Source organism: Mycobacterium sp. (assembly GCF_046330795.1).
Classification (GTDB): domain Bacteria; phylum Actinomycetota; class Actinomycetes; order Mycobacteriales; family Mycobacteriaceae; genus Mycobacterium.
Window position 1 is genome coordinate 396,216 of sequence record NZ_JAXLSA010000003.1, and the last position, 55,859, is coordinate 452,074.

General features: G+C 69.3%; 59 protein-coding genes (2 of these 59 cut by a window edge). 40 read left to right on the plus strand and 19 right to left on the minus strand.

Annotated features, from left to right (window positions below):
* The 18 genes from U0R18_RS13340 to sppA form a co-directional block, all read left to right on the plus strand.
* A protein-coding gene (locus tag U0R18_RS13340; protein ID WP_526369027.1) for a hypothetical protein crosses the window boundary here: on the plus strand, positions 1-171 show its end. It extends 1,356 nt beyond the left edge of the window; the window shows 171 of its 1,527 coding nt (coding positions 1,357-1,527); its start codon lies off the left edge, out of view; the stop codon is at positions 169-171.
* Positions 168-1,595: a glycosyltransferase gene (locus U0R18_RS13345; protein WP_526369029.1), complete on the plus strand. Its 1,428-nt coding sequence runs from the start codon at positions 168-170 to the stop codon at positions 1,593-1,595. The genes U0R18_RS13340 and U0R18_RS13345 overlap by 4 nt, the downstream gene beginning before the upstream one ends.
* Positions 1,592-3,265 carry an ArnT family glycosyltransferase gene (locus U0R18_RS13350; protein WP_526369031.1) on the plus strand — a complete coding sequence of 558 codons (1,674 nt, stop codon included), beginning with the start codon at positions 1,592-1,594 and terminating at the stop codon, positions 3,263-3,265. The genes U0R18_RS13345 and U0R18_RS13350 overlap by 4 nt, the downstream gene beginning before the upstream one ends.
* A gap of 31 nt (positions 3,266-3,296) precedes the next feature.
* Positions 3,297-5,648, plus strand: a complete 2,352-nt coding sequence (locus U0R18_RS13355; RefSeq protein ID WP_526369033.1) for an arylsulfatase — start codon at positions 3,297-3,299, stop codon at positions 5,646-5,648.
* A gap of 9 nt (positions 5,649-5,657) precedes the next feature.
* Positions 5,658-6,383, plus strand: coding sequence for a hypothetical protein (locus U0R18_RS13360; RefSeq protein WP_526369035.1), 726 nt, complete (start codon positions 5,658-5,660; stop codon positions 6,381-6,383).
* A 10-nt stretch (positions 6,384-6,393) separates the two neighbouring features.
* Entirely contained in the window at positions 6,394-7,272 is an 879-nt protein-coding gene (locus U0R18_RS13365) for a formylglycine-generating enzyme family protein (RefSeq protein WP_526369037.1), read from the plus strand.
* 190 nt (positions 7,273-7,462) lie between these two features.
* The gene (rplN, locus tag U0R18_RS13370; RefSeq protein ID WP_024440402.1) at positions 7,463-7,831 is read left to right on the plus strand and encodes a 50S ribosomal protein L14; all 369 of its coding nucleotides are present in this window, start codon (positions 7,463-7,465) and stop codon (positions 7,829-7,831) included.
* Positions 7,832-8,149, plus strand: coding sequence for a 50S ribosomal protein L24 (gene rplX / locus U0R18_RS13375; protein WP_526369040.1), 318 nt, complete (start codon positions 7,832-7,834; stop codon positions 8,147-8,149).
* A 1-nt stretch (position 8,150) separates the two neighbouring features.
* Positions 8,151-8,723: a 50S ribosomal protein L5 gene (gene rplE / locus U0R18_RS13380; RefSeq protein WP_526369042.1), complete on the plus strand. Its 573-nt coding sequence runs from the start codon at positions 8,151-8,153 to the stop codon at positions 8,721-8,723.
* Between the two features lie 4 nt (positions 8,724-8,727).
* Positions 8,728-8,913: a type Z 30S ribosomal protein S14 gene (locus U0R18_RS13385; protein WP_005143893.1), complete on the plus strand. Its 186-nt coding sequence runs from the start codon at positions 8,728-8,730 to the stop codon at positions 8,911-8,913.
* Between the two features lie 129 nt (positions 8,914-9,042).
* Positions 9,043-9,441: a 30S ribosomal protein S8 gene (rpsH, locus tag U0R18_RS13390; protein ID WP_526369044.1), complete on the plus strand. Its 399-nt coding sequence runs from the start codon at positions 9,043-9,045 to the stop codon at positions 9,439-9,441.
* Between the two features lie 22 nt (positions 9,442-9,463).
* Positions 9,464-10,003, plus strand: coding sequence for a 50S ribosomal protein L6 (rplF, locus tag U0R18_RS13395; protein ID WP_526369047.1), 540 nt, complete (start codon positions 9,464-9,466; stop codon positions 10,001-10,003).
* 2 nt (positions 10,004-10,005) lie between these two features.
* A complete protein-coding gene (gene rplR / locus U0R18_RS13400) occupies positions 10,006-10,419 on the plus strand; it encodes a 50S ribosomal protein L18 (RefSeq protein ID WP_526369048.1) in 414 nt (137 codons plus the stop codon).
* Positions 10,420-10,457: 38 nt separating this feature from the next.
* On the plus strand, positions 10,458-11,150 hold the full coding sequence (gene rpsE, locus U0R18_RS13405) for a 30S ribosomal protein S5 (protein WP_526369050.1): 693 nt from the start codon (positions 10,458-10,460) through the stop codon (positions 11,148-11,150).
* Positions 11,150-11,335, plus strand: coding sequence for a 50S ribosomal protein L30 (gene rpmD / locus U0R18_RS13410; RefSeq protein WP_526369052.1), 186 nt, complete (start codon positions 11,150-11,152; stop codon positions 11,333-11,335). Before rpsE ends, rpmD begins: the two co-directional genes overlap by 1 nt.
* Complete coding sequence (gene rplO, locus U0R18_RS13415) at positions 11,332-11,778, plus strand: 50S ribosomal protein L15 (RefSeq protein ID WP_526369054.1); 447 nt, start codon at positions 11,332-11,334, stop codon at positions 11,776-11,778. Before rpmD ends, rplO begins: the two co-directional genes overlap by 4 nt.
* Positions 11,779-11,895: 117 nt before the next feature.
* A complete protein-coding gene (locus U0R18_RS13420) occupies positions 11,896-12,276 on the plus strand; it encodes a DUF732 domain-containing protein (RefSeq protein ID WP_526369056.1) in 381 nt (126 codons plus the stop codon).
* A gap of 31 nt (positions 12,277-12,307) precedes the next feature.
* A complete protein-coding gene (sppA, locus tag U0R18_RS13425; RefSeq protein WP_526369058.1) occupies positions 12,308-14,095 on the plus strand; it encodes a signal peptide peptidase SppA in 1,788 nt (595 codons plus the stop codon).
* A 94-nt stretch (positions 14,096-14,189) separates the two neighbouring features.
* On the opposite strand, the gene U0R18_RS13430 is transcribed toward sppA, so the two are convergent.
* Genes U0R18_RS13430 through U0R18_RS13440 form a run of 3 tightly spaced genes read right to left on the minus strand, consistent with a single transcriptional unit; the run spans position 14,190 to position 16,981 of the window.
* On the minus strand, positions 14,190-15,104 hold the full coding sequence (locus tag U0R18_RS13430; RefSeq protein WP_526369060.1) for an SAM-dependent methyltransferase: 915 nt from the start codon (positions 15,102-15,104) through the stop codon (positions 14,190-14,192).
* Entirely contained in the window at positions 15,101-16,036 is a 936-nt protein-coding gene (locus U0R18_RS13435) for a class I SAM-dependent methyltransferase (RefSeq protein ID WP_526369062.1), read from the minus strand. The genes U0R18_RS13430 and U0R18_RS13435 overlap by 4 nt, the downstream gene beginning before the upstream one ends.
* A gap of 15 nt (positions 16,037-16,051) precedes the next feature.
* On the minus strand, positions 16,052-16,981 hold the full coding sequence (locus U0R18_RS13440) for an SAM-dependent methyltransferase (protein ID WP_526369064.1): 930 nt from the start codon (positions 16,979-16,981) through the stop codon (positions 16,052-16,054).
* Positions 16,982-17,180: 199 nt separating this feature from the next.
* Here U0R18_RS13440 and secY point away from each other — a divergent pair, with 199 nt between their 5' ends.
* From secY to U0R18_RS13475, 7 genes are all read left to right on the plus strand, one after another.
* Positions 17,181-18,506 carry a preprotein translocase subunit SecY gene (gene secY, locus U0R18_RS13445; protein WP_526369066.1) on the plus strand — a complete coding sequence of 442 codons (1,326 nt, stop codon included), beginning with the start codon at positions 17,181-17,183 and terminating at the stop codon, positions 18,504-18,506.
* The gene (locus U0R18_RS13450) at positions 18,503-19,048 is read left to right on the plus strand and encodes an adenylate kinase (RefSeq protein WP_526369068.1); all 546 of its coding nucleotides are present in this window, start codon (positions 18,503-18,505) and stop codon (positions 19,046-19,048) included. Before secY ends, U0R18_RS13450 begins: the two co-directional genes overlap by 4 nt.
* Before the next feature lie 7 nt (positions 19,049-19,055).
* On the plus strand, positions 19,056-19,859 hold the full coding sequence (map, locus tag U0R18_RS13455) for a type I methionyl aminopeptidase (RefSeq protein ID WP_526369070.1): 804 nt from the start codon (positions 19,056-19,058) through the stop codon (positions 19,857-19,859).
* Positions 19,860-19,900: 41 nt separating this feature from the next.
* Positions 19,901-20,425 carry an RNA polymerase sigma factor gene (locus U0R18_RS13460; protein ID WP_526369072.1) on the plus strand — a complete coding sequence of 175 codons (525 nt, stop codon included), beginning with the start codon at positions 19,901-19,903 and terminating at the stop codon, positions 20,423-20,425.
* Positions 20,422-21,141, plus strand: coding sequence for an anti-sigma factor family protein (locus U0R18_RS13465; RefSeq protein ID WP_526369074.1), 720 nt, complete (start codon positions 20,422-20,424; stop codon positions 21,139-21,141). The genes U0R18_RS13460 and U0R18_RS13465 overlap by 4 nt, the downstream gene beginning before the upstream one ends.
* Before the next feature lie 3 nt (positions 21,142-21,144).
* Positions 21,145-21,651, plus strand: coding sequence for a MarR family transcriptional regulator (locus U0R18_RS13470; protein ID WP_526369076.1), 507 nt, complete (start codon positions 21,145-21,147; stop codon positions 21,649-21,651).
* 149 nt (positions 21,652-21,800) lie between these two features.
* Positions 21,801-22,169 carry a hypothetical protein gene (locus U0R18_RS13475; protein WP_526369078.1) on the plus strand — a complete coding sequence of 123 codons (369 nt, stop codon included), beginning with the start codon at positions 21,801-21,803 and terminating at the stop codon, positions 22,167-22,169.
* Here U0R18_RS13475 and mmsB read toward each other — a convergent pair.
* The 3 genes from mmsB to U0R18_RS13490 are packed head-to-tail and all read right to left on the minus strand — an operon-like array spanning position 22,150 to position 25,742.
* Positions 22,150-23,031 (minus strand): 3-hydroxyisobutyrate dehydrogenase, encoded by an 882-nt coding sequence (gene mmsB, locus U0R18_RS13480; protein WP_526369080.1) that lies wholly within the window; start codon positions 23,029-23,031, stop codon positions 22,150-22,152. The genes U0R18_RS13475 and mmsB overlap by 20 nt on opposite strands.
* Positions 23,032-23,047: 16 nt before the next feature.
* Positions 23,048-24,208: an acyl-CoA dehydrogenase family protein gene (locus U0R18_RS13485; protein WP_526369082.1), complete on the minus strand. Its 1,161-nt coding sequence runs from the start codon at positions 24,206-24,208 to the stop codon at positions 23,048-23,050.
* Between the two features lie 13 nt (positions 24,209-24,221).
* A complete protein-coding gene (locus U0R18_RS13490) occupies positions 24,222-25,742 on the minus strand; it encodes a CoA-acylating methylmalonate-semialdehyde dehydrogenase (RefSeq protein WP_526369084.1) in 1,521 nt (506 codons plus the stop codon).
* 179 nt (positions 25,743-25,921) lie between these two features.
* On the opposite strand from U0R18_RS13490, the gene U0R18_RS13495 reads away from it, so the two are divergent.
* Entirely contained in the window at positions 25,922-27,148 is a 1,227-nt protein-coding gene (locus U0R18_RS13495; RefSeq protein ID WP_526369086.1) for a PE-PPE domain-containing protein, read from the plus strand.
* Here the strand turns inward: U0R18_RS13495 and U0R18_RS13500 are convergent.
* Genes U0R18_RS13500 through U0R18_RS13510 form a run of 3 tightly spaced genes read right to left on the minus strand, consistent with a single transcriptional unit; the run spans position 27,115 to position 31,203 of the window.
* Positions 27,115-27,948 carry an LLM class F420-dependent oxidoreductase gene (locus U0R18_RS13500; RefSeq protein ID WP_526369088.1) on the minus strand — a complete coding sequence of 278 codons (834 nt, stop codon included), beginning with the start codon at positions 27,946-27,948 and terminating at the stop codon, positions 27,115-27,117. The genes U0R18_RS13495 and U0R18_RS13500 overlap by 34 nt on opposite strands.
* Positions 27,949-27,994: 46 nt before the next feature.
* Positions 27,995-29,497, minus strand: coding sequence for an ATP-binding protein (locus tag U0R18_RS13505; protein WP_526369090.1), 1,503 nt, complete (start codon positions 29,495-29,497; stop codon positions 27,995-27,997).
* A gap of 41 nt (positions 29,498-29,538) precedes the next feature.
* A complete protein-coding gene (locus tag U0R18_RS13510; protein WP_526369092.1) occupies positions 29,539-31,203 on the minus strand; it encodes an NAD(P)/FAD-dependent oxidoreductase in 1,665 nt (554 codons plus the stop codon).
* 220 nt (positions 31,204-31,423) lie between these two features.
* On the opposite strand from U0R18_RS13510, the gene infA reads away from it, so the two are divergent.
* From infA to truA, 8 genes are all read left to right on the plus strand, one after another.
* The gene (gene infA, locus U0R18_RS13515; protein ID WP_003418601.1) at positions 31,424-31,645 is read left to right on the plus strand and encodes a translation initiation factor IF-1; all 222 of its coding nucleotides are present in this window, start codon (positions 31,424-31,426) and stop codon (positions 31,643-31,645) included.
* Positions 31,646-31,688: 43 nt separating this feature from the next.
* Positions 31,689-31,802 carry a 50S ribosomal protein L36 gene (rpmJ, locus tag U0R18_RS13520; protein WP_003879483.1) on the plus strand — a complete coding sequence of 38 codons (114 nt, stop codon included), beginning with the start codon at positions 31,689-31,691 and terminating at the stop codon, positions 31,800-31,802.
* Between the two features lie 143 nt (positions 31,803-31,945).
* Positions 31,946-32,320 carry a 30S ribosomal protein S13 gene (gene rpsM, locus U0R18_RS13525; RefSeq protein WP_068252661.1) on the plus strand — a complete coding sequence of 125 codons (375 nt, stop codon included), beginning with the start codon at positions 31,946-31,948 and terminating at the stop codon, positions 32,318-32,320.
* A gap of 6 nt (positions 32,321-32,326) precedes the next feature.
* Positions 32,327-32,746: a 30S ribosomal protein S11 gene (gene rpsK, locus U0R18_RS13530; protein ID WP_526369095.1), complete on the plus strand. Its 420-nt coding sequence runs from the start codon at positions 32,327-32,329 to the stop codon at positions 32,744-32,746.
* A gap of 18 nt (positions 32,747-32,764) precedes the next feature.
* Positions 32,765-33,370 (plus strand): 30S ribosomal protein S4, encoded by a 606-nt coding sequence (gene rpsD / locus U0R18_RS13535; protein ID WP_526369097.1) that lies wholly within the window; start codon positions 32,765-32,767, stop codon positions 33,368-33,370.
* 60 nt (positions 33,371-33,430) lie between these two features.
* On the plus strand, positions 33,431-34,486 hold the full coding sequence (locus tag U0R18_RS13540; protein ID WP_526369099.1) for a DNA-directed RNA polymerase subunit alpha: 1,056 nt from the start codon (positions 33,431-33,433) through the stop codon (positions 34,484-34,486).
* Positions 34,487-34,601: 115 nt separating this feature from the next.
* Complete coding sequence (gene rplQ / locus U0R18_RS13545; protein WP_526369101.1) at positions 34,602-35,135, plus strand: 50S ribosomal protein L17; 534 nt, start codon at positions 34,602-34,604, stop codon at positions 35,133-35,135.
* Between the two features lie 19 nt (positions 35,136-35,154).
* Positions 35,155-36,027: a tRNA pseudouridine(38-40) synthase TruA gene (gene truA, locus U0R18_RS13550; protein ID WP_526369103.1), complete on the plus strand. Its 873-nt coding sequence runs from the start codon at positions 35,155-35,157 to the stop codon at positions 36,025-36,027.
* A gap of 76 nt (positions 36,028-36,103) precedes the next feature.
* Here truA and U0R18_RS13555 read toward each other — a convergent pair whose 3' ends face one another.
* From U0R18_RS13555 to U0R18_RS13570, 4 genes are read right to left on the minus strand one after another with little or no spacing between them, the layout of a single operon-like run.
* On the minus strand, positions 36,104-36,754 hold the full coding sequence (locus U0R18_RS13555) for a cutinase family protein (RefSeq protein WP_526369105.1): 651 nt from the start codon (positions 36,752-36,754) through the stop codon (positions 36,104-36,106).
* Positions 36,755-36,778: 24 nt separating this feature from the next.
* A complete protein-coding gene (locus tag U0R18_RS13560) occupies positions 36,779-37,423 on the minus strand; it encodes a cutinase family protein (protein WP_526369107.1) in 645 nt (214 codons plus the stop codon).
* Positions 37,424-37,437: 14 nt separating this feature from the next.
* Positions 37,438-38,082, minus strand: a complete 645-nt coding sequence (locus U0R18_RS13565; protein ID WP_526369530.1) for a cutinase family protein — start codon at positions 38,080-38,082, stop codon at positions 37,438-37,440.
* 1 nt (position 38,083) lies between these two features.
* Complete coding sequence (locus U0R18_RS13570; protein WP_526369532.1) at positions 38,084-39,025, minus strand: EamA family transporter; 942 nt, start codon at positions 39,023-39,025, stop codon at positions 38,084-38,086.
* Between the two features lie 81 nt (positions 39,026-39,106).
* On the opposite strand from U0R18_RS13570, the gene U0R18_RS13575 reads away from it, so the two are divergent.
* A complete protein-coding gene (locus tag U0R18_RS13575) occupies positions 39,107-39,685 on the plus strand; it encodes a CGNR zinc finger domain-containing protein (protein WP_526369109.1) in 579 nt (192 codons plus the stop codon).
* On the opposite strand, the gene U0R18_RS13580 is transcribed toward U0R18_RS13575, so the two are convergent.
* From U0R18_RS13580 to U0R18_RS13595, 4 genes are read right to left on the minus strand one after another with little or no spacing between them, the layout of a single operon-like run.
* Positions 39,670-41,748 carry an FAD-dependent oxidoreductase gene (locus tag U0R18_RS13580; RefSeq protein ID WP_526369111.1) on the minus strand — a complete coding sequence of 693 codons (2,079 nt, stop codon included), beginning with the start codon at positions 41,746-41,748 and terminating at the stop codon, positions 39,670-39,672. The two genes, U0R18_RS13575 and U0R18_RS13580, sit on opposite strands and share 16 nt — an antisense overlap.
* Positions 41,745-44,915 carry an ATP-binding protein gene (locus tag U0R18_RS13585; RefSeq protein WP_526369113.1) on the minus strand — a complete coding sequence of 1,057 codons (3,171 nt, stop codon included), beginning with the start codon at positions 44,913-44,915 and terminating at the stop codon, positions 41,745-41,747. The genes U0R18_RS13580 and U0R18_RS13585 overlap by 4 nt, the downstream gene beginning before the upstream one ends.
* Positions 44,912-45,646 carry a hypothetical protein gene (locus U0R18_RS13590; protein WP_526369115.1) on the minus strand — a complete coding sequence of 245 codons (735 nt, stop codon included), beginning with the start codon at positions 45,644-45,646 and terminating at the stop codon, positions 44,912-44,914. Before U0R18_RS13590 ends, U0R18_RS13585 begins: the two co-directional genes overlap by 4 nt.
* 3 nt (positions 45,647-45,649) lie before the next feature.
* A complete protein-coding gene (locus tag U0R18_RS13595; RefSeq protein ID WP_526369117.1) occupies positions 45,650-47,230 on the minus strand; it encodes a hypothetical protein in 1,581 nt (526 codons plus the stop codon).
* An 83-nt stretch (positions 47,231-47,313) separates the two neighbouring features.
* Here U0R18_RS13595 and U0R18_RS13600 point away from each other — a divergent pair, with 83 nt between their 5' ends.
* Genes U0R18_RS13600 through U0R18_RS13610 form a run of 3 tightly spaced genes read left to right on the plus strand, consistent with a single transcriptional unit; the run spans position 47,314 to position 49,261 of the window.
* Positions 47,314-47,961, plus strand: coding sequence for a hypothetical protein (locus tag U0R18_RS13600; protein ID WP_526369119.1), 648 nt, complete (start codon positions 47,314-47,316; stop codon positions 47,959-47,961).
* A complete protein-coding gene (locus U0R18_RS13605; protein ID WP_526369121.1) occupies positions 47,958-49,010 on the plus strand; it encodes a polyprenyl synthetase family protein in 1,053 nt (350 codons plus the stop codon). Before U0R18_RS13600 ends, U0R18_RS13605 begins: the two co-directional genes overlap by 4 nt.
* Before the next feature lie 50 nt (positions 49,011-49,060).
* Positions 49,061-49,261: a hypothetical protein gene (locus U0R18_RS13610; RefSeq protein WP_526369123.1), complete on the plus strand. Its 201-nt coding sequence runs from the start codon at positions 49,061-49,063 to the stop codon at positions 49,259-49,261.
* Here U0R18_RS13610 and mycP read toward each other — a convergent pair.
* Both mycP and U0R18_RS13620 read right to left on the minus strand, forming a co-directional pair.
* Complete coding sequence (gene mycP, locus U0R18_RS13615; protein ID WP_526369125.1) at positions 49,244-50,443, minus strand: type VII secretion-associated serine protease mycosin; 1,200 nt, start codon at positions 50,441-50,443, stop codon at positions 49,244-49,246. The genes U0R18_RS13610 and mycP overlap by 18 nt on opposite strands.
* Positions 50,440-51,528, minus strand: a complete 1,089-nt coding sequence (locus U0R18_RS13620) for an EsaB/YukD family protein (RefSeq protein WP_526369127.1) — start codon at positions 51,526-51,528, stop codon at positions 50,440-50,442. The genes mycP and U0R18_RS13620 overlap by 4 nt, the downstream gene beginning before the upstream one ends.
* A gap of 94 nt (positions 51,529-51,622) precedes the next feature.
* On the opposite strand from U0R18_RS13620, the gene eccCb reads away from it, so the two are divergent.
* Both eccCb and U0R18_RS13630 read left to right on the plus strand, forming a co-directional pair.
* Positions 51,623-54,832 (plus strand): type VII secretion protein EccCb, encoded by a 3,210-nt coding sequence (eccCb, locus tag U0R18_RS13625; protein WP_526369129.1) that lies wholly within the window; start codon positions 51,623-51,625, stop codon positions 54,830-54,832.
* Positions 54,814-55,859 carry the 5' portion of a type VII secretion-associated protein gene (locus U0R18_RS13630; protein WP_526369131.1) on the plus strand. The gene runs 28 nt beyond the window's last position, so the window shows 1,046 of its 1,074 coding nt (coding positions 1-1,046); it begins with the start codon at positions 54,814-54,816; its stop codon lies beyond the right edge, outside the window. The genes eccCb and U0R18_RS13630 overlap by 19 nt, the downstream gene beginning before the upstream one ends.

A 55,859-nucleotide genomic window follows, 5' to 3' on the forward strand; every position in this document is an offset into this window, starting at 1 on the left:
GCCCCCACCGGCGCGGTGGGTCCCACGCTGAACTCGATGTTCACCGTGCTGTTCCGCGGCAACAGCTCGACCCTGGACACCAACCCGAACCGCAAGGACGATGCGTTGCTGACCGAGTTCGCGCACGACCTGGTGCGGGCCCAGCTCGAACCGCTCGGGATCGCGCCGTGACCACCAGCGCCGAGGAACAGGATTTCGCGCTCGATCGGGCGATCAACGGTCTGCGCCAGGACCATCCGATGAAGTCGGCGTCCACCGCCGTCTGGGGCTGGCAGAAGCCGGCGCTGATCGCGCTGCTGGTGCTCACCGTCGGGATGGCCGCCTGGCAGCCGATGCGCACCGCGATCATCCTCATCGGCGTGTGCACGGTGGGGTACGTGCTGACGATGGCCGACCGGGTGCTGATCTTCAAACAGGGTCTGGACAGTCGGGCACTGGTGGTGTCCGACGAAAAGGCCCGTGCCGTACCGGATTCCGAGCTGCCGAGGTACACCATCCTGGTGCCCGCCTACAACGAGCCCGAGGTGGTCGGTCAGCTGATCGGCGCGATGCGGGCGCTCGAGTACCCGCCGGACAAGCTCCAGGTGCTCCTGCTGCTCGAGGCCGACGACCAGGTCACCATCGACGCCGCCCGCGACTTCGCCGACTCCGAGGTCATCACCATCGTCCTGGTTCCGCCGGCCGAACCGCGGACCAAGCCCAAGGCGTGCAACTACGGGCTGCACTTCGCCACGGGCGACATCATCACCATCTACGACGCCGAGGATTCACCCGAGCCGCTGCAACTGCGCCGCGTCGCGGTCGCCTTCCGCGAGCTGCCCGACGACATCGCCTGCGTCCAGGCCAAACTCGTCTACCACAACGGCCGGCAGAACATGCTGACGGCGTGGTTCACCGCGGAGTACGGACTGTGGTTCGGCTACCTGCTGCCCGGGATGATGCGCAGCTCGTCGCCGATCCCGCTCGGTGGCACGTCGAATCATCTGCGCAGCGACGTCGTGGACAAGATCGGGGCGTGGGACCCGTTCAACGTCACCGAGGACGCGGACCTCGGCCTGCGCATCGCCGCGTCGGGATACTTCACCGCCGTCATCGAGTCCCAGACACTCGAGGAGGCCAACAGTGATCCCATCAACTGGGTCCGGCAGCGCTCGCGGTGGTACAAGGGCTACCTGCATACCTGGCTGGTGCACATCCGGGAACCGCTGAAGCTGTACCGCACGCTGGGTCCGCGGGCCTTCCTGCGGTTCAATCTGGTACTCGCCGGCACCCCGATCGTCGCGGTGCTCAACCTCGTGTTCTGGTTGATCACCGTTCTGTGGTTCCTCGGTCAGCCCGCCGCCGTGGGGGCGGTATTCCCTTGGTACATCTACTTTCCCGCGTTGAGTGCGCTGGTGCTGGGTAATGCGGCCACCCTGTACATGAACATGATCGCATTACGCGAGGACGACCGTGCCGATCTGTTCTCGGCGGCGCTGACGGTGCCGGCGTACTGGCTGCTGATGAGCATCGCGGCGGCCAAGGGGGTCTACCAGTTGATCCGGAATCCGTCCTACTGGGAGAAGACCTTCCACGGTCTGGACAAGAAGGCATGACGGACCGACGCTGCAAGCGGGTCGCGTTCGTCACGAGCTTCCTGCTCTATGCGGCGGTGGGATACTGGCTGCAGGTCCGGCACGGCTTCATTCTCGGTGACGCGCTGGCCCGGGTGCAGGCCGCCGAGAGCGTGCTGTTCAGCCGGGACCCGCACCTGGCCGCAATCGGATTCATCTTCACCCCGCTGACGGCCATGCTGGAGCTGCCGGCGGTCCTGATGGCGCAGCTGTGGCCGGACATGACCGCGCGGGCCTACGCCGGCAGCCTGATGTCGGCCGTCTTCATGGCCGGTGCGGTCGCGCAGATGTTCGCCACGGGCGCCGACCGCGGACTGCCCCGCGGCTACGTCGTCGCCATCACCGTGCTGTTCGCGCTCAATCCGATGATCGTGTTCTACGGCTCCAACGGCATGAGCGAGGCACCGTTCGTGTTCTTCCTGGTCTGGTCGGTGCGCCGGCTGGTGCTGTGGATGGTCGACGACGACGTTCACCACCTGGTGGCCGCGGGCGGAATCGCCATGGCGCTGGCCTATCTGACCCGGTATGACGCCGTTGCCACCGTGGCGGCGGCCGGACTCCTGGTGGGCGCCACGACATTTCGGCGGGCGCGCACTCCGCCACGGGTCCGCCGGGCGCTGCTCGATCTGCTGCTGGTCGCCGGCCCCGGCTTCGCGGCGTTCGTCGGCTGGGCGGTGGCCAGCTGGCTGATCACCGGTGATGCCTTCGCGCAGTTCACCTCCCAGTACGGGAACAAGACCATCCTGGAGCAGTCCGGCGGGGCCAATGCGGCGTCGTTCGGGGCCGGCCTGAGGTTCTCGGCAGTGTGCATCATGCTGCTGGCGCCCACCCTGATACCAGTCGCGGTGTGGGCTGCCGTCTCGAGGTGGCGCCGTCCCCAGTGGGCCGTGCTGACCGTGCCCCTGCTGCTCTACGGCGCGGTCCTGGCGTTCCAGACCTACACCTACGCCCGCGGCGGGACGTTTCCCTTCCTGCGGTTCTACATCGTCGCGATCCCGTTCGTGGCGACGACGGCAATGCTGGCGGTGCCCGAGGGCGCCCTCGTGACGCCCAAGCGCCGCGGCCGGTATGCGCCCCCGCCGGCCGCGGTGGCCACCACGAACCGGTCCAGAATGGCCTACCCCGCAGTGGCTCTCGCGGTCGCCGTGGGGATCCCCGTGACGGCCTGGGGGATGAGCCTGCCGGCCTTTGCGCCGCAGGAGTATGCCCTGGGCGCGGTGCTGCGGCCGGATCCGGACAACACCAGCCCGCGCAAGGCCGTCGAACGCCGGATCGCGGCCACCTTCTCCACCGAGCGTGAGATCGCCGCGTACCTCGACGGTCTCGATCTGCCCGACAGTTCGGTGATCACCGACACCGTGTACGGGTTCTCGGTGGTGGCCGCGTCCAGACGGCCCAGGATGTTCGTGGTGCCGTCGGACCCGGACTTCACCGGTATTCTCAACGACCCGGCGGCGCACGGGGTGCGGTACCTGCTGGTGGTCCCTCGCAGCGGCCGCGGCCTGTCCGACGCACTCAATCAGCGCTATCCGACGCTGTACGAGACCGGGGCCGACGTGGCCACCCTGGAACTCGAGATCCCCAATGACGGCGACAGCCAACCGGATTGGCGCCTCTACCGGGTCGACGAACCGGTCGAGCCAACGGCCTGACACCGCAGTTCGCACCGAGTAGATTTCGGCTGTGGCAGCTGAATTCACCGGCAGGGTAGAACTGGACATCCGCGATTCGCAGGCCGACTGGGCGCCGTTCGCCGCCCCCACCGCACCCGAGGGTGCGCCGAATGTCCTCTATCTGGTGTGGGATGACACCGGCATCGCGACGTGGGACTGTTTCGGCGGGCTGGTCGAGATGCCGAACATGAGCCGCATCGCCGAACGCGGGGTGCGGCTGTCGCAATTCCACACCACGGCCCTGTGCTCACCGACCCGCGCCGCGCTACTGACCGGACGCAATGCCACCACCGTCGGGATGGCGACCATCGAGGAATTCACCGACGGCTTCCCGAACTGCAGTGGCCGCATCCCGCTCGAGACGGCGCTCATCTCGGAGGTGCTCGCCGAGCAGGGCTGGAACACCTACTGCATCGGCAAGTGGCACCTGACTCCGCTCGAGGAGTCCAATCTGGCTGCCACCAAACGGCATTGGCCGCTGAGCCGGGGGTTCGAGCGGTTCTACGGATTCATGGGCGGCGAGACCGACCAGTGGTACCCGGAACTGGTGTACGACAACCATCCGGTGGCGCCGCCGGGCACTCCCGAGGACGGTTACCACCTGTCGAAGGACATCGCCGACCGGACCGTGGAATTCATCCGCGACGCCAAGGTGATCGCCCCGGACAAGCCGTGGTTCGCCTACGTCTGCCCCGGCGCCGGCCATGCGCCGCACCACGTGTTCGCCGAGTGGGCCAACCGCTACACCGGCCGCTTCGACATGGGCTACGAGCGGTACCGCGAGATCGTGCTGGCCAACCAGAAGGCGCTCGGGATCGTCCCGCCGGACACCGAGCTCTCGCCGGTGAACCCGTACGCCGGTGTCACGGGTCCCGACGGGCAGCCGTGGCCGTTGCAGGACACCGTGCGGCCCTGGGAGTCGCTGTCGGACGAGGAGAAGCGGCTGTTCGCCCGGATGGCCGAGGTGTTCGCCGGGTTCCTGTCCTACACCGACGATCAGATCGGCCGCGTGCTCGACCACCTCGAGGAGTCGGGCCAGCTGGACAACACCATCATCGTGGTCATCTCCGACAACGGCGCATCCGGTGAGGGCGGCCCCAACGGATCGGTCAACGAGGTCAAGTTCTTCAACGGATACATCGACACCGCCGAGGAGAGCCTGAGGTTCTACGACCACCTGGGCGGCCCGCAGACCTACAACCACTATCCGATCGGTTGGGCGATGGCGTTCAACACGCCCTACAAGCTCTACAAGCGCTATGCCTCGCACGAGGGCGGCATCGCCGACACCGCAATCATCTCCTGGCCCAACGGAATCGACGCGCGCGGCGAGGTCCGGGACAACTACGTCAGTGTCTGCGACATCACCCCGACGGTGTACGAGCTCCTGGGCCTGACGCCCCCGGAAACCGTCCGCGGGATCCCGCAGCAGCCGCTGGAGGGCGTGAGTTTCGCTGCGGCGCTTCATGATCCCGCGGCGCAGACGGACAAGCACACGCAGTTCTACAGCATGCTGGGCACCCGGGGAATCTGGCACGACGGGTGGTTCGCCAACACGGTGCACGCCGCCAGCCCCGCGGGCTGGAGCAATTTCGACAAGGACCGCTGGGAGCTCTACCACATCGACTCCGACCGCAGTCAGTGCCACGACCTGGCCGCGGAGAACCCCGAGAAATTGGCCGAGCTGACCAACCTCTGGTTCGCCGAGGCCGCCAAGTACAACGGTCTGCCGTTGGCGGATCTCAACATCTTCGAGACGCTGGGCCGCTGGCGGCCCTATCTGGTGGCCGACCGGCAGACGTCCACCTACTACCCGGACACCGCCGAGGTCGGCCTGGGCGCCGCGATCGAACTGCGTGGGCAGTCCTTCTCGGTGCTGGCCGAGACCCACGTGGAATCGCCGGCCGCCCACGGCGTGCTCTACAAGCACGGCGCCGGCCACGGCGGGCATGTGCTGTACCTGGCCGACGGCCATCTGCACTACGTCTACAACTTCATGGGCGAGGACGAGCAACTGGTGTCGGCCCCGGCGCCGGTCCCGCCGGGGGATCACATCCTCGGTGTGCGCTACGACCGGACCGGCACCGTGGCCGGCAGTCACACGCCCCTGGGAGTCGTGACCCTCTACGTCGACGGCGCCGCGGTGGCCACCCGGGCCGACGTGCGTACCCATCCCGGCACCTTCGGGCTGGCCGGTGGCGGGGTGGCCGTGGGCCGCAACGCCGGGCAGGCGATCAGTGCGAACTACCGGGCGCCGTTCGCGCTGACCGGGGCCACCGTCGCCAAGGTCGTCGTCGACATTTCCGGAACCCCCTACCTGGACGCCGAGCGGGAACTGGCCGCCGCGTTCGCCCGAGACTGAGGAGATTGCATGTCGCACAAATGGATTCGCGTTGTCGGCGTGGTGGCGGCGGGCATCGCGTTGAGCGCGTGCAGCCGCACCGCGCCCGCGCCGGTGGCCGGTTCCGAACCCACCTCGACGACGGTGTCGACGACCTCGACGGACCCGACGACCTCGCCGGGCACTACCACCACCTCGAATCTCGAAGCGCCGCACGACCTTCCGGACTACGGGGTGCTGGAGACCAGCAAGCGGCCGGTGAGCGCGGGGGAGACCACCTGCAAGCCGGACACGCCGCCGGCCCAGACGGTCGAGGCGCACAGCGCGGCACCGGGCAGCCCGACGGTGCTGCTCGGGCTGCCCGACGGGTTCACCCCGGCCGCCGATCCGCAGGGTGACATCGCGCTGAATCTGACCGGGCCGGACGGCATGACCGGCACCGTGACCATCACGCCGACCACGCTGGACGCGGCCGCTGCGTTCCAGGCCTACGGCGACCACCGCACGAAGGGCTCCGAGATCAGCAGTCTGTCGGTGTTGCCGGGTGACCTGTGCGGTTACAGCGGCCAGGAGCTGATGGGGATGCTCGCCGACCAACCCGGCCAGGGGATCGAATTCGCCGACCGGGTGGTGCACGTGTGGACCAACGACGGCAACTTCCTCATCGCGATCCGGCTGCAGGCCCCCAAGGGCACCTCGCTGGATGCCGCGAAGTCGGTGCTGCTGGCCGACTTCGGCATCCGCATGCCCGGCTAACCTGGCGGACATGCTCACCGAGCTGATCGCACTGCCCGGCGGTGATTTCCGGATGGGCTCCGCCGACTTCTATCCCGACGAGGCGCCGGTGCACACCGCCACGGTGGCTGCGTTCGCGATCGAACGCCACCCCGTGACCAACGCGCAGTACGCCGAATTCGTCGCCGACACCGGCTACGTCACGGTCGCCGAGCGGCCTCTGGACCCGGCCCTGTATCCCGGCGTCGCCGCCGCGGACCTGGTGCCCGGCGCACTGGTCTTCGTGCCCACCGCCGGTCCCGTGGACCTGAACGACTGGCGGCAGTGGTGGGACTGGGCGCCCGGCGCGTGCTGGCGCCACCCCTTCGGCCCCGCCAGCGGCGTCGAGGACCGCCTCGATCACCCGGTGGTGCAGATCGCCTATCCCGACGCCCACGCCTACGCGCAGTGGGCCGGCCGGCGGCTGCCGACCGAGGCCGAATGGGAGTACGCCGCCCGTGGCGGCGCCGACACCACCTACTCGTGGGGTGCGGACGCCGCGCCCGGCGGGCAGGTGATGGCCAACACGTGGCAGGGTCGGTTCCCGTACCGCAACGACGGAGCGCTGGGCTGGACCGGCACGTCGCCGGTGGGCAGCTTCCCGGCGAACGGCTTCGGCCTGGTCGACATGATCGGCAACGTCTGGGAGTGGACCACGACGCGGTATGTGCCACAGCACCGGCCCGGTGCCCCCTCGGGCTGCTGCACTGTGGGTCGGGCCGCACCGCCCGATCCGACCGTCATGCAGGCGCTCAAGGGCGGCTCGCACCTGTGTGCGCCCGAATACTGTCATCGCTACCGGCCCGCGGCCCGTTCGCCGCAGTCCCAGGACAGCGCCACCACGCACATCGGCTTCCGCTGCGCGGCCTGACCGGCAATTTGGAGCATTCGGGCTCGTCACCTAAACTTGCGGGGTTGCCGTGGGCAGACCTCGGTTCTTGGGATGGCCATCGGGGCCTACCTGAAGACCCTGCGTGCCCTTCGACAGCTCAAGCAGTTCAAGACCGCGCACGCCAGGTGAAATTGGCGTGCACACGTATCGACCAGGTCTAGGAGATCTAGTGATTCAGCAGGAATCGCGGCTCAAGGTCGCCGACAACACGGGCGCCAAGGAGATCTTGTGCATCCGCGTGCTCGGCGGCTCGTCGCGGCGCTACGCCGGCATCGGTGATGTCATCGTGGCGACCGTCAAGGACGCCATCCCCGGCGGCAACGTCAAACGCGGCGACGTCGTCAAGGCCGTCGTCGTCCGCACCGTCAAGGAACGCCGTCGCGCCGACGGCAGCTACATCAAGTTCGACGAGAACGCGGCCGTGATCATCAAGGCCGACAACGATCCGCGTGGCACCCGCATCTTCGGGCCGGTCGGCCGTGAGCTGCGCGAGAAGAAGTTCATGAAGATCGTCTCGCTGGCACCGGAGGTTTTGTAGATGAAGGTCCACAAGGGCGACACCGTCCTCGTCATCGCCGGTAAGGACAAGGGCGCCAAGGGCAAGGTCCTGCAGGCGTTCCCGGAGCGCAACCGGGTGCTCGTCGAGGGCGTCAACCGCATCAAGAAGCACACCGCGCAGTCGGCCAACGAACGGGGCGCGTCCTCGGGCGGCATCGTCACCCAGGAGGCCGCGATCCACGTCTCCAACGTGATGGTCGTCGACTCCGACGGCAAGCCGACCCGTGTCGGCTACCGCACCGACGACGAGTCCGGCAAGCGCGTCCGCATCGCCAAGACCAACGGCAAGGACATCTGAAATGACCACATCTGAGGCAGAGGTCAAAGCTCAGCCCCGGCTGAAGCAGCGCTACCGCGAGGAGATCAAGGGCGCGCTCAACGACGAGTTCAACTACGCCAACGTCATGCAGATCCCGGGCGTGGTGAAGGTAATCGTGAACATGGGTGTCGGTGACGCCGCCCGCGATGCCAAGCTGATCAACGGCGCCGTCAACGACCTGGCGCTGATCACCGGCCAGAAGCCCGAGATCCGCAAGGCCCGCAAGTCGATCGCTCAGTTCAAGCTGCGCGAGGGCATGCCGATCGGCGCCCGCGTCACGCTGCGCGGCGACCGGATGTGGGAATTCCTGGACCGGCTGATCTCGATCGCGCTGCCGCGTATCCGCGACTTCCGCGGCCTGAGTCCCAAGCAGTTCGACGGCACCGGCAACTACACCTTCGGGCTCAACGAGCAGTCGATGTTCCACGAGATCGACGTGGACTCCATCGATCGCCCGCGTGGCATGGACATCACCGTCGTCACCTCGGCGACCAATGACGACGAAGGCCGCGCGCTGCTGCGGGCCCTCGGCTTCCCGTTCAAGGAGAACTGAGTAGATGGCAAAGAAGGCTCTGGTCAACAAGGCCAACAAGAAGCCAAAGTTCGCGGTTCGCGCGTACACGCGGTGCAACAAGTGCGGACGCCCGCACGCCGTCTACCGCAAGTTCGGCCTGTGCCGGATCTGCCTGCGCGAGATGGCCCACGCCGGCGAACTGCCCGGTGTGCAGAAGTCCAGCTGGTAAGCCCACAAACTCCGATCAAGTAAGGGCGCGGTAGGCCCGGTCCGGGAACCGCCGCGAGGAAGGTGACACACCTGTCATGACCGCGATGACGACGATGCAGAGCGCAGCGATGAAGAGGAGCAGCGCTAAATGACCATGACGGATCCGATCGCAGACTTCTTGACACGTCTGCGCAACGCCAACTCGGCGTACCACGACGAGGTGACTCTGCCCCATTCGAAGATCAAGGCCAACATCGCCGAGATCCTCAAGGAGCAGGGTTACATCAACGACTACCGCACCGAGGATGCCCGCGTGGGCAAGTCGCTGGTGGTCACGCTCAAGTACGGCCCCAGCCGTGAGCGCAGCATCGCCGGCCTGCGCCGGGTGTCCAAGCCCGGCCTGCGGGTCTACGCGAAATCCACCAACCTGCCGAAGGTGCTCGGCGGCCTGGGCGTGGCGATCATCTCCACGTCCTCGGGTCTGCTGACCGACCGGCAGGCAGCACGACAGGGCGTGGGCGGCGAAGTCCTCGCGTACGTGTGGTAGCGGGATAAGGAGCTAGGAAACCATGTCTCGCATTGGAAAGCAGCCGGTCCCGGTTCCGTCCGGGGTCGACGTCACGATCGACGGACGCAACGTGTCCGTCAAGGGCCCGAAGGGCACCCTGGTCCTCGACGTCGCCGAGCCCATCGAGGTCTCGCGCGATGACGACGGCGCCATCGTGGTCACCCGCCCCAACGACGAGCGGCGCAATCGCTCGCTGCACGGGCTGTCCCGCACGCTGATCGCCAACCTGGTGACCGGCGTGACCGAGGGCTACACCACCAAGATGGAGATCTTCGGCGTCGGCTACCGCGTCGTGGCCAAGGGCAGCGACCTCGAGTTCGCCCTGGGCTACAGCCACCCGGTGCTGATCAGCGCGCCCGAGGGCGTGACCTTCGCGGTGGAGACGCCGACGAAGTTCTCGATCTCCGGCATCGACAAGCAGAAGGTCGGCCAGATCGCCGCCAACATCCGTCGTCTGCGGCGCAACGACCCCTACAAGGGCAAGGGCATCCGCTACGAGGGTGAGCAGATCCGCCGCAAGGTCGGAAAGACAGGTAAGTAGTCATGGCTGATACCAAGAGCCCCCAGAAGGAAAAGAAGCACCAGCCGGTCGGCCAGAACATCTCCGCGACCCGCCGGGTCGCGCGGATCCGCCGGCACGCCCGGTTGCGCAAGAAGGTCTCCGGCACCGCCCAGCGGCCCCGCCTGGTGGTCAACCGCTCCTCGCGGCACATCCACGTCCAGCTCGTCGACGACCTGACCGGCACCACGCTGGCCGCGGCCTCGTCCATCGAGTCCGACGTGCGCGCCGTCGAGGGTGACAAGAAGGCGCACAGCGTTCGGGTCGGTCAGCTGATCGCCGAGCGCGCCAAGGCCGCCGGCATCGACACCGTCGTCTTCGACCGCGGTGGGTACACCTACGGCGGCCGGATCGCCGCCCTGGCCGATGCCGCCCGCGAGAACGGATTGAGCTTCTAGATGACCACGAACCTGAAAAAGACCGGAAGGACCGCATGATGGCGGAGCAGACTGCCGCAGCTGCGGACACTCCCACCGCTGGCACCCGCAACGATGAGCAGCGCAGCAACGATCGGGGCGGCCGCGGCCGCCGCGACGACCGCGGTGATCGCGGCCGGGGTGGTCGCGACGATCGCGAGAAGAGCCAGTACCTCGAGCGCGTCGTCACCATCAACCGCGTTTCCAAGGTGGTCAAGGGTGGCCGCCGGTTCAGCTTCACCGCGCTGGTGATCGTCGGCGACGGCAAGGGCATGGTCGGTGTCGGCTACGGCAAGGCCAAGGAAGTTCCGGCCGCCATCGCCAAGGGTGTCGAAGAGGCCCGCAAGAACTTCTTCCGCGTCCCGCTGATCGGCGGCACCGTGACCCACCCGGTGCAGGGTGAGGCCGCTGCCGGTGTCGTCATGCTGCGTCCGGCCAGCCCGGGTACCGGTGTCATCGCCGGTGGCGCGTGCCGCGCGGTGCTGGAATGCGCCGGCGTGCACGACGTGTTGGCCAAGTCGCTGGGCAGCGACAACGCGATCAACGTGGTGCATGCCACCGTTGCCGCGCTCAAGCTGCTGCAGCGTCCCGAAGAGGTGGCGGCCCGTCGCGGTCTGCCGATCGAAGACGTCGCGCCGGCCGGCATGCTCAAGGCCCGTCGCGAGAGTGAGGCGCTGGCCGCTGCGGCCGCGCGTGAAGGAAGTGCCCAGTAATGTCCGATCTGAAGATCACCCAGGTGCGGGGCGTCATCGGCGCCCGCTGGAAGCAGCGCGAGAGCCTGCGCACCCTGGGTCTGCGCAAGATCCGCCAGTCGGTGGTGCGTGAGGACAACCCGCAGACGCGGGGCCTCATCAAGACCGTCCACCACCTCGTGGAAGTAGAAGAGGTGGCGAAATGAGCGAGATCATCAAGCTGCACGACCTGAAGCCGGCTCCCGGCTCGAAGAAGGCGAAGACTCGCGTCGGTCGCGGTGAGGGCTCCAAGGGCAAGACCGCCGGCCGCGGCACCAAGGGCACCAAGGCCCGCAAGAACGTGCCGGTGACCTTCGAGGGCGGGCAGATGCCGATCCACATGCGGCTGCCCAAGCTGAAGGGCTTCCGCAACCGGTTCCGCACCGAGTACGGCGTCGTGAACGTCGGCGACATCGCCAAGGCGTTCCCGAAGGGCGGCACCATCGGTGTCGACGAGCTGGTCGCCAACGGCCTGGTCCGCAAGAACGTTCTGGTCAAGGTGCTCGGCGACGGCAAGCTGGCCGTCAAGGTCGATGTCACCGCGAACAAGTTCAGCGGCGCCGCCCGCGAGGCGATCACCGCCGCCGGTGGTACCGCCACCGAACTGTAGAGCTGTGCACGCTCGAACCCCCGCGCTGACCCGCGGGGGTTCCTGCGTTCATGGGCAGTAACGATCGGCAGCGCGGGAGCGATTGAACTGCGACCGCAAAACCCTCAGGAGCCAACGATGATTCGCCCCGCCGCCGCGATCCTGGTGGTCGTCTGCCTCGGGGTCGGCGCCGGGTTGACGCCCGGGCCGGCCGCCGCCGAGCCCGACGACGGCTCCGCCCCGACCACGACGGTGCCGGCGACCCCCGACCAGCGGTTCACCGACGCCATGACGGCGCTGCAGATACCCCTGAAAGAGGGGACCGACGTGCCGGCGGTCGGGCACGGTGTGTGCGACATGCTGACGGCGGCGATCAAGAACAACGTGAACCCCATCCCATCGGTCCGCGGTGTAGTCACCGAGTTGCAGAACCGCGGCCTCACGCGCGCGCAGGCGATCGGGCTGATGCGCATCTCGTCGGGCGTCTACTGTCCGGAGTACGGCCGGTACGTGCGGTAACCGCCCGGCCCGGGATCGGTAGGCTCGGTCCATGTTCTCGCTGCTACCGAAGCTGCCCGGCCTTCCGGGCCCTGACGACGTCCGTGGTGTGGTCCGCCGCGTCGACACCGCGCGCCACAACGGGATTCCCGACGGCTGCATCCTCGAGCTGGACCTGCAGCACGCCCCGCCGGAGACCGCCGGGTTCGACCCGATGGCCCTGATCGCCGGGCAGGCCAGACCACTGACACTGCGCGAGATGGTTGCCGCCATCCATCGGGCCGCCGAGGACGACCGGGTGGCCGGTCTGATCGCCCGCGTGCAGATCGCGGCCACGCCCGCCGGACCCATCCAGGAGCTGCGGGCCGCCATCGCCGAGTTCACCGCCGCCAAACCGTCGTTGGCGTGGGCCGAGACCTATCCCGGCACCATGTCGTACTACCTGGCGTCGGCGTTCGGCGAGGTGTGGATGCAGCCGTCGGGCACCGTGGGCCTGGTCGGCTTCGCCACCAATGCGATGTTCCTGCGCGACGCCCTGGCCAAGGCCGGCATCGAGGCGCAGTTCGTCGCGCGGGGCGAATACAAGTCGGCGGCAAACCTTTTCACGCAGGACAGCTACACCGAGGCGCACCGCGAGGCCGATACCGCCCTGGTCGAGAGCCTGCACGCCCAGGTGCGGGCGGCGGTCGCCGAATCCCGGGACATCGAACCCGCCGCAGTGGACGAGTTGGCCGATCGGGCGCCGCTGCTGCGCGACGACGCCGTGGCGGGCCGGTTGGTGGACCGGATCGGCTACCGTGACGAAGCGTATCTGCGCATCATGGAACTGACTGGTGCGCAAGACCTTTCGGATCCCGACGGGGATGATGCACCCGACCGGCTCTTCCTGTCGCGGTATGCCCGCAGTCACCGTCCCGAGCTTCCGTCGGTCAAGGTGCCGGGCCGGAAGGCCCGCCCCGCCATCGCGGTGGTGACGCTCGACGGCCAGATCGTCAGCGGCCGTGGTGGTCCCGGAGTGCTGCCGATCGGCGGGTCCAGTGCGGGGGGTGACACCATCGCCGCGGCGCTGCGCGCGGCCGCCACCGACGACGACGTGTCCGCGATCGTGCTGCGCGTGGACAGCCCGGGCGGCGCGGTGACCGGGTCGGAGACCATCTGGCGTGAAGTGGTGCGGGCCCGGGCGGCCGGCAAACCGGTGGTGGCCTCCATGGGCGCGGTGGCGGCCTCCGGCGGCTACTACGTGTCGATGGCCGCGGACGCCATCGTGGCGAATCCGGGCACCATCACCGGGTCGATCGGTGTGGTCACCGGCAAGCTGGTGGCGCGGGATCTCGAGGAGCGCCTGGGCGTCGGCTCCGACGCCGTGCGCACCAACGCCAACGCCGACGCCTGGTCGATCAACGCGCCGTTCACCCCGGAGCAGCACACCCGGGTCGAGGCGGAGGCGGACCTGTTCTACACGGACTTCGTGCAGCGCGTCGCCGACGGTCGGGGAATGACGGTCGAGGCCGTCGACGCGATTGCGCGCGGACGGGTCTGGACCGGAGCGGACGCCGCCGAACGCGGCCTGGTCGACGAACTCGGCGGGCTGCGCACGGCAGTCCGGCGCGCGAAGGTGCTCGCCGGACTGGACGCCGAGGCCAAGGTCAGGATCATCGGCTATCCGGGTTCGTCGTTGCGGGACCGGTTGCGGCCCAAGGCGTCATCGCAACCGGCGGCGGCCTCGCTGCCGCAGGCCGTGGCGGCGGTCCTGACGGATTCCGTCGTCGGGGTGCTGGACGGGGCTCAGCGGCAGTTCACCGGGGCGAGTGCGCTCTGGCTGGGGGACGGGCGGCGCTGACGTAGACGATCTCGCCGAGCGGGCCGGGCGCCATGCCCTGCGGCTCGTGCAGCCCGTATTGCCGGAACATCCCAGGAGTCGTTCCCGGTGCGGGTCATCGTGGCCCCCGCCCCAGGGTCGCGGTGAGGTATCCGGAATCGCCCGACAGCGAGACCAGCTCGGCGGGCGGGGCCGCAAAGCCGTTGACGGCAAAGGCTTCCGTGGTCGTGCGGACAGCCGTCTGCCATCCCGCCGCAACCAGGTGGTCGCGGGCGCCGGTTCGTTCACCGGTATAGAACAGCGCGGCCAGGTCGATCGTGCTGCCGGAACGGCGTGACCGCTCGGTCAGCCGGTCGGCCCAGTCTCCGGTCAGTGCCTTGGCGTCCATGTGCTCGGTGGCGAGCCGGCTGCCGGGCGCCGAGAGTGCGGTGATGTTGTCCAGCAGGCGGTCCTGGGCCTCCGGCGGGAGGTAGATCAGTAATCCCTCGGCGATCCACGCGGTGGGTTCGGGCGGGTTGAAGCCGTTGTCGCGCAGTGCGTTCGGCCAATCTTCACGCAGGTCCACCGGTATCGTGCGCAGGTCGGCGGCCGGGGTGGCACCCAGTTGCGCCAGGGTGCGGGCCTTGAATTCCAGCACCTGCGGCTGGTCGATCTCGAAGACCACGGTCCCTGCCGGCCAGGACAGGCGATAGGCGCGGGTGTCGAGCCCGGACGCCAGGATCACCGCCTGCCGGATACCCGCGGCGCCGACAGCGTCCCTGAAGAAGTCGTCGAAGAATCGGGTGCGGACCGCGATCTGCTCGCACATCTGCTGTCGGTCGAGCAACTCGTCGGCGCCGAAGTCCAGTTCGCCGTCGGCGATCCGGTTGCAGAAGTCCAGGCCGACCGCCTTGACGAGGCCGTCGGCGTACGGATCGCTGATCAAGGGGTCGGGCTGGCGGGTGGCCAGCGCCCGGGACGCTGCCACCGACGTCGCGGTGGCGCCCACGCTGGACGCCAGATCCCAGCTGTCGCCATCGGTTCGGGTCATTCTGCCTCCTTGGTGCGGATCGCGGTGACGGCCACCGACTGCTGCAGCGGGGTCGGGGTGGTGCCGCCGGGTTCGCCGGGTGGGAATGGCCACATCCGGCCGTAGTCGGTGAACATCTCGCGGCGGTCCCGCGTGTGCACCTGCCAGCCCCGCTCGGCCAGATAGTCCACGACGTGATTGCGTTCGCCGTGGTGGAACAGTTCGGTGAAGTCGATGTCGAAACCCTCGCCCTGCCAGGCGCCGGCGATGGTCCGGGCACGTTCGGCGAGTTCTGCGCCATAGTCGCCGCCGTGGAATTCGGTGGCGATCCGGCTCTCCGGCGCCGACAGCGCGGTGATGTTGTCGAACAGGCGGTCCTGGGCCTCGGGAGGCAGGTACATCAGCAGGCCCTCGGCGATCCACGCCGTGGGCTGGGCGGGGTCGAAACCGCTGTCGCACAATGCTTTCGGCCAGTCGTCGCGCAGATCGACGGCCACCGTGCACAGTCGGGCCGTCGGCTCGGCGCCGATCTTGGCCATCGCGGCGGTCTTGGCGGCGATCACCGCGGGTTGGTCCAGCTCGAAGACGACGGTGCCGGCGGGCCAGCCCAGCCGGTAGGCGCGGGCGTCCAGGCCGGAGGCCAGGATGACGGCCTGCCGGACCCCGGCCGCCGCCGCATCCCGGAAGAAGTCGTCGAAGAACCGGGTCCGCACCGCCATCATGTCGACCATCACCTTGATGCCGGTGGCGGCCGTCTCATCGGGCGGCGCCGCGCCGTCGACGAGTCGGGTGAAGAAATCGATGCCCACCTCATGCACCAGGGGCGCGGCGTAGGGGTCGGTGATCAGCGGGTCGGGTTCGGTGGAGGCCAGCGCCCGGGCGGCGGCGACCATCGTCGCGGTGGCGCCGACGCTGGAGGCCAGATCCCAGCTGTCGCTGTCGGTCCGTGCCATGAAAATCTCCGCCGCTCAGAGCTTCTCGGCGCTGACGTAGTGCACGTCGGCGAAATTCGATGCCGAGTCATCCTGCGTCAGCAGACCGTGGTCCACCAGTAGCTGATGTCCGGACACTGCGGTGGGGGTCCAGCCCAGGGTCCGTAGATAGGGCGCCACCTCGGCGCGCTCACCGGTGTAGACCAGTTCGGCGAAATCCAGGTCGTAGCCGTGGGTGCGCCAGTGGTCGGTGACGGCCTGCATCTGCGCGCGGATCTCCTCGTCGTCGACGTCGCGGGGGGCCACGACGCCCTCGACGGCGATCCGGCTGCCCGGCGCGCTCAGTTCGGTGATGGTGTCCAGCAGCCGGTCCTGGGCCTCGGGGGGCAGGTAGCCCAGCAGCCCCTCGGCGATCCACGCGGCGGGACGGTCGGGGTCGAAGCCCGCGGTGGTCAGTGCGGTCGCCCAGTCGTCGCGCAGGTCCACCGCGACGGCGCGCCGCTCCGCCGTGGCGGTGGCGCCCATCTCGGCGAGCGTCTCGGCCTTGAACTCGAGCACCTGCGGCTGGTCGATCTCGAAGACCACCATGTCGGCGGGCCAGTCCAGCCGGTAGGCGCGGGCGTCGAGGCCGGAGGCCAGGATCACGGCCTGCCGGATGCCCGCCGTGTTGGCCGCCTCGAAGAAGGCGTCGAAGTACCGGGTCCGGGCGGCCATGCCGTCGGCGAAGCGGCTCATATTGCCCACTCCGCCGGTGGCCTCGGGGTCCAGATCGGTCAGCGCCAGGTCGCCGGAGGCCAGCCGGGTGAAGAAGTCGACGCCGACCGCGCGGACCAGGGGTTCGGCGAAGGGGTCGTCGATCACCGGGCTGGTGGCCCGGCTCGCCACGGCGCGCGCGGCGGCGACCATCGTGGCGGTGGCCCCGACGCTGGAGGCCAGATCCCAGGTGTCGTTCTCGGTGCGGGGCATGCGTCTCCTAGAAAGAGTCTCGGGGGAGTTATTAAATGAGCTAATCTAATCATACGCGGGAATCTGGATGCGGGCCAGGATGGGCTCAACTGTTAGTCTCGTAGACTGATTTCGGCGCGCGGTCGGCACCGTCCGGTGTGCGCGCGACAACCACGCAAAACACACGTCGCGGTCGGCGTTCGGTCGCGCAGGAGGAAGAGTGCTCTCGGCTTTCATCTCATCGCTGCGGACACCCGATCTCAGGCGCAAGATCCTTTTCACGCTGGGCCTCGTCGTCCTCTACCGCGCGGGCGCCACGCTGCCGTCGCCGGGCGTGAACTACCACAACGTCAACCAGTGCATCCAGCAGGTGATGGGCAGCGACTCCGGCCAGTTCTACGGCCTGATCAACCTGCTCTCCGGCGGCGCACTGCTGCAGCTGGCCGTGTTCGCGGTCGGCATCATGCCCTACATCACGGCCAGCATCATCGTGCAGCTCCTCGGCGTGGTCATCCCGCGCTTCGAGCAGCTCCGCAAAGAAGGCCAGGCCGGCCAGGCCAAGATGACGCAGTACACCCGGTACCTGTCGATCGCGCTGGCGATGCTGCAGGCCACCGGCATCGTCGCGATGGCCGCCAACGGTGTGCTGCTCAAGAACTGCTCCCTGGACATCCTGCAGGACAGCAGCATCTTCTCCCTGGTCGTGATCGTCCTGGTCATGACGGCCGGTGCGGCGCTGGTGATGTGGATGGGCGAGCTGATCACCGAGCGTGGCATCGGCAACGGTATGTCGCTGCTGATCTTCGCCGGCATCGCCGCCCGCATCCCGTCCGAGGGCAAGTCCATCCTGGACAGCCGCGGCGGCATGATCTTCAGCCTGGTCCTGCTGGCCGCCCTGCTCATCATCATCGGCGTGGTGTTCGTCGAGCAGGGCCAGCGCCGCATCCCGGTGCAGTACGCCAAGCGCATGGTGGGCCGCAAGATGTACGGCGGCACCTCCACGTACCTGCCGCTGAAGGTCAACCAGGCCGGCGTCATCCCGGTCATTTTCGCGCTGTCGCTGCTGACCATCCCGCACGTGATCACGCAGTTGGTCCAGATGGGCAAGACCGAGCCCGGCAACGGCTGGTGGGAGAAGTTCGTCGCCGCGCACCTGACCAACCCGGCCGATCCGACGTACATCGCGATCTACTTCGGGATGATCATCTTCTTCACCTACTTCTACGTCTCCATCACGTTCAACCCCGACGAGCGTGCCGATGAGATGAAGAAGTTCGGCGGGTTCATCCCCGGCATCCGGCCGGGCAAGCCCACCGCGGATTATCTGCGCTACGTCCTGAGCCGTATTACGCTGCCCGGGTCGATCTACCTCGGCGTGATCGCGGTGCTACCGAACCTGTTCCTGGAGATGGGCAACAGCGGGGGCGTGCAGAACCTGCCCTTCGGCGGCACGGCCGTGCTGATCATGATCGGTGTCGGTCTGGACACCGTGAAGCAGATCGAGAGCCAGCTGATGCAGCGCAACTACGAAGGGTTCCTCAGGTGAGAATCGTTTTGCTCGGACCGCCCGGCGCAGGCAAGGGCACCCAGGCGGTGCAGTTGGCCGAGAAGCTCGGGGTCCCGCAGATCTCGACCGGGGACCTCTTCCGGCACAACATCAGCACCGGTACCGAGCTCGGCGTGCAGGCCAAGAAATACCTCGACGCCGGCGATCTGGTTCCCGCCACGCTCACCAACGCCCTGGTCGACGACCGGCTCGACCAGCCGGACGCGGCCGCGGGGTTCATCCTCGACGGGTTCCCCCGCTCGGTGGAGCAGGCCAAGGCGCTCGACGACATGCTGGCCCGGCGCGGCGTGAAGCTGGACGCTGTGGTCGAGTTCCGCGTCCCCGAGGATGAACTCGTCGAGCGCCTCAAGGGCCGCGGCCGCGCCGACGACACCGAGGACGTCATCCGCAACCGGATGAAGGTCTATCAGGGCGAGACCGCGCCGCTCCTGGACTACTACGCCGACCAGCTGCAGACCGTCGAAGCCGTCGGGTCCGTCGACGAGGTCTTCGCGCGCGCCCTGCGCGCGCTCGGCCGCTAGCCGGCCCATGGTGTCGCTGCCCGGTCGGCGCAACCGCAAGGTGGTTGCCCAGCGCACTCCGGGCGAACTCGACGCAATGGCCGTCGCGGGTGCGCTGGTTGCGCGGGCCCTGCAGGCCGTGCGTGACGCGGCCGCCCCCGGGGTCTCTACGCAGCAGCTCGACGAGGTCGCCGAGGCCGTCATCCGCGACGGCGGTGGCACCCCGTCCTTCCTGGGCTATCACGGCTACCCGGCCTCGATCTGCTCCTCGGTCAACGACCGCGTGGTGCACGGCATCCCGTCGGCCGACGAGGTCCTGGCGTTCGGCGACCTGGTCTCCATCGACTGTGGCGCCATCGTCGACGGCTGGCACGGCGATTCGGCCGTCACATTCGGGATCGGCGACCTGATCCCCGCCGACGAAATACTGTCCTGCGCAACCCGTGAGTCAATGGAGGCCGGGATCGCCGCCATGGTGCCCGGCAACCGGCTCACCGACGTCTCGCACGCCATCGAACTGGGCACCCGCGCCGCCGAGCAGCGCCACGGCCGCAAGTTCGGCATCGTCGAGGGTTATGGCGGACACGGGATCGGCCGCGAGATGCACATGGAGCCCTTCCTGGCCAATGAGGGCGCACCCGGGCGCGGCCCGGTGCTGGCCGTCGGCTCGGTGCTCGCGATCGAACCGATGCTCACACTGGGCACCGTGCGGACCCGGGTTCTCGACGACGAATGGACCGTGGTCACCACCGACGGCTCCCGTGCCGCACACTGGGAACACACGGTGGCCGCAACCGACGACGGACCGCGCATACTGACCCTGCCAGTGTGAACCCATCGGCCACCCGGCTCGTATCCCCGGCGGAGGCCCAGATGCAGGATTCGAACCACGCCGAGAGCACGTTGATGCAGGTGCTTTACGACGAACATGCCGCCGCATTATGGCGCTACGCCGTCCGGCTGACCGGTGACCGGGCCCGGGCCGAGGATGTCGTGCAGGAGACCCTGGTGCGCGCCTGGCAACACCCCGAGGTCACCAACGACGGCGACCGGCCCGCTCGGGCGTGGCTGTTCACCGTGGCGCGCAACATGATCATTGACGAGCGGCGCAGCCCGCGGTTCCGCCGGGAGTTCGGGCGCAGTGAGCTGCCCGACGAACCGGACCAGACCCGCACCGACGAGGTCAACACGGCGCTGGATCGCCTGCTGCTCGGCGACGCGCTGGCCCAGCTGTCCGCGGATCATCACGCCGTGATCCGGCGCGCCTACTATCTGGGATGGTCAACTGCGCAGATCGCCGACGATCTGGGGATTGCGGAGGGGACGGTGAAGTCGCGGCTGCACTACGCCGTTCGTGCGCTGCGCCTGATGCTGCAGGAGATGGGGGTGACCCGATGACGATCGATGCCTACGAGATGTGGGACGCCTCCTACGTCCTGGGCGCCCTGTCGAGCAGCGAGCGCCGGGAATACGAGACCCATCTGGCCGAATGTGTCCGCTGCCGGTCGGCGGTCGCCGATCTCAGTGGCGTGCCGGCCCTGCTGGCGCTGGTCGACGACGAGCTCGAGCAGGACCGCAGCGAGGCCGGGGCCACGGTCTCGGACGTGCCCCCGCTGCGCCCGGGACTGCTGGCCGAACTGCTGGCGAAGGTGAACCAGCGCCGCCTGCGCACCCGGTGGATGGCGGTCACGGCCATGGCCGTCGCCGCCGTCGTCCTGGCCATCGGGGTGTTCGTGGCCACCCGCCCGGGTGTCCTCGACCCGACCCTGGTCCCGCGCACCACCGTCACGGCCATGGCCATGGATCCCGTCGGCGATTCCGAGTTCGCCGCGTCGTTCACGATGACCCGGCACGACTGGGGCACCAACATCGACATGACGTGCACCTATTCGGAGGGCGACCACAGCGACTCGGACGGTGGTTCGGATGCGGACAGGCTGGCCATGGTGGCCATCGGCCGCGACGGCAGCCACGTCCAGCTGGGGACGTGGAAGGCGCGGTCGGGCGAGACGGCGCAGACCAGCGGGAGCACGTCCATGCCGATCGACGAGATCGCGGCGGTCCAGGTTGTGGCGGCCGATACCGGAGATGTTCTGCTGCAACGTAATCTGTGAGGCGTGAGCGCAGGGTCGACCGATAAGCCAGACCCGATCAGGCAGGCCCGCGCCAACTGGGAGCGGGCCGGCTGGGGGGATGTGGCCGACGGAATGGTGGCCGTCACCTCGGTGATGCGGGCGCACCAGATCCTTTTGGCCCGTGTCGAATCCGCGTTGCGGCCCTACGATCTGAGTTTCTCGCGGTTCGAGCTGTTGCGGTTGCTGGCCTTCAGCCGCAGCGGTGCGCTGCCCATCACCACGGCCTCCGACCGGCTCCAGGTGCACGTCACCAGCGTGACGCATGCCATCCGCCGGTTGGAGGGCAGTGGCCTGGTGCGGCGGCTGCCCCATCCAACCGATGGGCGTACCACGCTGGTGGAGATCACCGAGTTGGGACGCTCGACCGTCGAGGACGCCACGGTGACGCTCAACGACAAGGTGTTCGCCCGGATCGGGATGTCCGAACCGGAGTCCAGGGCGCTGGTGGCCGCCATCGAAACCCTGCGCCGGAGCGCCGGCGACTTCTGAGATAACACCCTGATACCGATGCGGTGAACTGCCCGCGATATCGAATTCCCGGCCATTAGCATCTCTTCCCGGATGAGGGGAGGGGTGCCCTTGCTGCTGATGCGCTGGTTCGCCGCACTCGCGGGGCTGGCGGCCGTCCTGGGGCGCTGGTGGCACTGTCGATTCCGCTCGCCCTGCACATGGCCGACCGCCGTGGCGAGCCCATCGCCTGCGGTACCGGCTGGCACGGGGATCCGGCGGTGGCGCGCCACGAGGATGTTCTCAACCGGCAACAGCACCTGCTGGTCGGCGAGCAGTTCGTGCTGACCGATTACGCCGCGGAGTGTGATCGATTGGTGGCGGACCGGCGGTGGCTGGCGGTCGGCGTGGCCGGCTGCGGTTCGGCGCTCGCGCTGACGGTGCTGCTGGTGCCGATCCTGGTCGCGGTGCGCGTCGATCGCCGCCATGCCCGGCAGTCGGTGAGCGCCACGGGCCCGAACACCGGTCCCGTCGACCCGTTCACTTCCGCAGCGTGGTGATGATCGCGCTGAAGTCCAGCCCGGCGTGGGTGTCGTCGGATGCGAACGCCGCGTAGATCTCGGCGGCGTGAGTGCCCAGCGGGGCCGACGATCCCGTCGACTCCACCGCCGCCATCGCCAGGCCGAGGTCCTTGTTCATCAGGGCGGTGGCGAAGCCCGGTTTGAACTCGTTGTTGGCCGGTGACGTCGGAACCGGGCCTGGCACCGGACAATTCGTGTGCACCGCCCAGCAGTTCCCGGTGGCGCCGGTGATCACGTCGAACAACGACTGGGCCGGCAGGCCGAGCTTCTCGGCGAGCACGAACGCCTCCCCGACGGCGATCTGCTGGACGGCCAGCACCATGTTGTTGCAGAGCTTGGCGGCCTGCCCGGCCCCGGCGGCGCCGCAGTGCACGACCTTGCCGGCCATCGGTTCCAGGACCGCGCGGGCCCGCTCGACATCGCCCTCGTCGCCGCCCACCATGAACGCCAGCGTGCCCGCGACCGCGCCCTTGACCCCGCCAGAGACCGGCGCGTCCAGCTGGGCGAAACCGTGGTCGGCAGCCAGTCGATTCACCTCGCGCGCGTCGTCGACCGAGATGGTCGAGCTGTCGATGAACAAGGTGCCCGGCTTGGCGGCGGGCAGGATCTCGGCGTAGCAGCGCTTCACCAGATCGCCATTGGGCAGCATGGTGATAACGGTGTCGGCATCGGCGACGGCTTCCGCGCCGGTGCCGAAAACCGTTGCACCCTTTTCGATTGCGGCCGCGACGGCGGCCGGCACCGGATCGAATCCGTGCACGGTGTGTCCGGCGGCCACCAGGTTGGCGGCCATCGGGCCGCCCATGTTGCCCAGTCCGAGGAACGCAATCGTGGAAGTCATGATGTCCCTTCTCCTGTTACGCCGAGGCCCGCGCGCGGGCGGCTTCCGCGCGGCCGATGACCACGCGCATGATTTCGTTGGAGCCCTCCAGGATGCGGTGCACCCGCAGATCCCGGACGATCTTCTCCAGCCCGTACTCCTTCAGATAGCCGTAGCCGCCGTGCAACTGAAGCGCCTGATCGGCCACCTCGTAGCACGCGTCGGTGACGTAACGCTTGGCCATCGCGCACAGTTCGACCTTGTCGGGTGCGCCGGCGTCGAGCGCACACGCGGCCCGCCACAACATGATTCGCGATGTCTCCAGCGCGGTCGCCATGTCGGCCAGCGTGAACCGGATGGTGGGCTCGTCGATCAGGGCGCCGCCGAAGGCCTCCCGGTCACGCACATAGGCGGCCGCCTTGTCGTAGGCGGCCTGCGCTCCACCCAGCGAACACGCGGCGATGTTGATCCGGCCGCCGTTGAGCCCGTTCATCGCGATACCGAACCCCGTGCCCTCGCCCTGCGGACCGCCCAGCAGCGCATCGGCGGGCACCCGCGCCTGCTCGAAGATCACCTGCGCGGTGGGCTGCGCGTTCCAGCCCATCTTCAGCTCGTTGGGGCCGAAACTCACTCCCGGAGTGTCCTTTTCGACGACGAACGCCGAAATCCCCTTCGGGCCCTCGGCGCCGGTGCGGGCCATCACCACGTACAGGTCGGAGGCGCCCGCACCGGAGATGAACTGCTTGACGCCGTCCAGGACGTAGTCGGAGCCGTCGCGGACCGCTCTGGTGCGCAGTGCCGCGGCGTCCGAGCCGGCGCCCGGTTCGGTCAGGCAGTAGCTGGCGATCGCGTCCATTCCGGCCAGCTGTGGCACCCAGCGTTCGCGCTGCGCGGGGGTGCCGTAGCTGTCGATCATCCACGCGCACATGTTGTGGATCGAGATGAACGACGCGACCGCCGGATCCGCGTACGCAAGCTGCTCGAAGATCCGCACCGCGTCCAGGCGGCGCAGGCCGCTGCCACCGGTGGCCTCGTCGCAGTAGATCGCCGCCATGCCCAGCTGGGCGGCCTCCCGCAGGACGTCGATGGGGAAGTGTTTGGCCTCATCCCACTCGAGCGCCTGCGGTGCAAGGCGTTTGGCGGCGAACGCGGCCGCCGTCTCGGCGATCACCCGCTCGTCGTCATCCATCTCGAACATGGCCTGTTTCAGCTCACTTCATGGTGGGGATGACGAATTCGGCGCCATCCTTGATGCCCGACGGCCAGCGCTCGGTGACGGTCTTGACCTTGGTGTAGAACTGGATCGACGCCGTGCCGTACTGGTTGAGGTCGCCGAATCCGGACCGCTTCCAGCCGCCGAAGCTGTGGTAGGACACCGGAACCGGGATCGGCACGTTGACGCCCACCATGCCGACCTGGACCCGGGACACGAAGTCGCGAGCGGTGTCGCCGTCGCGGGTGAACACCGCCACGCCGTTGCCGTACTCGTGCTCGGACGGCAGCCGCAGTGCTTCTTCGTAGTCAGCGGCACGCACGATGCACAGCACCGGCCCGAAGATCTCGTCGGTGTAGATGCTCATGTCGGAGGTGACGTGATCGAACAGGGTGGGGCCGAGGAAGAAGCCCTTGGAGAGATCCGCGTCATCGAAGCTCAGCTCGTCCGAACCTCGTTCGCGACCGTCGACCACGAGGTCGGCGCCGGCCTCCACGCCCTGGTTGATGTAGTCCTTGACCCGGGCCAGGGCGGCGCCGGTGACCAGCGGGCCGTAGTCGGCCTTCGGGTCCAGGCTGTGACCCACCCGCAGTTGGCTGATCCGCTCGACCAGCCTGGCGCGCAACCGGTTTGCCGTTTCTTCGCCCACCGGCACCGCGACGCTGATGGCCATGCAGCGTTCGCCGGCGCTGCCGTAGCCGGCGCCGATCAGTGCATCGACGGCCTGCTCGAGGTCGGCGTCGGGCATCACGATCATGTGGTTCTTGGCGCCGCCGAAGCACTGGGCGCGCTTACCGTGCGCCGCGGCGCCGGAGTAGATGTACTGGGCGATGTCGGAGCTGCCGACGAAGCCGACCGCCTTGATGTCGGGGTGTTCCAGGATCGCGTCGACGGCTTCCTTGTCGCCCTGCACCACCTGCAGCACGCCCGGCGGCAGGCCGGCCTCGATGAACAGCTCGGCCAGCCGCAGCGGCACCGAGGGGTCCCGCTCGGAGGGCTTGAGGATCAACGCGTTTCCGCATGCCAGCGCCGGGCCGGCCTTCCACAGCGGGATCATCGCCGGGAAATTGAAGGGGGTGATGCCGGCGACCACGCCCAGCGGCTGGCGGATCGAGTACACGTCGATGCCGCTGCCGGCGCCCTCGGTGAACTCACCCTTCATCAGGTGCGGGACGCCGACGGCGAACTCGATGACCTCGATGCCGCGTTGGATGTCGCCGAGGGAGTCGGCGACGGTCTTGCCGTGCTCCAGCGAGAGCAGCTCGGCCAGTTCGTCGGCGTTGGCATTGACCAGCTCGATGAACTTCATCAGGACCCGGGACCGGCGCTGCGGATTCCATGCCGCCCATTCCTTCTGCGCCGCGACCGCCGAGGCCACCGCGGTGTCCACGTCGGCGGCCGACGCGAGCAGTACCTGGGCCTGGACGTTTCCGGTGCTGGGGTTCAGAACGTCGGCGGTGCGGGTCGACGCGAGGTTGCTGCGGCGGCCGTCGATGAAGTGGGGGATTTGTGTGGTCATGAGGGAGCCTCTCGGCGTGCAGTGATCCGAATTACTTGGACATCCTAGTAAATTCGCGGATACCAGTGCAACCGTCAGTTGTGGCAGCAGATGTCACGTTTCCCGATACGGCGGTCAGATCGCGCGTACGATTTGAGCGTCATCTGGTCGGGGGATCAGAGAGATCCGGGGGGATCATCGTGACGAACTCATTCGCCGGCCGGGACCGGCTCCACCGCCATCAGCTGTGGTTTCGCGCCGGGATCGTCGCCGCGGGCGTCGGTACGGCCGCCCTCGTCGGCTGCGCAACCGCGGCGGCGGAGTCCGATACCGCAGCGGACGGCGCGGGCCAGAGTGCGCCCGCCGCGGCCGCGGCCGCGCCGCCGAGTGCCGGTTCGGGGCAGTCGATTTCGCGGGAATCCGACACCACCGCGGAATCCGACAACGCCGAAGACGCCGCTGACTCCGCGGATTCCCGCGGCACTGCCGCTGTCGAGGATGAGGCTGTGCCCAAGAACGCCCGAGAGGTGGCGGACGAGCCCGTGCCGGCGACGGAGGTCTCCGACTCGGTCGACGTCCCCGAGTCGGTGGACCCGCCCGAGGTCAAGGTCATCCGATCGGCCAAGGTCGCCGACATCGTCAAGGTCGCCGACGTCGCCAAGGTGGTCGAGGCACCCAAGGATGTCGAGGCGCCCACCCTTGTCGAGGCGCCCAAGGTCGCCGAGCCCGCCGCCCCGGTCGAGGTCGCTCCGGCGGCAACAACAAACACTGCGACCGCCGCCGCGACGATCGACTACGGCGCGGGGTCCGGTGCGCGCGTCGCCGTCATCGCCGGGGTGCTCGGGTCACCGACCGCCGTCATGAAACAGCTGAACGGCAGCGTCTGCGCCTCGCCGAACAAGTGCGACCCGATCTATTACTTCGCGGTCGGAGACTTCCTGGGTCCACTGTTCGGACGGTGGAGCATCGATGACGGAGTGTCCAAACTCGACGCCTGGATCCGCGCCACCCCCGGCCCGAAGATTGCGATGGGCCACTCGTTCGGCGCGGTCATCATCACGTCGTGGCTGCGCAAGTACGGGTCCGATCCGACCGCGCCCAGTCCGGCCGAACTGAGTTTCATCACGCTGGCCTCACCCGAGAACCGCAGTTCCGCGTACGCCTACTCGGGCCGCAGCGCGATGTTCGACTACCGCGTCCAGGACGGGTTGGGGATTCCCGCGGACACCCGGTACCGCGTCGTCGACACCTGCCGGAAATGGGACGGCTGGTGCGACTGGCATCCCGATAACATCTCCACCTCCCAGTGGGGGATGTTCTGGCTGCACACCGATTACACGAATCTCAACCTGAACGATCCGGCCAACGACGTGGTGGTCAAGGGCAACGTGACCTACGTGCTGTTGCCCACGCCGGGCTGGCCCTGAGTCAGCCCCAGCGGTCCGGCCAGCTCTGTCAGGGTGGGCACCAGATCGCGCCGTGATCCCAGCACCTGGATCGCGACGTGGTCCGCGCCGGCATCGAGATGCTCATGGAGCCGGGCGGCGATCATCTCCGGCGTGCCGTGTGCCACCAGGGCGTCGATCAGCTTGTCGCTACCGGGACGCGCGACGTCATCGGCGGTGAAACCCAGTCGCCGCCAGTTGTTCACGTAATTGCTCAGGTCGAGATAGAAGTCGACCGTCTTGCGGCCGGATTCGCGCGCCTGCGCCGCATCCCGGGTGAGCACCACCTTGTGTTCGGGCGCCAGGAACACGGTGTTGCCGATGAGCTCGCGGGCCTGGGCCGTGTGCTCCGGGGTGGTCAGGTACGGATGCGCGCCGGCGCTGCGGTCCCGTGCGAGCTCCAGCACCCGTGGGCCCAGCGCCGCGATCACCCGCCGGCTGGTGGGGACCAGGGCGGCGTCGAGCGCATCCAGATAGGCGACCAGGGCGTCGTACGGCTTGGTGTACTGCTCGGTGTGTTCGGGGTGGCCGACACCGATCCCCAGCAGAAACCTTCCGGGATAAGCCTTTTCGATCCGATGGTAGGACTCGGCGACCTCGCCGGCCGGCGCGGTCCAGATGTTGACGATCCCGGTGGCCAGTTGCAGGTGCTCGGTCGCGGCCAGGATCGGCTCGGCGAACTCGAGCCTGGCGGCCGGCGAACCGCCGACCCAGAGGGCGCCGTACCCCAGGCCTTCGATCGCGCTGGCCTGCTCCGGCGGAACCGGGCCGCCGGTCCACACGCCGAACCGGCCCAGGTCGGGCTTGAGTGCTCACCTTCGGTGTCGGTCACCTGATCTCCTCCGTCGGGGTTTGCGGCCCGGGTGCCCGCACCGGCAGCAGAATCGTGAAACGCGTATCGCCGGGCCGTGATTCGACGCGCAGCTCACCACCGTGCTTCTCGACGACGATGCGCCACGCCAGGTCCAGACCGAGCCCGGTGCCCTGCCCGAACGGTTTGGTGGTGAAGAACGGGGTGAAGATCCGGTCGACGACGTCCGGCGGGATACCCGGCCCGTCGTCACCGATCTCGACGCACACCATCGACTGGTCCGTGTCGTCGCGTCCACCCAGCAGGCTGGACCGGATGCTGAGCGTGCCGGTACCGTCCCGGGACTGGATGGCCTGGACCGCGTTCTCGATGATATTGGTCCACACCTGATTGAGATCGCCTGGGTAACAGAGCAATTCGGGAATGTTGGCGTCGTACTCCCAGACCTTCTTGATCGGCTTGTCGGGGCCCACCCGGTCGCCGAACATCATCAGGGTGCTCTTGAGCAGGTCGCGCAGGTTCGCGCTCTGGTACGGCGCGCGGTCCATCTGCGAGTATTGCTTGGTGCCGGCCAGCAGGGCCGAAATGCGTTGGCTCGCTTCGGCGATCTGGTTCATCATCAACTCGGCGTCGATGGTGTATTTCAGCCAGCCGACGGCGCCCTGCAACGAGGCCGTGCACGCATCGCCCTCGAGGCCGTCGATCGATGAGTCCACCCGTTCCAGCCAGTCCACGTCCAAACCGGCCTCGACGAACGTCGGCGCGTAGTCCCAGGCGCCCACGATGCCGTGGTCCTCGAGCCATTCGCCGATCTGCTCCTCCCGGTCGGAGGCCTCCAGCGCCGTCAGTTCGGGTTGCGGGGACTTGGCGACCTGTTCGGCCACCTCCTCCTGGATCCCGACCAGCGTGCGCAGCGCCTCGGGACTGAACTTGCCGTCGGCCAGCATTGCCAGCTTGTGCCGCATCTTGCCCACGCCCTCGCGCAGATCGGCCACCGCGCGCGCGTTGGCCGCCGCCGGGTTGTTCAGCTGGTGGGTCAGCCCGGCGGTGATGGTGCCCAGCGCCAGCAGCTTCTCGCGCTGGTCGATGATCCTGCGCTGCCGCAGGCCGCCGACCTTGAGCCCGTCGAGCAGGTGGACGGCCATCGGGAACTCGCTGCGGACGAACTTGCCGAACTCGGCGGCGTCGAGCACGAAGAACCGCGACGGCACGGTCACCCGTACGGAGGACTCGTAGAGCTGCGGCACGCCGTCGACGAACGCGCTCCACGCGCCGCAGTACACGCCCCGCTGCGAGGTCCGGGTGGTTTCGATGTCCGCGCCGCCGGAACGCTTGGACATCACCACCTCGCCGTCGATCAGCACGTAGAAACAGGTGGCCGGGTCACCCTCGGCGACGATGGGTCCCGGCTCGAACTGCGCGATGTGACCGTGGGCGCACAGCTTGTCCAGCTGTTCCTCGGACAGATCCTCGAACAGGAACAGGGTCCGCAGTTCCGACGGCAGACATGTCTCGCCCATGTGGTCCTTCCCAGTCCTTCCCCGGCCCCGGCCGGGCCCTTCTACGCTTCGGCCAGATGTCGGTGCACGAACATCACCGCCATCGATCCCTCGCCGACGGCGGCCGCCACCCGTTTGGCGGATTCGGCACGCACGTCCCCTGCAACAAACACTCCCGGCACACTTGTTTCCAGGTGGTGCGGCGCGCGATCCAGCGTCCACCCGACGACATCCCGCAGATCGGGTCCCGCGAGGACGAACCCGTGGTCGTCACGCGCGACGACGCCGTCCAGCCAGTCGGTGCGCGGTTCGGCCCCGATGAAGATGAACATCCGGCCGCACGGGACCTCCTCGCATTCGCCCGTGCGGACGTTCTGCAGGCCGATGCCCTCGAGATGACCGTCGCCGGTAGCCGCGTGCACGACGGTGTGGGGCAGCTCGGTGATGTTGCCGGTGGCCCTGATCTGCTGGATCAGGTAGTGCGACATCGAGTCCTCCAGCGTCCGCCGGCTGACGATGGTGACCTCCTTGGCGTACCGGGACAGGTTCATCGCGGCCTGGCCCGCCGAGTTGGCACCACCGATGACGTAGACGGATTCGCCATCGCAGTCCGCCGCCACCGACGTGCTGGCGCCGTAGTAGATACCCGCTCCGGTCAGATCGGTGCAGCCGGCGGCCTCGAGCTCGCGGTACTCGACCCCCATGGCCAGGATGACGGCCCGCGCCGCGATCGACCGCCCGTCGGACAGCAACACGGTGCGCGCGTTGCCGTCGACCCGCAGGCCCACCACTTCGGCGGCCGTGATCACCTCGGCGGAGAATTTCTCCGCCTGTCGCCGGGCCCGCTCGGCCAGCTGGGCGCCCGACAGCCCGTCGGGAAAGCCCAGGTAATTCTCGATCCGGGAACTCTGACCGGCCTGACCACCGGTGGCGGTGCGTTCGATCAGCACGGTGTCGAGGCCCTCGGAGGCGCCGTAGACCGCCGCCGCCAGACCGGCCGGGCCGCCGCCGATCACCACCAGGTCGTAGAAGTCGCCGGCCGGGGTGGTGGTCAGGCCCAGGGTGGCCGCCAGGTCGGCGTCGGGCGGGTCGATCAGGGTCTCGCCCTGTTCGGTGATCACCACCGGCAGGGTCCGGCCGTCCAGGCCCGCCGCCTCCAGCAGGCGCGCGCCCTTGGGCTCGTCGGCGCGGAACCAGGTGTAGTGCAGCCGGTTGCGCGACAGGAACTCCCGGACCTGCGCCGAGCGGGCGTTCCACGGGTGTCCGATGACCTTGGTGTGCGGGATGGCGCGCTCACCGGTGGCGCGCCAGGCCTCGAGCAGCCCGTCGATGACGGGGTAGAGCTTCTCCTCGGGCGGGTCCCACGGTTTGAGCAGGTAGTGGTCCAGGTCGACGACGTTGATGGCGTCGATCGCGGCGTGCGTGTCGGCGTAGGCGGTCAGCAGCACCCGCCGGGCCATGGGGTAGAGGCCCATCGCCTCCTCGAGGAACTCGATGCCACTCATCTGCGGCATCCGGTAGTCGGCGACGAACACCGCGACGGTCTCGCCGCGCAGCTCGAGCTCGTTGAGGGTCTCGAGCGCATCGGGGCCGGATTCGGCCCGTACGATCCGGTAGTCGTTGCCGTAGCGGCGACGCAGGTCGCGGGCGACGGCGCGGGACACCGCGGGGTCGTCGTCGACGGTCAGGAGGATGGGTTTTCTCGGCTGGTGATCGGCTCCAGTCATCGCTTCGATTATGCGGGTTGTCGGCCGTCACCGCGGATTTTGGGGTACGCCGATCAGCGAGTAACATGGACCAACGGTGCGGCCGCCGCGCCGGCTTCTTTGTGTGCTTCCTGGAATGTCTGTTCTGGTTTCCCACGTTGTGTAGTCGGATTCGGGGTTGCGCCGTGCGACGGGCGCAACAGACAAGACACGAAACCGAACGACAGGATCGCCGAGAAGTATGGCCAAGAAAGACGGTGCCATCGAGGTCGAGGGCCGCGTGGTCGAACCCCTGCCCAATGCGATGTTCCGCATTGAGCTGGAGAACGGACACAAGGTGCTCGCGCACATCAGCGGCAAGATGCGGCAGCACTACATCCGCATCCTGCCCGAGGACCGCGTCGTGGTGGAGCTATCTCCCTACGACCTCTCCCGGGGCCGCATCGTGTACCGCTACAAGTAACCCGCCCGACCAGTACCGACTACGAGAACAGGATCGACCAGCCGTGAAGGTGAACCCGAGCGTCAAGCCGATCTGCGACAAGTGCAGGGTGATCCGCCGGCACGGGCGGGTCATGGTGATCTGCTCCGATCCCCGCCACAAGCAGCGGCAAGGCTGACACAGCACCACCCACAACTGAATGCAGACCTCCCAGTTCCACCAGGCGGATACGCCGCCTGACCACGTCCGGCACGGAGGCCGGACCCCGTGAGGGGAACGGACTGGGAAAAGACCTCCGCATAGAGAAAGAAACACACCACTGTGGCACGTCTAGTGGGCGTCGACCTTCCGCGCGACAAGCGCATGGAGATCGCCCTGACCTACATCTACGGCATCGGCCGTACCCGCTCCCAGGAGATCCTGGCGGCCACCGGCATCGACCGGGATCTGCGCACCAAGGACCTGACCGACGATCAGCTGACCCAGCTGCGCGACTACATCGAGGGCAACCTCAAGGTGGAGGGCGATCTGCGCCGCGAGGTGCAGGCCGATATCCGCCGCAAGATCGAGATCGGCTGCTACCAGGGTCTGCGGCACCGCCGCGGTCTGCCGGTGCGCGGCCAGCGGACCAAGACCAACGCGCGCACCCGCAAGGGGCCGAAGCGCACCATCGCCGGCAAGAAGAAGGCCAGGTAACCGAATATGGCTCCAGGTAAGAAGGGCGCCGCGGGCGCCAAGAAGGGCGCGGCCAAGACCCGCCGCCGGGAAAAGAAGAACGTCCCGCACGGCGCCGCCCACATCAAGAGCACGTTCAACAACACGATCGTCTCGATCACCGATCCCCAGGGCAACGTCATCGCCTGGGCGTCGTCGGGTCACGTCGGCTTCAAGGGTTCGCGCAAGTCGACCCCGTTCGCCGCGCAGCTGGCCGCCGAGAACGCCGCCCGCAAGGCGCAGGAGCACGGCGTCAAGAAGGTCGACGTGTTCGTCAAGGGCCCGGGTTCGGGCCGCGAGACCGCCATCCGCTCGCTGCAGGCCGCCGGCCTCGAGGTGGGCGCGATTTCCGATGTCACTCCGCAGCCGCACAACGGCTGCCGGCCGCCCAAGCGGCGCCGGGTCTAGGTCTAGGGAGAAACAGAAATGGCTCGTTATACCGGACCCATGACGCGCAAGTCGCGTCGTCTCGGCGTCGACCTCGTCGGGGGCGATCAGTCGTTCGAGAAGCGTCCCTACCCGCCCGGCCAGCACGGCCGTGCGCGGATCAAGGAGAGCGAATACCGCCAGCAGCTGCATGAGAAGCAGAAGGCCCGCTTCACCTACGGCGTGCTGGAGAAGCAGTTCCGCAAGTACTACGAGGAGGCCGTGCGCAAGCCCGGCAAGACCGGCGAGAACCTGCTGCAGATCCTGGAGAGCCGCCTGGACAACGTGGTGTACCGCGCCGGCCTGGCGCGCACCCGCCGGATGGCCCGTCAGCTGGTCAGCCACGGGCACTTCACCGTCAACGGCGTGAAGGTCAACATCCCCAGCTACCGGGTGGCGCAGTACGACATCGTCGACGTCAAGGACAAGTCGCTCAACACCGATCCGTTCATCATCGCCCGGGAGACCGCCGGCGATCGGCCGATCCCGTCCTGGCTGCAGGTCGTCGGCGAGCGTCAGCGCATCCTCGTGCACCAGTTGCCCGAGCGGGCACAGATCCAGGTGCCGCTGCAGGAGCAGCTGATCGTCGAGCTCTACTCCAAGTAATAGGAAGTAACCCCAACCGGCATCAAATAGCGGGTGCCGAGAAGGAGAAATGAAAACACCATGCTGATCTCTCAGCGCCCCACCCTGAGTGAAGAGTCCCTGGCTCCGAACCGGTCGCAGTTCGTCATCGAACCGCTCGAGCCGGGATTCGGTTACACGCTGGGCAATTCGCTGCGCCGTACGCTGCTGTCGTCCATCCCGGGCGCAGCGGTCACCAGCATCCGCATCGACGGTGTGCTGCACGAGTTCACCACCGTGCCGGGCGTCAAGGAAGACGTCACCGACATGATCCTGAACCTCAAGGGTCTGGTCGTCTCCTCCGAGGAGGACGAGCCGGTCACCATGTACCTGCGCAAGCAGGGCCCGGGTGAGGTCACCGCGGGTGACATCGTCCCGCCGGCCGGTGTCACCGTGCACAACCCCGACATGCACATCGCCACGCTGAACGACAAGGGCAAGCTCGAGGTCGAGCTCGTCGTCGAGCGCGGCCGCGGGTACGTCCCGGCCGTGCAGAACAAGGCCTCCGGCGCCGAGATCGGCCGTATCCCGGTCGATTCCATCTACTCGCCGGTGCTCAAGGTGACCTACAAGGTGGAGGCCACCCGTGTCGAGCAGCGCACCGACTTCGACAAGCTGATCCTCGACGTCGAGACCAAGAACTCGATCAGCCCGCGCGACGCCCTGGCGTCGGCCGGCAAGACCCTGGTCGAATTGTTCGGTCTGGCACGGGAACTCAACGAGCAGGCCGAAGGCATCGAGATCGGCCCGTCGCCGGCCGAGGCCGACCACATCGCGGCATTCGCGCTGCCGATCGACGACCTCGATCTGACGGTGCGGTCGTACAACTGCCTCAAGCGTGAGGGTGTGCACACCGTGGGCGAGCTGGTCGCCCGCACGGAGTCCGATCTGCTGGACATCCGCAACTTCGGCCAGAAGTCCATCGACGAGGTGAAGATCAAGCTGCACCAGCTGGGTCTGTCGCTCAAGGACAGCCCGGCCAGCTTCGATCCGTCCGAGGTCGCCGGCTACGACGTGGCCACCGGCACCTGGACGGCCGACGCCGGCGGCTACGACCTGGACGACACCCAGGACTACGCCGAAACCGAACAGCTCTAACAGCGTCCGGCGACGATGCGGCCGTGCAGCGGCCGCTGAGGAACCGGGCACATGCAAACAAACGTCCGTCCCGGCCCTACCTGATACGGGGGCCGGCCCCGATAGGAGATAGTCAATGCCCAAGCCCACCAAGGGTCCTCGCCTCGGCGGGTCGTCCTCGCACCAGAAGGCGTTGCTGGCCAACCTGGCCACGTCGCTGTTCGAGCACGGCCGGATCACCACCACCGAGCCGAAGGCGCGGGCGTTGCGGCCGTACGCGGAGAAGCTCATCACCCACGCCAAGAAGGGTGCGCTGCACAATCGGCGCGAGGTGATGAAGAAGATCCGCGACAAGGACGTCGTGCATGCGCTGTTCGCCGAGATCGCGCCGTTCTACGCCGATCGCAACGGTGGCTACACCCGGATCATCAAGGTCGAGAACCGCAAGGGCGACAACGCCCCGATGGCGGTCATCGAACTGGTCCGGGAGAAGACCGTGACCAGTGAGGCCGACCGTGCTCGCCGCGCCGCTGCCAAGCACGCCAAGGCCACCGAGGCCGCCGCCGCGTCGGCGCCGGTCGAAGAGGCTCCGGTCGACGAGGCCCCGGCCGAAGAGACGGTCGCCGAGACCGCCGAGGCCGAAGCCGACGAAGCCGGCGCCGATAAGTAGCAACGACAGCTCGACCGACATGCCCGCCATCGATTCCGGTGGCGGGCATGTCGCTTCTGTCCGCCTGCGGCTCGACATCTCCTACGACGGAACCGAATTCGCCGGCTGGGCGGCGCAGGCGGGTCAGCGCACGGTGGCCGGGACGCTGGACGAGACACTATCCACGGTTTTTCGGGTACCGGTGCTGGTTCGTGCGGCCGGGCGCACCGACGCCGGGGTGCACGCCAGTGGACAGGTCGCACACGTCGACGTCCCGGCCGAAGCGCTGGTCCACGCCTACCCGCGCACTCGGCGTCCGGCCGGTGAACCTGAATTCGTCCCATTGGTCCGCCGGCTCGCGAGATTCCTGCCGCCCGATGTCCGGGTCCGGGAGATCGGCCGCGCCCCAGCGGGATTCGATGCCCGATTCTCGGCGCTGCGCCGGCACTACGAGTACCGGCTGTCGACGGCTCCACACGGAGTGGATCCGCAGCAGGCGCGGTTCGTGACGGCCTGGCCGCGCGCACTGGATGTGCCCGCGATGGCCGCGGCGTCAGAGGAACTGCTGGGGCTCAACGATTTTGCCGCGTTCTGCCGGCACCGTGCCGGTGCCACGACGATCCGCGATCTGCAGCGGCTGGAGTGGGTGCGGGACGGCGATCAGGTGACTGCGCACGTGACGGCGGATGCGTTCTGCTGGAACATGGTTCGCTCCCTGGTCGGTGCCCTGCTCGTCGTCGGGCAGGGGCGCCGGGAGCCGGCCTGGATCGCCGGGCTGCTCGGGGCCGATCACCGGTCCAGCGATTTCGCCGCGGCACCCGCTCGGGGGCTGACCCTGATCGGGGTGGACTATCCGCCGGATGACGAGCTATCGGCGCGCATCCTGGTCACCCGGGACCTCCGGAAGCGCTGAACCGCGGGTGCCGAGATCGACGTTCTGGCGCGACCCACTTGCACTTTGACGCCCAAACGTACGTTTCGGCGTGGTGCTAGATCCGTCCGGCCACGAAATCAGCCGCCTGGTTGACCATTCCGGCCGAGATGTAGGCCGGTGCCAGGTGGTCGGGCCAGTAGTCCTGCCAGTTCTGCGGATCGGTGGGGTTGCAGATCGGGTCGTCACCGTGGCACAGCTCGATGGTGCGTTCCTTGTAGACCGGGCTGAACGAGCTGATGGGTCCGACCCACTGGATCCCGTTGCCGAACAGCGCGACCGCGGCGATGTGGTCCGCCGCCCCGTCCGGCAGGGGTCGCTTGAAGGTGAAGAACGAGAGCGGCACGGCCAGAACCACATCGGTGACGGCCGCGCCCAGCGAGTAGCCGCCGAGCACGAGCCGGGTGTTGGGGCAGTTGTCCATCATGTACTGCACGTGTGCGCTCATATCGTTGGCACCCAGGTCGACCTCGGTGTTGGCGGGGTACTTCACCGCGTACAGCCCGATGTTCTTCCCGGTCTTGGTGCGTAGCGCGCGGACGAGTGCCTCGCCGATCTGGCCGGCGCCCGGCGCTTCGTTCCGCCCCCGGGCGAAGACCAACTCGACGTCGGGGCACGGTGCCGCGCTCGCGACGGGGGCCGGGACGATGGGGAGAAGGAATGCGGCGACAAGACCTGCTGCAAGGGTTTTCCACCGGGCTGATCCCATGCCCGACATAGTAGCGAAGGCCGGCTAGACGAGCCCCGCGATGAATCCGGCGGCCTGGCCGGGCATGGGCCCGGACTCATAGCTGGTGTGGGCGAACGGATTACGGCCGCGTGAACAGATCGGGTCACCGTCGGAACACATGTCGATCGACCGGCTGCCCAAACTGCCTGCGGTCACCGGGTTCCCGAACTTGGTGGCCGGGTTGCCGAACACCGCGACGGCCGCGACATTGCCGGCGAGGCTGCCCGGCAGGGGCGGGGCGGAGCCGACCTCGCCGATCCGGTTGCCCAGCGGGGGCACCCCGACCAGCATGTCGACCACCGCGGCGCCCTGCGAGTAGCCGCCGAGGACGATGCGGGTGTTCGGGCAGTCGGTCGCCATCGCGGCGATGTGGTTGGTGGCGTCGGTGGCGCCGTCGGCCGCCGTCAGGAAGTCGTAGGTGGCCGGGTAGTTGACCGGATAGACCCCGAGCGTGCGGTTTCCGAGCTGCGGGCGCAGGGTGTCGACCAGGGCCTGGCCCACCCGGCCGATGCCGGGGCCCTCACTGGTGCCGCGGGCGAAGACCAGTTCCACGTCGGGGCACGGTGCGGCGTCGGCGGGGGCCGCGAGCGGTACGACCGGGACGGCCACGGCGACGGCCGCGGCGGCCAGCATGCGGGCGACAATCATCTAGCCAACCTAATTCAGACCCGGGCTGCCACGAAATCGGCGGCCATGGCGGTCTGGCCCGACTCGGGGTAGGTGCTGTGCACCGCGACGTTGGTGCCCAGGGTGTCGCAGACGGCGTCGTCGGGCAGGCACAGGTCGATGGACCGGACGCCCCAGGTGGGGCTGATGGTCAACGGCAGGCCCGCCTTGGCGCTGGGGTTGCCGAAGAGCGCGATGGCCGCGACGTGGTCCGGGGCGCTGGCCGGCAACGGGAGCGTGAAGCCCGCCGCCGGGACCGGCAGCTCGGCGATGACGTCGACCACCGCCGCACCCTGGGAGAAACCGCCGAGCACCAGCCGCGTGTTGGGGCAGTTGGCCATCATGTACTGCACGTGCGAGCTCATGTCGTTGGCGCCGTCGGCCGCGGTCCGGAAGTCGTAGGTGGCCGGGTAGTTCACGCCGTAGGTGCCGACGGTGCGGTCGCCGACGCGGGCCCGCAGGTCATTGACGAAGGCGGCGCCCACCCGGCCCAGCCCGAGGGGCTCGGTGGTGCCGCGGGCGAATACGACCTCGATGTCCGGGCAGTCGTCGGCGTGGGCGGCCGGTGCCGGTGTGTGGAGGATCACGGGGGCCAGCAGGCCGGTGGCGGCCAGGGCAGTCAGGGTGCGCACGCCGGAAATGCTACCGAGGCCGGGCCAGGATCAGGCCCGCCAGCACCACCGCCGCGCCGAGTGCCTGGACGGCCGTCATGGCCTCGCCGATCAGCACCCGGGCCCACAGCACCGCGAAGAGCACCTCGGAGAGTCCGACCAGCGAGGCGAAGCCGGGGCGCAGCCGCGCCACCCCGGCGATGCCCAGGGTGTAGGCGATCGCGGTGCTGAACAGGCCGAGCACCAGGACCGCGACGAACCACGGTGCGGTGAACCCGGCGACGGTGACGTCGGCGGTGCTGAACGCCAGCGGCAGGATGCCGGTGATGCCGAGCGCGGTGACCACGGCGCCGCCGACGAGCAGGCCGCCGGTGGCCAGGGTCAGCGGGTGCAGGGTCTCCCCGGTGCGGGTCACGGTGCTGGTGGCGGAGGCACTCATCATGAAGTAGCAGGCCGCGCAGATGGCCGCCCCCGTCGCCCACAGCACGCCGACGGTGTTCACGCGGGCCGGTCCGTCGCCGAAGATGTTGAGCACCAACGTGATTCCCGCGATCGCCAGTAGCATCCCGGCCAGGGTCGCGGTGCCGGGACGCCGGCGGGTGGTGGCCCAGATCCAACCGACCACCAGGACCGGTGCGGTGTACTCGAGCAGCAGGGCCACGCCGACCGACAGGTGGGCGACGGCGTTGTAGTAGCACAGCTGGGCGCCCGCGATCGGGATGGCGCCGTAGAGCACGACGGTGCCGGCGTGCCGGCGGGCCTCGGTGATCCACTGCGGGCGCACGACGGTGGTGACGGCGGCCAGGGCGATCGCGCCGCCGGCCAGCCGGGCGATGACGGCGGCGGTGGGGGACCAGCCGGCGTCCATCAGAGCGCGGGCGAAGGGTCCGGAGAGTGCGAAGGTCAGTGCCGAGGTGAGTGCGAAGGCGAGCCCGCGGGAGAACCGGGTATCCGGGGTCTCCGGTTTCACCATCAGCACGGCACACCTCCAATGTAATGAGTAAAATCAAATTTGGTCATGACCAGCCTAGGGAGCGGGCCCGTAAGGAGTCAAATGAATTTCAGTCATGACACCGAGCTCACGCTGCGGGCCGCCGGTGCCCTGGTGAACTCGAACCGCGTGCACGACGCCGACGACCTCGCCGACCAGCGGGCCCTGGATGCATACCTGCGGGAATGGGGCTGGACCGGCCGCCGGGACCGCGACGCCGACGAACTGGCCGCGGTGCACCGGCTGCGGGGGCGCATCGGACGCATCTGGGATGCCGCCGAGGATGAAGAGCGCACCGTCGCCCAGGTCAACGCGCTGCTGAGCGACACCCACGCCGCGCCGTGGCTGACCCGCCACCCCGAGATGCCCGACTGGCACCTGCACCTGGCATCCATCCACGATCCGCTGGCCCAGCGAATGGGGGCCGAGATGGCGATGGCCCTGGCCGACCTGATCCGCGGCGGCGAACTGCGGCGGCTGAAGATCTGCGCCGCGCCGGACTGCGAGGCGGTGCTCGTCGACCTGTCCCGCAACCGGTCGCGGATCTTCTGCGACACCGGCAACTGCGGCAACCGCCAACACGTCGCGGCCTACCGGGAACGGCAGGCCGCGGGCGGACCTCGAGCTCAGGGCAGCCAGTAGCCCCGCACGCGATAGAACCGGCCGTGGCCCAGCACGCAGTTCGCGGCTTCCAGTCCCGACATCGTGGCGGCCTCGATGCAGCCCGCGTTCATGCCGCAATCGGTCCAGTCGCCGGCGAGGAACAGATTGTCGTAGCCACTCTCGTCGGGGCGCAGCCGGTACCGGTCGGAGCCGGGCACGGACTGCACATAGCGGTCGGACGGATCGATGTTCACACTGACATGTTGCGTGCGCAGTGCCGCCACGCCCCGCTCGTCGGTCACTCCGTGCAGCAGCGACCAGTCGAAACCGTTCTGGCCGAACGCATTCGGGAAGTAGAGCCCCAGGTTGCGCTCGAAGTAGGCGGCCGCCGCGGCATGCACCTGCTCGTCGAGCCGGCGGGTGTACCGCTCGGCCGGCTCGGACGTCGGCCACGGCGCGTCCAGGCTGCCGCAGAAGTACGCCACCGTGCCGGGCCGGTCGTCGTCGGGCCATTCCTCGGCCCACAGGGTCTGCGGCATCGACGCCCACGTCTCGAACGGCCGCCGGTATGCGCTCACGGTGACGCCCGGACGATCCCAGCCCAGCGCCGGCTCGTCCGGCCGGAACCACAGCTGCACGGCCTGGGTGGCGACGGTCCGCACATGCGTCGTCATCTCCTGCCACTCGCGCCGATCGGCCACGAGTTCGGCGGCGACGTCCGGGAGCAGCCCCAGCGACACCGCCAGGATGACGTCGTCGAAATCCGTGCCGCGGCGCAACACCCGGGTCCCGACGTCCCGGCGCGCACCGAAGTGCGTCTCGAGCCGGTGCCAGTCCTGCCCGGATTGCTCACCGGCCAGTTGCCCGGGGACCGGCGCACCGGGGAACACCGGCAGCCCTTTGGACCTGATCAGCGGTTCGTAGTGCCCGACGCCGTCGGCGAGCTCGGCCTGCACGCCCAGCGTGATGGCGTCGACCGCCTGCCGCCGGTCGTCCAGATGCAGCGAGTCGACGCGGTTGAAGAACTCGAACTCGACGCCGCGCCGGCGCAACGCCTGGTAGATGGGCGCGATGATGACGTCGCCCATCCCGGCGGTCATCTTCCAGAAGATGGCGCCCTTGTACTCGAAGAGCACCATGCCGATCAGGAAGATCATCACCCCGGCGGCGAACGACGGCTGCTCGGGATCGGCATCGGCGTAGCCGAACACCAGGTCGTAGACGCCGCGGATCAACGGGAAGTCCACTACGTCGGGATGTCCGCCGTTGGCCAGGATCCACTGGGCGAAGTCCTGATCGTTGATGGCCCGGAAGCCGCGCGGATCGGTGACGAGGTTGTCGGCCAGGATCCCGCGGACCACGGCGGTCACCATCGAGATCAACAACCAGGTCCGCCGGTCCGCGGGACGATGCCGGTCGTCGAGCTCGGCACGCACGGCGTCCAGTGCGTGGTCGACCAGTTCGATCGTTGCGCCCCTGGGACTTCCGGGTTCGGCGGCGGCGAGGACGGCGGCGACGGCGGCCCGCCGCAGCGCGTCGGCCCGCCGGTTGCGCGGTGTCGTGGAGGCCGGGTCCGGGGAGGGTGACAGGGCCAGCTCCGGCTCGTCCTCGCGGACGGAATTCGCGAAGTCGGCGATCAACTGCAGGGCACGCCGCAGGAATCCGACCACGGTCATCTCCCGGCCGTCACCGTCCGGGTCGCCGGGTAGCAGCTCATTGCGGGCGAAGGTGCCCAGCCAGGTCAACCATTCGTCGTCGGTTCGGTCGGCCAGGCCGAGGTCGTCGGCCGGGATCATCGCGTCGAACCAGTGCCGGATGGGCGCCGCCGGGTCGGTGTTCTCCCGGTCGAGTTCCGAATAGCATTGCCGCAGCAGGGCGAACGCGTTCTCGTACGAACCGAGCCAGATGTGCAGACCGTGCTCCTCGATCCGGCCGTGTTCGCCCCGGCTCGAGGCGCCCTTGCCGCCGAGCCGCCAGCCCCGCTGGTACACGGTGATCGACCCGAGCCGATCCTGCCAGCCCGGTTCGCTCAGGCGCCAGGCGGCGGCCAGGCCGGCCATCCCGCCGCCGAGGATGGCGACCCGCTTGCGGCCCGCCGTCACCGCAGCAGGGCCCGGGCCCGCGCGAGCTCGGGCCAGCCGCTGTTCTCCGGGAAGCGTGCGACGGCGTCCGCCACGAGTTCACGGGCAGCCGGATCCATCTCCAGAAGCTCTACAGCGCAACGCAATTCATAGACCGGTGCGGCCTGGGTGCGGGCCAGTGCGTGCGCGCTGCGCAGGTCGTCGGCGCGCCCTTCGGGCGGGAAGGTGTGCGACCGGATCCGCAGCAGCTCGGCGTCGTGGTAGCGCATCTCGGTGGCGGCGGCCAGTTCGAGCGCCGCGTCGATGCGCTCCCGCGCCCGCTCGGGCTCGCCCGCGGCGATCAGCAGCCGGGCCAGGAAGCCGTCGTACGACGTGATCAGGGAGATGACGCCGAGGGCTCGCCACATCTCGACATACCCGGTCAGCGTTGCGATCTGGTCCGCCTGGTCGTTCTGCAATGCCGTGACGAAGCCGTGCTGGACGGCGCCGGCCAGCGCCCACGAATCGAAGCCGTGCTGTTCGCCGATCGACGCCAGCCTGGCCGCGGCGCTCGCTGCGAGGTCGAACTGGCCGGCGTCGATGCGGATCAGGACCTCCATCTGCAGTGCGTACGCCAGGCTGAACGGACCCTGCGGAAAGCCCAGGGCGTCGCAGCGTTCCGCGGTGCGGCGCACCTCCGCCTCGGCGCCGGTCAGGTCGCCCTGGATGTAACGCGCCAGGGCGAGGTGGGTGTAGATCGACGCCGTTCCCTCGTTGGGCATGAACCACACCGCTTCCAGCGCTTCGAGCCCCTCCTCGCTGCGGGCCGCGGCGGCATCCTCCAATTGTGTTCGAGCGGTGTCGAATTCACCCCGGTACCAGGCGAGCATCCCGAACCCGGCGTTGTTGAACGGGATGAAGAACTCGCGGCCGGTCAGATTCGCCCGCACGGATTCCAGCAGTGTCGCCACGCGCGGCAGATCCGCCCGCATGGCGTAGTACCCGTACAACGCGGTCAGCGTCGCGAACAGTTCGTCGCTGCGCAGATCCGTCCCGCTCAGCTCGAGGCACCGCTCGAAATCGCCGGCGGCGTTGGGGCTGGACGCGCCCTCGGCGGCGTAGGCCAGGAAGCCGCGTTCCAGGCGCAGCTGCGTTTCCTGCTTGTCCCGGTCGGGACCCATTGGGGCATGGTCGATCTGGTTGATCGCGTGGGTGAGGTAGTTGCGGGATTCACCGAGGGCCCCGCGGTGCCGCGCATCCGCGGCGGCCTGCTGATAGGCGTGCGCCGACTCGGCGTGCCGCGACGCGTTCTCGTAGCGGCTGGCGACCAGCCGCCAGTCCGGGCTTCCGGTCGGTGGCGCGGCTGCCACCAGGGCATCCCCGATGCGTCCGTTGAGTTTTCGCCGCAGGCTCGGTGTCGACAGCTCGGCGGCGACCTCGCGCAGCAGTTCGTGGCGGAACCGCCAGGTCTCGTCGTCCAGCCTGCGCAGCACACGCCCCTCGGTCAGGTCGGTCAGGATCGCATCGACCTCGTCCTCGGGCAGATCGACCACCGACAGCAGCAGCGGGCGGTCGATGACGGTGCCGATGGTCGCGGCCGCCTCGACGACGCGGACCGCGTTCCGGGTGGATCGCAGGCGGGCGAACAGTGCCTCGTAGAGGGTGTCGGGCACCAGTGCCGCCGATTCACTCGAATCACCGGGCACCTCTTTGAGTTTCGCCACGACCTCCTCGATGTACAGCGGGACCCCGTCGCAGCGCCGTCGGACCGCATGCCGGTTGTCCTGCGGCATCTCGGGGTGCAGGGCGTCGATGAGTGCGTCGGCCTCGGCCTCGGTCAGCGGTTTGAGGTCCACCACGGTGGTCGCCGGGCCACCCGGGATGGTCGATTCGTCCCGACCGGTCATCAGGACCATCAGGCCAGGGTCGGCCCTGGTGACCACCTTCTCCAGCACCTCGAAGGTGTCCTCGTCGATCCAGTGCAGATCCTCGAACAACAACAGCGTGGGCCCGGTGCGGATCAGCGCGGACAGGTACCGGTCGACCGCACCGACGATCTGCTCGAAGAGCTTTCGCCCGTCGACCGGGACCGGCCGGTAGCCGCTCTGCGGGCCGATGCCGAGCACCGGTGCCAGCAGGGGTACGAACTCGCGCGGGTCGAGCCCGACGGAGGTGAGCTCGCCCTGCAGCAGGCGCAGCCGTTCGGCCGGATACAACGTGCGGGTGATGCCGCTGCGGCGCTCGATGAGCCGGCGTACCGGGCGCAGGCCGACGTCGGAGTGGAACGGCGACCCGGTCATCTCCACCACCGTAGCCCCGGCGTCCCGCGCCTCCTCCACGACCGCCGTCGCGAGGCGCGTCTTCCCGATGCCCGCCTCGCCGCGGATGGCGAAAACCGCTGAGCCGCCGGCATTCCGGACGCCGGCCCAGGCGGCGGTGAGGTCGGCGAACTCGGTGCGGCGTCCGACGAACGGACCGGACGAGACCACCGGCGCCTCACGTTCGCCGAGCACCCGGAAGTGCTCGACGTCCCCACTGATGCCCTTGACGGATCTGGCCCCGAGGCGTTCCACCTCGAAGGTGTCGCGGATGATGCGTTCGATGGCGTCGGACACCACCAGGGTGCCCGGCTCGGCGAGCCCGGACAGCCGCGCCACCAGGTTGGCGGCCAGGCCGTAGACGTCGTCCTCGGCCGTGTCGAGATACACCAGCCCGCGGTGCACGCCGACGCGGGCCTGGACACCGACACCGAACCGGCGCCGGGCGCGATCGTTCAGGGTGGCCACGGCGTGGTTGATCTCCAGGCCGGCCTGCACCGCGCGCTGCACGTCGTTCTCGTGGGCGATCGGATGCCCGAAGACCGCCAGCAGGCCGTCACCCTTGGTCGAGAAGATGTGGCCCTCGAACTGCTCGACGGTCTCCTGCACGATCTGGCGGTACCGGCCGACCAGCGTGCGGTACACCTCGGGTTCCACCCACGTCGAGAGCACGGTCGAATCGACCACGTCGGCGAACATGATGGTGAGCCGGCGGATCTCGCCGTGGTCGTCGGGCGCCGCGAGCAGGTCCTCGGCCTCGGTGTTGCGCTCGTCGAATCGGAGGACCTCGCTGGCGAGCATGTTCGCCCGTGGGCGATCACCCTCAGTGAGTGCCTGGAATGCGCGATCGAGGAGTTCGTCGACGGACGGTTGCGGATTCGGTGTCGTCACAGGGCGAACGCAACCTCGATCTTCGGCTTCGCGGGGGCGGGTCCCGTGGTGGTTACCTCGACCTCACCGCAGTACACCCCACTGGGCAGCCCGGCCGAGTTCGCCACCAGTCGGAACTGGGTCATCCCCGGCATCAGCACCTTGTTCGCCGGGTCGAACCACACCTGGGCGGTGATGTCCTCCCCGGTGTCCTCGCGGGCCATCGACAACAGTTTCAGCTGCCGGACCGTGCCGTTGTCGGCAACCGTGAACGGGTCGGAGTAGAGCACCGGATCCCGGTACAGGCCCGGTCCGGCGGCGACGGCCTCCGTGATCTCGGCGGTGCGCAGCATCGCGATGTTGGTGAGCTCGATGGCGGAGTCGAGCGCCGTCCGGTTCTTGATCCCGTCCTTCTCGACGCTCGCGGCGGCCTTACCGGCGACCTGGGCGGCCTGGGTGATTCCGCGGCCGATGATCGACGCGACGTTGTCGGCCAGCATCATCATGTTCTGGTCGTAGTTGGCCCGCAGCGGCACCCGGGCCATGGCCACGCCTGCGTTCAGCATCGTGGCAACCAGATTGTTCATCGACTCGACCGCCTTGGCGGGGGTGTAGGTCGGCGGCATTGTGCCGTCGTCGTCGGGAACCTGGTTGATCTCCCGGAACGCCGTGAAGGCGATATGGGCCGACGCCGTCACCGCCTCCTTGGCGATGTCACCGATGCGGCCGGCGATGGCCTGCGGATCGTCCATGTCTCACACCCCTCCGCCGGTTTTGTCCTTGGGCCGCACGTTGTCCTCGGCGGTCTGGTAGACCGTGTCCGCCCACTCCCGCAGATTCTGGCCGAATTCGGTGGCGACCTGGCCGAGATCGGCCGGGGTCAGGCCGTCTCGCCACCGCCGGAACGCATCGCCCCCGACCGTCGCCGCGCGCCCGATCAGGTCCTTCACGAGGTCGCGGGTGTCGTTGACGGTGTCGCCGAAGTTGGGCGGGAGTTTCGCCGTTTCGGGCGGTGTCGCCGGTTTCAGTGGGGTGTCACGGGCGGCGCTCTGCGGTGAGGCCACAAATGGCTCGAAGACCGACAGCGGAGGGATCTCCGGGTCATGACCCGGGCCGGAGGAGGGGTTGTTGAACACCCGCCGGGCGGTGCCGGCGATCATGTCGCGGCCGGCGTCGCCCCAGCCGAGTAGGCACGCCAGCGCGGAGGTGGCGGTGGGACTCAAGCCGTTGATCCGTTCCTCCTTGCTGGAGCGGATCCGGACACCGGGGTCGCCGGGGCTGCCGGTGGCATTGTGGGGCGTGACCCAGACGTAACCGTTGTCGACCTCGACGATCCAGCTGTCACCCACCCGGTTGGGGTCGAGGGTGTAGTTGAGGAAGATGCCCTTCTCGATGTCGTTCGTGGCCGATGCGCGGTTATCGGTGAAGTGGAAGACCAGGGCCGTCTCGATGGTGTACTCGGCGGTCTCGGCCCCGATGGATTCGACCAGCCGGGTCCAGCCGTTGCGGTCGCAGGCGGGCACCTGTGGGTTCATCTCGGCGAAGAACTGGCTGCAGTACGGCCAGTTCACCGGGTCGATGATCTGCGCGATCTGATCCACGCTGACATCCGCGGCGGTGCTGTCCGTGTAAATCGTGCTGCAGTACAGCCCGTCGGAATCCTCGAGGGTTCCGAAGCACGCCTTCGAGGTGTCCGCGAAGGCCGGGCCGAAGTTCGTGGCGGCGAAGTCCATCCACTCCATGCGGGTCCGGATGCCGTCCAGACTTCCGGTCAACAGATCCAGGGTCTGGGAGTCGGTGCGCGACGGGCCGTGCGCATCGGCCCACGAGTTGACGATCGAGGGCGTGGCCGCGAACAGGTTCGCCACCGGATCGGCGCGGCCCCGCGGGTCGGCGGCGTCGGGATTGCGGATGCGGTAGAGCTTTTCGAGGATGACCGAGGCGTAGACACTTCGGGCCAGGGCCGGGTCACGGGCGGGGTCGAAGATCGACCGCCGCACCTGAGCCTTCGGGAACGGGATGGATCGTGGTGTGCCGGAACGATTCGAGCCGGGTTCTCCGACCGCGGCGCCGGCCACGATGCCGGTGGCGTCGGCGAAAGTGGGGAATTCGAACCGGCTCTGGCCGGACCGGCGCACCCCGGTCCCGTTGAGGAACGTCGTCAGATCCCCGAGCCAGCCGGCCTGCCCGAAACCGGTGCTCCCCGGCAGGAAGGCTTCCGCGGTGGCAACCACCGCGGCATCGGCCGCAGTGGTTCCCCGCCGGGCTTTGACGACCTGGTCGTCGATCTCGCCGTACAGCGCCACCTGAGAATGGAGAAGATCGTCAATCGCCATTGACCCCGCCCTCCCGATCCGTGGGACTTAGCATACCGTTGTAACCGGCCTGTGCAGGGGCTTCAGACCGTCCGGGAGGACCATTGGCGGACCGTTCGTTTGCTGACGACAGCACGGTCAACGACATCCCCTGGGCTTCGGTTTTCGATGCGGCCGCAAATGTTCGTGCGCTGGGGGCGGTGCAGTCCGAGGGATTCCGTGCGGCCAGCGAAGTCGTAGATCGGTTCGTCAACTTCGTGGGCGCCCGGAACGGATCGGAACCGTCCCACGCCGCCCGCCCCGACCCGCGCAGCCGCAATCCCGAGGCCGCCATGGTGCTGGCCGGCTGGGAGGGCATCCTGGGCCAGTTCGCCGGTTCGATCCGCAACGGGCTGGGCGGTTCGCCCGCCATGGACTTCGGCGATCACGGGGGCCACCGCGAGGTCCGCGTGTCCGCCGCCGGGTCGGGCGCGGCGACCGTGGAGTTCTGGCTGCACAACCGGGGGCCGATGGACCTGGGGACCATCGTGCTGCGCTGCGGTGATCTGCTCGCCCACGACGGATCGGTCATCGATTCGCGCAGTGTCGGTTTCGAGCCCGGGGCGGTTCCGATGCCGGCGCGCTCATCCCGCGGTGTCCTGCTGAGCGTCGACGTGCCGCCCGGTGCGGCGGCCGGGACCTACCGGGGCACCGTGCTGGCCGACGGGCACGACGACGTGTGGCTGCCCCTGGTGCTGTCGATCGAGCCGTGACCGCGACGTCCGACCGGCACGACCTGGTATCCGCCGTCGAGGAGCGGCTCCGCAGCGTCGGCCGGTCCGTGCGCCGGGTCATGCTCGACGCGATGCCGGATGGGGAACCGGTGCAGTGGCTCTACGGCCCCGTGCGGGAGTACCCGATGCGGCCGGGCAAGGCGCTGCGCCCGGCGCTGTGTCTGGCGGCCGGCCGGGCCTTCGGCGCCGACCCGGCCGATTTGCTCGGCATCGCGGTGGCCATCGAGTTGCTGCACAATGCCTTCCTGGTGCACGACGACGTGGTCGACGGCAGCGAAATGCGCCGTGGCAGACCGACATTGGCGGCCAGCCACGGGGTGGCCGCGGCGATCAACGCGGGCGACGGGCTGGCGGTGGTGGCCGGCCAGGTGCTGCGCCGGGCCACCCGGCGCCTCGACCGGGACCTGGCCGACCTCATCTGGAGCGAGTTCGACACCATGGCGCTGCGCACGCTGGAGGGTCAGGCCATCGAAATCGGTTGGCAGCGAGACAATGTCGAAGATCTCGGACCGAGCGACTACCTCAATCTCATCATGCACAAAACGTGCTGGTACACCACGATCCATCCGCTGCGGGTCGGCGCCATCGTGGGTTCGGGCGGTCAGGCCGACCTGGCTCCGCTGGTCCGGTTCGGGTTCCACTTCGGCGCGGCCTTCCAGATCCGCGACGACCTGCTGAACCTCATCGGCGACGAGCAGCAGTACGGCAAGGAGATCCTCGGCGACCTCTACGAGGGCAAGCGCACGCTGCCGCTGGTGCATCTGCTGGCCGCCGCGGACGGCGGCGACGGGCAACTGGTGCGCGACTACCTGCGGCGCTCCCGGGCCGAGCGGTCACCGGAGCTGGTCGCCACCGTGCGCGCCCTGATGGACGACTACGGCAGCATCACCTTCACCCGCGAGTTCGCCGAGGGCATCCTGGTGGTCGCCGAGGACTACTTCGAACAGGCCTTCGCCGACGCACATCCGGGACCGGATCTGGACTTCCTGCGCTCGCTGGTGCCCTATGTGTGGGCGCGCTGGCGCTGAGCTGTGCAACGCGGTGAACGCGGACGCCGGAGCCGCCGTACCGTGAGCCGATGACATCGGCATCCCGGCACCTCCGGCTGAGCGCACACCGGTTCCTGCAGCAGCGCCTCGAATCGGCGCTGTTGTACGGCGACCCCGACGGGGAAGCGGGTTCGGTTGCGGCGCCGCGGATCTGTTATCTGTCCGGCCTGGTGCTCACCGGCCTGATCCTGGCCGGCCGCCACCTGATGCCGCTACTGCTGGCGTCGTGATCGAGCGGTCAGGGTCAGCACACCCAGCGCCAGAGCCGTGACGGCCACGCACACCGCGGCGCCGGCCACCGCCACCCGCCGGGTGCGGTTGGCCCGCGGCAGCGCGACCGGAGCCGCCGGTGCCGGGTCGGGCGAGCCCGAACCAGCCAGTGCCGCAACGGGATCCAGGGCGCCGAAGCCCACCAGCGCGCTGCGCCGCCCGGCGGCTCCGCGCGCGCTGGCCCGGATGCGCTCCATCACCTGCCGCGCCGTCAGGCCGGGGGAGTGCGCCCGCAGCAGCGCCACCACACCGCTGACCACGGGCGCGGCATAGCTGGTTCCCGACACGGGGACCCCGGCCGGGGCGCCGGGCACCATGTTCTCGCCGGGCGCGGCGACGTCGACCCACGGGCCGGGCTGGGTGAACGCCGACGGCCGGCCGGCGTCGTCGAGCGAGCCGACCGTCAGCACGTAGTCGTCGTACCAGGCCGGGCTGACCGCCACGGTGGCCTGGGCCCAGCTCAACTCACCGCCCGCGGAATCCTGCGGCGGACAACCGCCGGCGTTGCCGGCGGCCGTGACCACCACGGCGTTCCTGACGTCCACGGCATAGGCCAGCGCGGCGCCCAGGGCCGCATCGTGCAACGGCCCCGTCGCGCAGGCCACCGCCGAGATGTTGATGACCGTCGCGCCGGCATCGGCGGCGGTCCGGACGGCCCGGGCCATGGTGTCGACGTCGCCGTAACCGCTGCCGGCCGGATCCCCGGCGGCGCCGAACTTCACGGTCGACTGCCGGATCGCCAGAAGTGTTGCCGCAGGGGCGATATCGGCGATGATCCCGGCCACCGCGGTGCCATGGCCGTCGCAGTCCTGGGTGCCGTCGCCGGTCGACACGTAGTCGCCGCCCGCGTCCAGGTGGGTCAGCCGTGCGTCGCGGTTGACTCCGGTGTCGATCACCGCGATCCGTTGGCCCGCGCCGCGCGAGTAGCGCACCAGCGCAGCCAGATCCACGCCGCGCGCCACCCCGCCGACGGGCACGGCGCACGGGGCCAGCTGGGTGGTCGGCCCCGGCGGTGCGGGGCTGGCGGCGGCCGGCAGCCGGGCGCCGTCGACCACGGGCGGTGTCAGCGCACCCGCCGGAGCCACCGGAGCGCCCGCGATCATGAACGCCGCGGCCAGTGCGGCGCGGAGTGCGCGGGTCATCGGGTCGGTCCCAGCACGTCGAAGACACCCAGGCTCCAGCCGGCCAGCGGCAGCAACGCCGCCAGGCCCGCGTACTCGGCCACCGTCAGCGCCTCGCCGAGCAGTGGAGTGGTGACCGATCGCTGCGTCACCGTCACCACGACGGCGCCGGCGGCCAGCGCCGCCACGCACAGCCATGGGCCCCAGCTCGGTTCGAGTCGGGCGGCCGACCCCAGTGTCACCGCGGCGCCGAACACCCCGCCGAGCAGGAGGGTCCACCGCTGGACCGGCCGGCGGTGCGCGCGGGCCCGCAGCGCGAGCACCGTGCTGGCCACCGCACCCAGCCCGCACTCCACCGGACCGCCCGTGGCCGCGGCCAGCGCGACACCCGTGGCCGCGGCGCCGGCGGCGGCGTGCACGATCACCGAAAAGCGGTGCACCGCATTCGCCGGTCCCGGGACCGCCAGCGCCAATCGGGTGGCGCCCACCAGCATCGCGATGGCCAGGACGCTCAGCAGCACACCGGTCCGCTGCAGGTCATAGGCCATGAACGTGCCACCCAGCGCGGCCGCCGCGGTCAGGCCGGCGCCGACGGCCAGGCCCGCGAACAGGGTGGGCGGACGCCCCATCCGGGCCGCGACCGCTGCGGCCCCACCCGCCGCGCTGGCGCCGAGCAGCAGCTGGGGCGTGGCCGGCCCACCGCCCAGGACGGTCGGGCCGACCGCGCCGAGCAGCACGACCGCCGACAGCAGCCCCGCCGTACGGGCATCCCAACAGGTGACGTCGGCAGGCGTGGCGTGCGCCAACTCGGCCGCCGGATCCCGGCGCGCCCGTGGCGGCTCCAATTCCCGCGCCGTCGTCAGCACCAGGGCGTCGCCGTCACGAATTCCGTTCTGGAGCAACGTCTTCGAAACATCCAGGGTGGCCGCAGTGGGTGTGCACAGCCGCCGGGCCCGTGCCGCGGGAACGGTACCGCACATCCGGTCGACCAGCTCGCAGACCCGGGGCAGCAGCACAGCGAGTGGCACCGCCGCCGGCAGGGTCAGGTCGACGCACTCGGCGCCGGCGTGCACCGCCACCCGGCGCATGTCGTTCTCGGGGTCCATGGGCGCCGACGGTAACCAGCCCGGGCCGCTCCGGGCCGACCGTCATCCACAACTGAATTGCGGCCGTCCACCGGCGTTCCCTAGCGTCGCCGGCGTGATCGACATTCACGTCGAGGGACCGCCGGCGGTGCCGCGCCGGGCCGACACGGGCGCCGCCCGGGTGGTCCCGGTGGTGCTCGCGATGGCATCGGCCGGAGTCGCGGTGTTCCTGCTGACGTCGCGACACGGCTCCGCGCACAGTCCGGCCCTGCTGGTCCTTCCCCTCATGATGCTGCTGTCGGCGGGTGCGGCGGTGCTGACCGGTGGGGCCGGCAGATGGCGCGCGGAACTCAACGCGGACCGCCGGCGTTATCTGCGCTACCTCGACTCCGTGTCGCAGCGGCTGGCCGATGAGGCTGCCGCACAACGTGATCGACTATGGTCGCGACACCCGGCGCCAGAGGATCTGTGGGCACTGCCGGCGGAGCGACTGTGGGACCGGACCCGTACGGCGGCGGACTTCGGCTCCGCGCGGGTCGGTCTGGGGTCCGTGGTCCCCGAGGCGCGGGCGCTCGGACCGGACGCCGCCGGTGCCGCGGAGTCCGACCCGGTGACGGCGGCCGCGCTGGACCAATTGTTACGGGCCCACGAGTTCGTGCCGGACACCCCGGTGACCGTCGATCTGGCCGCCGCCTCGGAGATCGCCGTCCGTGGTCCGGCCGAGGGTGCCCGCGCACTGGCGCGGGCACTGATCTGCCAGCTGGCCGTCGCACACGACCCGGCCGATCTAGCGATCAGCGTCGTCGATTCCTGTGGCGCCGACTGGGGCTGGCTCAAATGGCTTCCGCATCAACGGATCCGGGATGGATCGGCGTGCCACGTGAGGATCCGGATCGTGCCCTGGGACGGCGAACGAGCCGAACTCGTCCTCGACGTCGATGGAATCACGATGCCGACGGGCCGGCCAGACGGCCTCTCGGCGATCGGCGCGACGGCGCTGGCCCGCCGGCTCGCCGGCCACCGCGCACCCGAACCGGGCATCGGCTCGGGCCCGGAAGTGCGGTGGGACAACGAGTCCGGCCTGCACGGCATCCCGATCGGCACCACCGTCGCCGGCGAACCGCTGGAGCTGGACATCCGGGAGGCGGCACTCGGCGGCATCGGCCCACACGGCCTGTGCGTCGGAGCGACGGGCTCGGGGAAATCGGAACTCTTGCGCACCATCGCACTCGGGATGATCGCCCGGCACTCACCGGCGACCGTCAACCTGATCCTGATCGACTTCAAAGGTGGTGCGACGTTCCTGGACCTGGCCCGTGCGCCGCACACCACCGCCGTCGTCACCAATCTCGACGAGGAGGCCCACCTGGTCGATCGCATGCGGGAGGCGCTGACCGGGGAGATCGACCGGCGCCAACGCCTGCTGCGTGCTGCCGGAAATCTGGCGAGCGCCAACGCCCTGCCGGAGCTGCCGACGTTGTTCCTCATCGTCGACGAATTCTCCGAACTGCTCAGCCGGCACCCCGAATTCGCGGACGTGTTCGTGGCGGTCGGTCGGCTGGGCCGATCACTGGGCATCCATCTGCTGCTGGCCAGTCAGCGCCTCGAGGAGGGCCGGCTGCGCGGGCTCGAATCGCACCTGTCCTACCGGATCTGCCTGAAGACCCTGTCGGAGACCGAATCGCGGATGGTGATCGGGGTGCCCGACGCGCACCACCTGCCGGCGCAGCCGGGCGCGGCATATCTGAAAGCCGCAGCGGCCGAACCTGTTCCGTTCCAGGCCGGATACGTGTCGGGGCGCCGGCCGGTGCGGCCGCGCACCTCGCCGGCGCCGCGGCTGTTCACCGGTTCCGAGGCCCCGGACCCCGCGTGCGGCCCGACGCTGCTGGACACCGTGCTCGACGCCGTGGCCGGGCTTGGCCCGGCGCCGCACCCGGTGTGGCTGGCGCCCCTGACCGGGACGCCGGACCTGGCGGTACTGCTGTCCGAGCACCCCGAGGGGGTGCCGATCGGCGTGGTGGACCGGGTGTACGAGCACCGGCGGGACCCGCTGTTCGCCGACCTGGCGGGAGCCGCCGGCAATGTGGCGGTCGTCGGCGGCCCGCGCTCGGGGAAGACGACCACGGTGCGGACCCTGGTGACCGCACTGGCGGCCACGCGCCGGCCGCGCCGCGCGCAGGTGTACTGCCTGGACTTCGGCGGCGGGCTGGCCGGGCTGGCGGAGCTGCCGCACGTCGGGGTGGTGGCGCCGGGGAACAATCCGGATCTGGTCCGCCGCACGGTCGCCGACGTCCTGGGCATCCTGCGCAGTCGCGAAGCCGGCGGGGACGCGGCCGGAGCCGCCGTGTTCCTCGTGGTCGACGGCTGGGGCTCGGCCCGGCGGGAGTATGACGACCTGGAGTCGGCCCTGGGGATCCTCGCCGGTGCGGGCCTGGCCCACGGCGTGCACCTGGTGGTGACGGCCGGGCGCTGGGCCGACATCCGGCCCGCCCTGCGCGATCAGCTCGGTACCCGGATCGAACTGCGGTTGGGGGATCCCGCCGACTCCGAGATCGACCGGGCACGGGCGGCCGCGGTGCCGCGGAACCGGCCGGGCCACGGGCTGGGTCCCGATGGCCTGCCCATCGTGATCGCCCGGCCCGGCGGCCCGCACCTGCGCGAGGCGGACGGCTGGCGGGTCCCGCCGGTCCGGCTGTTGCCCACCGTCCTGGACCACGGCGACCTGCTCGCGCGCGCAGCGAGCAGCGTGCCCGTGCTCGGCGTGGACGAGGAACGCCTCGAACCGGTCGCGCTCGATCTGGCGGCCGCACACCTGCTGGTCCTCGGTGAGCCGGGGTCCGGGAAGACGGCCGTGGTGCGGCTGCTGTGCCGCGAGATCGCCCGCACCGAGCCGGGCGCGGAGGTGGTGCTGCTCGATCCGCGCGGCGCCGGGCTGCAACCCGTTGCGGCGGTCCTCGCCCGATTGCGCCGGCGGCTCGACGGCGAGAAGGACGGCGCAGCAACGGTCTACCTCATGGTCGACGACTACGCACTGGCCGCGACGGCGCTGACACCGCTGGCCGAGCTGCTCCCGCATGCCCGCGACATCGGTCTGCGGGTGGTGATGGCCCGCGGTAGCGGGGGAGCCGCCCGGGCGCTGTACGACCCGGTGCTGAGCGCGCTGCGGGAATCCGGGCCGATGGGATTGCAGCTGAGCGCCGCGCCCGACGAGGGTCCGCTGGTGGGCACCGCTCGGCCGCGGCGGCTACCGCCCGGGCGCGGCGTGCTGGTCGGGCGCGGCGGCGACGAACGGACCATCCAGGTCGCGTGGACCGAGCCCGCGTGACGACGGTGTGCGAGGTCGGTCCGGGAACGGTTCGGCTCCTGGACCCCGGAACAGATTGTGCCGCAGCATTTCCCATCCCGTCCGAGGAGACCACGGCCGATGGATGGCGGTCGGCACTCCAACCGCTGCTGGCCGGGGCGTCCGATGTCCTGCTGGTCCACCCCTCATGGTGGACGGCCGACCGGGTGGCGCTGGTGGCCGGCGCGGCCGGGGGCCTCGCCGCACGGGTCCGCACCGTCGCGCGCGGGGAGTTGTTGCACCCCAACGAGGTGTTCGTCGAGATCGGGCCGGAATTTGTCGTCATCGGCGACGGCGAGGGCATTACGGGAGCCGAAACGCGTTGTGCCGAGCCGGTAGTGGTGGTCGACCGGGCGGCCGGACGGCTGGCCGCCGGCCTCGTCCACATCGATGCGCCGGCCGGTGTGCCGGGTGCCGATGCGCTGGCCGCCCGGCTGGCCCGGCAGCTGCGGGTGGACGGCCGGCCGGTCCGGGTGCTGACCGATCGTCACCTGCGGCTCGCGGCCCGCGAAGCGCCGCAGCCCGTGGTGCCGAAACGGCGGCTCCCGCCCGTCGCGGTGCGGGTGCTGGCGGCCGTGGCCGCACTCGCCATTGTTTCCGGGATGGCGGTTGTTCATGAAAAGCCGTCGGCGACAACTGATCTCGTCGACGGCCGGGTGACGATGCGGGTTCCGGCCCACTGGGCGGTGCACCGCGTGACCGACGGCCCGGGCTCGGCCCGCGTCGAGGTCGCAGCGCCGGATGATCCCGGCGCCGTCCTCTACCTCACCCAGTCGGTCGTCCCGGATCCGGATCCGGCCGCCGCCGCGGCCGCGTTGCGGGCCGCCCTGGACGCCGAGCCGCCCGATGTGTTCGTCGACTTCAACCCCGCGGATCAGCGATCCGGTCGCCCCGCGGTGACCTACCGGGAGATCCGTCCCGGCCGGGAGATCGCCTGGACCGTGTTGCTCAGCGGCCGGGTCCGGATCGCGATCGGATGTCAGCGCGCTCCGGGCGCCTGTGCCGAGGC

What these genes read in the sequence shown, in the direction of transcription:
- U0R18_RS13440 (WP_526369064.1), bottom strand. Translation starts at nt 16,981, where the DNA reads ATGCCCCGCACCGAGAACGACACCTGGGATCTGGCCTCCAGCGTCGGG.
- map (WP_526369070.1), top strand. Translation starts at nt 19,056, where the DNA reads ATGGTGTCGCTGCCCGGTCGGCGCAACCGCAAGGTGGTTGCCCAGCGC.
- sppA (WP_526369058.1), top strand. Translation starts at nt 12,308, where the DNA reads ATGTTCTCGCTGCTACCGAAGCTGCCCGGCCTTCCGGGCCCTGACGAC.
- mycP (WP_526369125.1), bottom strand. Translation starts at nt 50,443, where the DNA reads ATGACCCGCGCACTCCGCGCCGCACTGGCCGCGGCGTTCATGATCGCG.
- U0R18_RS13485 (WP_526369082.1), bottom strand. Translation starts at nt 24,208, where the DNA reads ATGTTCGAGATGGATGACGACGAGCGGGTGATCGCCGAGACGGCGGCC.
- U0R18_RS13560 (WP_526369107.1), bottom strand. Translation starts at nt 37,423, where the DNA reads ATGATTGTCGCCCGCATGCTGGCCGCCGCGGCCGTCGCCGTGGCCGTC.
- mmsB (WP_526369080.1), bottom strand. Translation starts at nt 23,031, where the DNA reads ATGACTTCCACGATTGCGTTCCTCGGACTGGGCAACATGGGCGGCCCG.
- U0R18_RS13590 (WP_526369115.1), bottom strand. Translation starts at nt 45,646, where the DNA reads ATGGACGATCCGCAGGCCATCGCCGGCCGCATCGGTGACATCGCCAAG.
- U0R18_RS13385 (WP_005143893.1), top strand. Translation starts at nt 8,728, where the DNA reads ATGGCAAAGAAGGCTCTGGTCAACAAGGCCAACAAGAAGCCAAAGTTC.
- U0R18_RS13365 (WP_526369037.1), top strand. Translation starts at nt 6,394, where the DNA reads ATGCTCACCGAGCTGATCGCACTGCCCGGCGGTGATTTCCGGATGGGC.
- rpmD (WP_526369052.1), top strand. Translation starts at nt 11,150, where the DNA reads ATGTCCGATCTGAAGATCACCCAGGTGCGGGGCGTCATCGGCGCCCGC.
- infA (WP_003418601.1), top strand. Translation starts at nt 31,424, where the DNA reads ATGGCCAAGAAAGACGGTGCCATCGAGGTCGAGGGCCGCGTGGTCGAA.
- U0R18_RS13350 (WP_526369031.1), top strand. Translation starts at nt 1,592, where the DNA reads ATGACGGACCGACGCTGCAAGCGGGTCGCGTTCGTCACGAGCTTCCTG.
- rpsK (WP_526369095.1), top strand. Translation starts at nt 32,327, where the DNA reads ATGGCTCCAGGTAAGAAGGGCGCCGCGGGCGCCAAGAAGGGCGCGGCC.
- U0R18_RS13570 (WP_526369532.1), bottom strand. Translation starts at nt 39,025, where the DNA reads ATGGTGAAACCGGAGACCCCGGATACCCGGTTCTCCCGCGGGCTCGCC.
- rplE (WP_526369042.1), top strand. Translation starts at nt 8,151, where the DNA reads ATGACCACATCTGAGGCAGAGGTCAAAGCTCAGCCCCGGCTGAAGCAG.
- U0R18_RS13510 (WP_526369092.1), bottom strand. Translation starts at nt 31,203, where the DNA reads ATGACTGGAGCCGATCACCAGCCGAGAAAACCCATCCTCCTGACCGTC.
- rplX (WP_526369040.1), top strand. Translation starts at nt 7,832, where the DNA reads ATGAAGGTCCACAAGGGCGACACCGTCCTCGTCATCGCCGGTAAGGAC.
- U0R18_RS13430 (WP_526369060.1), bottom strand. Translation starts at nt 15,104, where the DNA reads ATGACCCGAACCGATGGCGACAGCTGGGATCTGGCGTCCAGCGTGGGC.
- rpsD (WP_526369097.1), top strand. Translation starts at nt 32,765, where the DNA reads ATGGCTCGTTATACCGGACCCATGACGCGCAAGTCGCGTCGTCTCGGC.
- rplO (WP_526369054.1), top strand. Translation starts at nt 11,332, where the DNA reads ATGAGCGAGATCATCAAGCTGCACGACCTGAAGCCGGCTCCCGGCTCG.
- rpsE (WP_526369050.1), top strand. Translation starts at nt 10,458, where the DNA reads ATGGCGGAGCAGACTGCCGCAGCTGCGGACACTCCCACCGCTGGCACC.
- U0R18_RS13595 (WP_526369117.1), bottom strand. Translation starts at nt 47,230, where the DNA reads ATGGCGATTGACGATCTTCTCCATTCTCAGGTGGCGCTGTACGGCGAG.
- U0R18_RS13505 (WP_526369090.1), bottom strand. Translation starts at nt 29,497, where the DNA reads ATGGGCGAGACATGTCTGCCGTCGGAACTGCGGACCCTGTTCCTGTTC.
- U0R18_RS13540 (WP_526369099.1), top strand. Translation starts at nt 33,431, where the DNA reads ATGCTGATCTCTCAGCGCCCCACCCTGAGTGAAGAGTCCCTGGCTCCG.
- U0R18_RS13460 (WP_526369072.1), top strand. Translation starts at nt 19,901, where the DNA reads ATGCAGGATTCGAACCACGCCGAGAGCACGTTGATGCAGGTGCTTTAC.
- rpsH (WP_526369044.1), top strand. Translation starts at nt 9,043, where the DNA reads ATGACCATGACGGATCCGATCGCAGACTTCTTGACACGTCTGCGCAAC.
- truA (WP_526369103.1), top strand. Translation starts at nt 35,155, where the DNA reads ATGCCCGCCATCGATTCCGGTGGCGGGCATGTCGCTTCTGTCCGCCTG.
- U0R18_RS13610 (WP_526369123.1), top strand. Translation starts at nt 49,061, where the DNA reads ATGACATCGGCATCCCGGCACCTCCGGCTGAGCGCACACCGGTTCCTG.
- U0R18_RS13465 (WP_526369074.1), top strand. Translation starts at nt 20,422, where the DNA reads ATGACGATCGATGCCTACGAGATGTGGGACGCCTCCTACGTCCTGGGC.
- U0R18_RS13420 (WP_526369056.1), top strand. Translation starts at nt 11,896, where the DNA reads ATGATTCGCCCCGCCGCCGCGATCCTGGTGGTCGTCTGCCTCGGGGTC.
- U0R18_RS13620 (WP_526369127.1), bottom strand. Translation starts at nt 51,528, where the DNA reads ATGGACCCCGAGAACGACATGCGCCGGGTGGCGGTGCACGCCGGCGCC.
- rplR (WP_526369048.1), top strand. Translation starts at nt 10,006, where the DNA reads ATGGCTGATACCAAGAGCCCCCAGAAGGAAAAGAAGCACCAGCCGGTC.
- U0R18_RS13555 (WP_526369105.1), bottom strand. Translation starts at nt 36,754, where the DNA reads ATGGGATCAGCCCGGTGGAAAACCCTTGCAGCAGGTCTTGTCGCCGCA.
- rplF (WP_526369047.1), top strand. Translation starts at nt 9,464, where the DNA reads ATGTCTCGCATTGGAAAGCAGCCGGTCCCGGTTCCGTCCGGGGTCGAC.
- U0R18_RS13360 (WP_526369035.1), top strand. Translation starts at nt 5,658, where the DNA reads ATGTCGCACAAATGGATTCGCGTTGTCGGCGTGGTGGCGGCGGGCATC.
- U0R18_RS13575 (WP_526369109.1), top strand. Translation starts at nt 39,107, where the DNA reads ATGAATTTCAGTCATGACACCGAGCTCACGCTGCGGGCCGCCGGTGCC.
- U0R18_RS13435 (WP_526369062.1), bottom strand. Translation starts at nt 16,036, where the DNA reads ATGGCACGGACCGACAGCGACAGCTGGGATCTGGCCTCCAGCGTCGGC.
- U0R18_RS13490 (WP_526369084.1), bottom strand. Translation starts at nt 25,742, where the DNA reads ATGACCACACAAATCCCCCACTTCATCGACGGCCGCCGCAGCAACCTC.
- rplQ (WP_526369101.1), top strand. Translation starts at nt 34,602, where the DNA reads ATGCCCAAGCCCACCAAGGGTCCTCGCCTCGGCGGGTCGTCCTCGCAC.